Below are 57,063 nucleotides of genomic sequence, written 5' to 3'. Positions count from 1 at the left end.
GCGCTTTTGGCCTGGGCGCTCCAGGTAGACCACGGCGTAGATCATGGTGCGCTCCGGGTTCTCCGGGTCCGGCACCATCTCATCGACCTGCACGGCAACGGAGTGCGGCAGTTCCTCGCGAAGGCCTTTAAGCGCCTCTTCACGGATCAGTTCCGCAATGCGCGTTTCCATGTCCTCATCAGTGACGTGGTCTTGCGGGTAGAAGCGGGGGCCCTCAGGGAGTTGGGAAATCAGGACATCTAAAAGCACGTCCAGCTGCACCTGCTCGGTGGCAGACACGGGCACGACCTCCGAATCCGGGCCCAGCATCTCGTGGAGCTCAATGAGGCGCTCCCCCACCGCATCCTTGGACGTTTTGTCCAGCTTGGTCACAATGCCAACCACCGGCGCCTTCGGGCTGATCTCACGGATCTGCTCATAGATGAACCGATCCCCCGGGCCGAGCTTCTCGTCTGCCGGCACCGTAAAGCCAATCACGTCCACATCCGCATACGTGTCGCGCACCACGTCATTCAAACGCTCGCCCAACAGCGTGCGCGGACGGTGAATACCGGGCGTGTCCACCACGATCACCTGAGCGTCATCGCGATTGACAATGCCGCGGATCGGGTGCCGAGTCGTCTCCGGCTGATCCGCCATAATCGCAATCTTCTCCCCCACCAACGCATTGGTCAGCGTGGACTTACCCGTATTCGGTCGGCCCACAAAAGCAACAAAACCAGAGCGGAAGCCCTCAGGTGCGGAAGTGAAATCATGCATAACGCCTAAGGGTACTCAACCTCCACCACATCAAAGGAAGAGCGCGGCCGAACAAGCAGCTCCTGGCACTCAATCAGCGGCAGCTCCGACAGATCGCGCGAGCGCACCTCGTTGACAAAATCAAACATCGTCGCCCCCAAATGGCCAAGCCTTTCGCGGGCCGGGTCATCAAACATCGCCGCGTAGAGCGCCGTGGCTAGGTCTCCGGAGCCGACGACGTTGCCGCCTAAACGTGGCGTCGATAAGCAAAAAGTGCCCTCGGGCGACACATCGACCATGCTCAAAGGATCCGAACCCACCGACGTAATCAACGCACGCTCCGGCAGAGCAACATCCAGCAGGTTGAGCTCCCACTCATTCGGCGTAATCGCATCCGCCAACGGAATGAGCACCTCACGAAACACATCCGGCATCTCCGGGCTAACAAAGGAGCCAACCTCCTCATTCCCAATCACCGGATCACAGATATAGCGAGCCCGCGGATTCGCCTGCTTAATACGCGTCACCGTCTCGCGCACCACCTCCGCAAGCTCCGGCGAGCCCAAGTAGCCAGTGACAACCAGATCAACCTGGTCAAAGGCAAAGCTAAACCCGTCCAGCACATCTTTCACCTGCTGCGGATCCATCACCGGACCACCCCAGTCGGGGTACTCCGTGTGGTTAGAAAAATTCACCGTATAGACCGGCCACACCTCATGGCCCAAGCGCTGCATCGCAAAGGTCGCAGCCGAATTTCCCACATGCCCAAACGCCACGTGAGACTGCAAAGAAACAATATTCACGCGCAAATCCTAACAATCACATAGGGTGGGGGTACTTCTGTGATTGCCAACACAAACAATGAAGGGAGAGGCATTGCCCATCTACGAATTCAAATGCGGCTCCGGTCACATATCCGAGCAGCAGCTACCCATGTCCAGCGAGCAACGCACCCGCGAATGCCCCAGCTGCGGCGACGTAGCCAACCGGATGATCAGCGCCCCCGCCGTACGACGTGTCGACGGGGCGCGAGCACGCGCCGTCGAAGCAACACAGAAGAGCGCATACGAGCCAGCCGTAGTCAACAGCCTGCCCAGCACAGGCAACAGACGCGCAACGCCCGTCACGCGCAACCCCCAACACGCAAAACTACCCAAACCCTGAGGAGGACCACGACATGCCAACCAACCTGTTTCCCCTCGACTCATCCAAGCCATTCACCGAGCAAGAAAAAATCGGCCACAACCGCTGGCACCCCGACATCCCGCCAGCAGTCACTGTAAAGCCCGGCGACTCATTCCGCGTTGACTGCCGCGAATGGTTCGACGGCTTCATCAAAAACGACGACAGCGCCGACGACATTCGCGACGCCCCACTGCACACCGTCCACACCCTCTCCGGCCCATTCCGCATCGAAGGCGCCAAGCCCGGCGACCTGCTCGTAGTGGACATCCTGGACGTCGGCCCCATCCCGCAGGAAGAAGGCCCACTTGCCGGCCAAGGCTGGGGCTACACCGGCATCTTTGCCAAGAAAAACGGCGGCAGCTTCCTCACAGACCAATTCCCTGACGCCTACAAGGCCGTCTGGGACTTCAACGGCCAGACCGCCACGTCGCGCCACGTCCCCGGTGTGAGCTTCACCGGCATCATCCACCCGGGTCTGATGGGCACCGCGCCGTCCCACGAACTGCTAGGCAAGTGGAACCAGCGCGAAGCCGCACTGATTGCCACCGACCCGGAGCGCGTGCCGCCGCTGGCGCTGCCGCCGGAGCCAAACGGTGCCGTGCTCGGCTCGCTGGAAGGCGAAGACTTCGACCGCGTCGCCGCCGAAGGTGCGCGCACCGCCCCGCCGCGCGAAAACGGCGGCAACCAGGACATCAAGAACCTGTCCAAAGGCACCCGCGTGTTCTATCCCGTGTACGTGGACGGCGCAAACTTCTCCGTGGGCGACCTGCACTTCTCCCAGGGCGACGGCGAAATCACGTTCTGCGGCGGCATCGAGATGAGCGGCTTCATTGACCTGCACGTTGACATCATTAAAGACGGCATGGCCAAGTACAACGTCAGCGAAAACGCCATCTTCATGCCCGGCAACGTGGAGCCGCGCTACAGCCAGTGGCTGGCGTTCTCCGGAACGTCCGTCACGCTCGAGGGCGAGCAGCGCTACCTGGATTCGCAGCTTGCGTACCAGCGCGCCTGCCTGCACGCCATCGACTACCTGACTACGTTCGGTTGGTCGCCGGAGCAGGCTTACCTGCTTTTGGGCGCCGCGCCGATCGAGGGTCGTTTCTCCGGCGTGGTGGACATCCCGAACTCGTGCGCGACGGTCTACTTGCCAACGGAGATTTTCGACATCGACATCCGCCCCGGCGCCGGCGACCCACCACGCATCGACCCGGGTATCGGCGCCCCGCGTTCGGCGCTCTAAGAGCTACAGCTTTTCGACGCCAAACTGCATCGCCGGATGCGCAAAAAACTCCTGCGACTCAACCAGTTTGAGCTCGCCGGAATCCGCCTCGAAGGTCACACGCAACATGTCGTAGACCGACGAGGCGGTTTTTGCGAGCGCGTCCGCCGGATCCCCCGTGTGCAACAGGTGGCCGGTGAACAGGGCGGCGGTGACGTCGCCGGAGCCGTTGCGCTTCATGGGCAGGCGTGGGGTCTGCACCATCCACGTGCCGTGGCTATTAGCCACGAGCATCTCCATGACGTCCAGCTCTACCGTCTCGGGGCGCTGCACCGACGTCACCACAACCGTCTCCGGGCCCATGTCGCGTGCCGCTTCGACGGCAGTAAGCGTGGAGTCCAGATCTGTCACGTCACGCTCCGTGAGGTAGCCCAGCTCGAACTGGTTCGGGAAGATGATGTCTGCCACCGGCACCACCTTCGAACGCAGCATCGGCGGGATCTCATCGGCCACGTGGCAGCCGGATTTTGCATTGCCCATCACTGGGTCGCACGCGTAGATCGCTTTCGGGTTGGCTTCCTTGACGCGGGCAACGGTATCGATGATCACGTCCGCGATGGTGGGTGCGCCTTGGTAGCCGGTAACGATGGCGTCGATAAGCGGGAAAGCCCCACGCTCCTCAACACCTGCAATCACTGCGGCGACATCGTCCGCCGGCAGCACCGGGCCTTTCCATGCGCCGTAGCCGGTGTGGTTAGAGAAGTTAACCGTGTGCACCGGCCACACCTCGTGCCCGATGCGCTGCAGCGGAAACACCGCCGCCGAGTTGCCCACATGTCCGTAGGCCACCGCTGACTGGATCGACAAAATATTCATTTGGAAAACTCCTCCCCCGCAGGCGCGGGAACACTTACTAAAACAGTACGGGTCTTGATGCGACCCCGGCGGTCACGGCCGCCTTCCGCGGTATACGTCAGGCCATCTATGCTTATCGACGACCCCGGCAACGGCACACGCCCCAACTCATAGGACAACAAACCGGCAACAGTATCGACGGAGTCGAGCACCTCGTCGTCATACGTGAGCTCATAGTCCAAGTGGTCGGCGAGGTGGTCGATGAGATCATCCAGCGGCAGACGAGCCTGGACGCGCAGGAGGCGGATGTCCGAATCCATGTCGAGGTGTTCGATGGGGGCGGCTTCGTCTTCGTCGTACTCGTCGGTGATTTCGCCGACGATCTCCTCCAGCAGGTCCTCCATGGTGAGCAGGCCGGCGACGCCGCCGTACTCATCGACTACGACCGCAATGTGCGTGTTTTGCTGCTGCATCTGCTTCAGTAACACGTCCAGCGGCTTGGAGTCGGGGACGAACAGGGGCTCGCGCACCACGTTGGTGATGGCGGTGGCGCGGTCGATGGGGCGGCCGTCCTCACCAAACATGTCCTTGAGGTAGGCAACGCCGACGATGTCATCGACATCCTCACCGATCACGGGTACGCGCGAGTGGCCGGAACGCACCATCAGGCGCGTAGCCTGGGCGGCCGTCTTATCCTCCTCGATCCAGATCATCTCAGGACGCGGCACCATGACTTGGCGGGCGTGGGTGGAGGCGAGATCGAAAATATTCTGGATCATGCGACCCTCGGTGGTTTCCACCACGCCCTGCTCCTGGGCAATATCCACCATCTCACGCAGCTCCACCTCGGTGGAGTAGGGGCCGTCGCGGAAATCCTCGCCCGGGTGGAAGACGTTGCCAAGCTTGATCAGCAACCCCGACAACGGGCCCAGGATGGTGTGGAACGCCACCAGCCACTGCGCGGCGCGCAAACTGATGGAATACGGGTTGCGCTTACCCGCCGTACGCGCAAACACGCCGATGATGCCGAACTGCAGCAGTGTCACAGCGGCAACCGCCGCGGTAATCGCCCACACGTCGGACGCGATCAGGTCCATGGCGAGCATCGCGGCGAACACCGCCGCCACCACATCCAACACTGTGCGAAGCATCACCAGCGTATTGACGTGACTTGCGCGGTTGTCCACCACGCGCAGCAGGGTTGCCGAGCCGCGCACGTCGTCTTTGACCATGCCTTCTACGCGGGCACGCGAGATCGGCGCCAGCGCGGACTCCACCGAACCCAAAAGGCCGGATAGCAGCAGTGCGATCAGCGTCGTCACCGCATAGGCAAGCGTGAGTGGCACTTAGCGCTCCCCCGCCTGCTCGCCAGCCGCGCGCATGCGTCGATCCAGCTCTTCGCGGTCCGCTGCCGACGGAAACGCATGCTCACCCGTCGGCTTGTCCTGGTAGGCCACGCCACGGGTGTGCAGCGAGTCGTACCAATCCGACAGGATCTCGTTTTGCAGGGCGAACATCTCGTGCTCGTCGTCTGGGGCGACGTGGTCGTAGCCAAGCAGGTGCAGCACCCCGTGGACGGTGAGCAGCGCAAGCTCGTGCGCCAAGTCGTGGCCGGCCATTTCGGCTTGTTTGCGGTCGAAGGCGGGGCACAGGATGATGTCTCCAAGCATGGCCGCACCAAACGGCGAGGCGTCTGGACGCCCACCGCCCGGCGTCAACTCATCCATGGGGAAACTCATCACGTCAGTTGGGCCTTCCAGGTCCATCCAGCGGACGTGGAGGTCGGCCATCGTCGCTTCGTCTACAAGCGTGATCGTAACCTCGGTGTCTGGGTGGACGTCCATCGCACGCAACGCGAACGAGCAGACGTCCACCAGCATCTCTTCGTTGACGTCGGCCTCTCCCGACTCGTTTAACACCTCAATACTCATTGCCCTGCCTCCAGCTCACGTTCGCGCTCAATTTCTCGCTGGCGCTTCTCGTAGCGCGCCGCGTTTTGCGCATCATGGCGGTCGTAGGCCGCAACAATGCGCGAGATCAGGTGGTGGCGCACCACGTCTTCGGCGCGCAGCTCCATAAACTCAATGCCTTCGATATCGCCGAGGATGCGACGCGCCACGCGCAGACCCGAGACGGTACCCCGCGGCAGGTCCACCTGGGAGACGTCGCCCGTGACCACCATCTTCGAACCGAAACCGAGACGCGTCAGGAACATTTTCATCTGCGCGCCGGTGGTGTTTTGGGCCTCATCCAGGATCACAAACGCGTCTGAGAGCGTGCGGCCGCGCATGTAGGCAAGCGGGGCGACTTCGATGATGCCGGCTTCGATCAGCTTGGGGATCATCTCGGGGTCAAGCATGTCCCGCAGCGCGTCGTACAGCGGCCGCAGGTACGGGTCGATTTTATCGCTGAGCGTGCCGGGCAAAAAGCCCAGCTTCTCGCCTGCTTCCACGGCCGGGCGGGTCAGGATGATGCGTTTGACTTCTTTGTTCTGCAGCGCCTGCACGGCTTTCGCCACCGCCAGGTACGTCTTGCCGGAGCCGGCCGGGCCAATCCCAAACGTAATCGTGTTCGCGTCAATGGAGTCCACGTAGCGGCGCTGCCCCGCCGTCTTCGGACGAATCACCTTGCCTTTGCGCGCCACAATCTCCGCGCCCAGGATCTCCGCGACGGACTCTGGCGCCTCATTTTCCATAATCCGCACGGCGTGCACCACGGTATCCGCGGTCACGGGCACCCCGCGGCGCGCCATCGACTCCAGCTCGTCCAGTGCGCGCAGCGCATGGCCAACACGGTGGGCCTGGCCACGCAGTGTCACCGTCGTGCCCCGCGCGTGCACGTCCACGCCCAAGTGTTGGCTGAGTACGCGGACGTTTTCATCGTTGACCCCAAGGACGGATTGCGCGTAGGCGGAATCCAGCTCGATTTTTCGGGTGAGCAGTTCTTCCATAATGCGCTTCAGACTACCAGCGGCTTGTCAAGGTTCCGATCGCGCAGAGCCCCGCAAACGCCGCGCTTGCTGTCCGAAGCACCTCGGGCCCGAGTTTTACGGGTGTGCCGCCGATCAGCTCCAGTTCATCTGCGCCAATGCCTCCTTCGGGCCCGACTACCAGGTAGATGTCGTCCGAAAGCTCCACATCCCTGATTGATGTGGTCGCGTCCTCATGCAGGATGAGCTTTTGCTTATCGACGCCACCCAGCCACCCCGACGACACCGGCTTAGCTACCTGCGGCACCCACGCCCGACGCGCCTGCTTGGCACTGGCAAGGGCCTGATTTTGCCACTTCTCTACCATCTTGGCCTGCTTGTTTTCCGGCCAGCGGGCGATTGTGCGGTGGCTGATCCAGGGGATGATCGCGTCCGCGCCGGCCTGTACAGCCAGGTCAACGGCAAGCTCGGAGCGCTCCGATTTCGGGATCGCCTGCACCACCGTCACTCGCGGCGAGGGCGCCTGAACCACGTGTTGGGCAACCACGTCGCCGCGTAGTTCGCTTTTGGCGGTGTGGGTGACGGTGACGGTGGTGGTCAAGCCGAAGCCGTCGGTAAGCATGATCTGCTCCCCAACCGCAATGCGTTTCACGTGGGCGTGCTGGGCCTCCGGGCCAACGAGCACGCCTGCGCGCGGGTTGTCAGTAATGAAAAGCGGCAGCGACACTAGCGGCGGAACCTATCACGCATCCGGCCGAAGAACCCCTCATGGGTGTTGTCGGACTCGGTGTGAACTTTGGCGCTGTCACTGCGAGCGTTACGAAGCTTGGTCAGCGCCTCACGCTCCTCGGACGAAAGGTCCGTCGGCACGACAACCTGCACGTGCGCGACCAGGTCGCCGAAGCGGTCAGTTCGAAGCAACGGCATGCCCTCGCCATCCAAACGCACAGTCTCACCCGGCTGCGTGCCAGCAGGCACCTCGATGACGGTCTGGCCACCAGCCAGGTTGTCCACCGTGATCTCCGTGCCAAGTGCCGCGTCCACCATCGGTACGTTGAGCTGCAGCAGCAAATCGTTGCCGTCCCGAACAAAGTACGGGTGCGGCTCCGTGTGCACCTCCACGTACAGGTCACCTGCGGGCCCGCCGCCGTGGCCGACCTCGCCCTGGCCAGCCATGCGGATACGCATCCCGTTGGCAATACCCGCCGGGATGTTCACCGTCAGATCACGGGTTGCGCGCACGCGGCCATCGCCGGCGCACTGCCCGCACGGGTCCTTAATAATCTCGCCGTAGCCGCGGCACTTCGGGCAATCACGTGTAGTCATCACATTGCCCAGGAAGGACTGCTGCATCTCCTGGACCGCACCCATGCCCTGGCAGTAATCACACGTGACCGGCTTCGCCTGGGATTCGGACCCGGTTCCGTGGCACTTGTCGCACACCACGGCCGTGTCAACGCTGACTTCCTGCTTCACACCTGCGTAGGCCTCCTGCAGGGTAATGGAGGTCCGCAGCAACGCATCCGCGCCCGGCTGCACACGCGAACGCGGCTGACGCGCCCCACCGGCACCACCGCCGAAAAACGCCTCAAAAATATCGCCCAATCCACCACCGAATCCGGCGCCGCCACCCATGCCGCCGCCGGCCTCCATCGGGTCCCCGCCACGATCCACAATGGAGCGCTTCTGCGGATCCAGCAGCACCTCCTGTGCAAGCGAGATCTCCGCAAACTTCTCCTGCGCCTCCTCCGACGGATTCACATCCGGGTGGTACTTACGCGCAAGTTTGCGATACGCCTTTTTAATTTCCTGTTCGGTGGCTTCCCGGTCCACGCCGAGGATGCCGTAGTAATCCCGAGCCAAAACGTTCCTTTCTATTCGCCGCGCAGGATGCGGCTGATATAGCTGGCCACCGTTGCAACCTTCTGAATGGTACCGGGGTAGTCCATGTGCGTGGGACCGACAACCCCTAAACCACCAAGTGCCTCATGGCCAGCCCCATATGCAGTTGTAACAACACTGGCGCGCGATAATTCCACATCCTCGTTCTCACGCCCGATGCGTACGGACACCTGCTCAAGCTCCTGGGCGCTTGCCAACAGCTTCAGCACCACCACTTGTTCCTCCAGCGCGGCAATCACGCTGCGCAAATCCCCCGGCCCGTGCAAGCTGAGATTGCCGGCACCCGCAATCAAAATACGGTCCGGCGTGGTCTCCACCAAGGTATCTATGAGTACCTCGGTTGCCCGGCGCGCCGCCGGTTCCAGGTGGCCAGGTGCCTCGTTTGGCAGGCCCGCAATCGCGTCGGCGGCTTCGCGCAGCGTCTTGCCTACCAGCACGGTGTTGAGGTGTTCGCGCAGCAGCCGCACTGCGGCATCATCAATCGGCTGTTCCAGTTCCACGTTGCGCTGGTCCACGCGCCCCGTGTCCGTGATCAGCACCAGCAGAAGGCGCGTCGGCGCAAGCGCCACCACCTCGCAGTGTTTCACGCGCGAGACCGTCAGCGTGGGCAGCTGCACCACGGCCGCCTGGTTCGTCAGTTGCGCAAGCAGCGTCACTGAGCGGCGCAGTACGTCTTCGAGATCCACACCGCCGTCAAGAAACTGCATGATCGCGTGCCGCTCTGCGACGGACAACGGCTTGACGTCATGCAAAGCGTCCACAAACGCCCGGTAGCCCGCCTCAGTGGGGATCCTCCCCGACGACGCATGCGTCTGCTCGATGAAGCCCTGGGACTCTAGCACGCTCATGTCGTTGCGAATGGTCGCCGAGCTGACGCCCAGCCCGTGGCGCTCCACAAGCGCCTTCGAGCCCACAGGTTCCTGGCTGGCGATGTAATCAGCGACGATTGCCCGCAGCACCGCCCGCCGTCTCACATCCGCCGCACTCATAGCCGTTGATGTTACTCGTGGGCAAGCAGGTCTGTCACGATGCCGTCGACAAGCAGCCTGCCCTTGTCCGTCACTGCGATGCGCTCGCCCACCGTCAGCAGGCCGAGGGCTTCATGCTTATCGACGCCCCCGTCAACCAACCCAGCTGCAATCCCCTCTTTGAGCCGCAACCCCAACATGACCGCCTCAAAACGGCGGATCTGATCAGTAAGCTGCTCCTCCTCGGCGATGGGCAGCTGGTTTGCGGCGAGGATGTCGGCGTAGCGCTCGGGACGCTTCACGTTGTAGAAACGGCGCGGAAAGATTGTGGAATGCGCACCCGGGCCTGCACCCCACCACGCGCCGCCGCGCCAATACAACAAGTTGTGGCGGCACTCCCCGCCCGGCTTGGCCCAGTTGGATACCTCGTACCAGTCGAAGCCCTGCGCTTCGAGGGTCTCGGCGATCATCTCGTATCTGCGCGCGTAGACATCCTCCTGCGGCGCCGGCAACTCACCGCGGCGAACCTTACGATGCATCGCTGTGCCGTCCTCCACGATCAACGAGTAGGCGCTAACGTGATCAACTGGGGTTTCCAAAATGGCGTCTAGGGTTGCGCGTACATCGTCGTCCGTCTCGGTCGGGGTGCCGTAGATCATGTCCAGGTTGATGTGCTTAAAGCCGGCGTCGTGCGCCTCTTTGGCCGCCGCGACCGCGCGCCCCGGCGTATGCCGACGGTCCAGCACCTTGAGTACCGGCGTGGACGCCGACTGCATACCCAACGACACACGCGTAAAGCCGTTGTTCAGCAAGCCCTCGAAATACTGCGGGCTTGTAGACTCCGGGTTGGACTCCGTGGTGATCTCCGCACCAACGCTTAAGCCAAACGTGTTGCGCACCGCGTTGAGGATGCGTCCTAAGCCGTCTGCCCCCAACACACTCGGCGTACCTCCGCCAATAAACACCGTGTCCGCCGAACGCTGCACCGTTGAGGCCGCTAACGCAAGCTCGCGCTCCAACGCATCCAAATACGCAGCGTGGGACGTTTCCACCTCAGCCGGGGTATAGGTATTGAAATCGCAATACCCGCAACGACTCTCACAAAACGGGACATGCACATACACGCCAAAAGCATCCATGCGACACATTCTGCTACGTAACCCCTACTTCACCCAGACACGCACATAAAACGCCCCGGCGACAAAGGACTGACACGGATCCGCCAATCCGCGCCTTCACACACCGGGGCATGAGGCGAGAGTGTATCGGATAAATCCTTAGGCTAAATCCTTAGGCGCCGCGGCGGCGGCGTTTGGCGGCGACGCGGGCCACGATGGCGTCGATACGCGCGCGCTCTTCCAAAAACTCTGGCGGATTCAGGCCCCGCATCGTGCGGGCAAACGCCGGATGATCCTCAAACACGGTCTCAATCCAGCCGTCCACGGCTGCCTCCACAAGCGCGCCAGCACGCGCATACAGGTGCGGCAAGCTCACCGCACCCAGCTCACGCGCCACCATGTCCGTCTGCTCAAGCACAAACGCCACGACCTCTTCAAGGTGCTGCACCACCAAATCAGTGCGACCCGTCAAAGCGTCCTGCATCATCTGCACCGAATACGGCACTTTAAGCGGGAAGAGGTCGTCCAAGCCCGCAGCGTCGAGAAGCTCAGGCTCCGGGATCCGCTCCTCCGGATGCGCACTGGCGGACAGGTGGCCGGCGCGCATCCCCGACGTCAGCGCCTGGCGCAACCCGATCAGCTCGCCGACGATACGGCGGGCGTCCTGGCGGGCGTCATCCACAATTTCGCAGAACTCCGCCAAGCAGTCATCTGCTAGCTCACCGTCATAGTCAGCGATGGCCTCGGCGATGTGCTCAGCGTACTCAGCAACCTCATCACCGATGTTGTAAATCTCCTGAGTCAACTCACGATGGCGCAGCACAGCGGCCGATTTGTGCATCGTAAGCCTCCCAGGAAACAAACACGTGACAGTAACAGTCAGCGATGCTATTCCACTTCACGCGCACCGGCGTTAAGGCGCGCCGCTAACGCTGATACAGCTTGTCAATATCCTCCTGGAAACGCTGGAACACCACGTTGCGCTTCACCTTCATCGTCGGCGTCATCTCATCATTTTGCTCCGAGAGGTCACGGTCCAGGATGCGGAACTTCTTCACAGCCTCTGCTCGCGACACCGTCGCATTCGCCATGTTGATCGCATCCTGCACCTCAGCACGCAACGCCGCATCCTGCGCCAATTCGGACGCCTTCCGGTTCGCCGGAATGTTGCGGTTGGCCTTCCAGCGCTTCAGCTCCTCCTCATCCAAGGTGACAAGGACGCCGATGAACGGTTTGCCGTCCCCAACCAGCAGCGCATTGGAGATCAGCGGGTGCTGGCGGATGATATCCTCCAGCGGCGCCGGGGAGACGTTCTTGCCGCCAGCGGTAACAATCAGGTCCTTCTTGCGGCCCGTGATGGAGACAAACCCGTCCTCATCAACCTCACCCAGGTCACCGGTGTTGAACCAGCCGTCCGTGATCGCCTCTTCGGTGGCCTCCGGGTTCTGCCAGTAGCAGGAGAACACGCCGGGGCCCTGGAACTCGATCTCACCGTCATCATTGATGCGCACCGAGTAGCCATTGACCGGGCGGCCAACGGTGCCAATCTTGTTCGCATCCGCGTTGTTCACGCAGCACGCCGCACACGTCTCAGTCAGCCCGTAGCCCTCATAAATAGGCACACCCATGCCGCGGAAGAAGTGCGACAGATCCGAGCTCATCGCCGAACCACCCGTAATGGCGTACCAGACCGAGCCGCCCATGGCCTCCTTGATCTTGCCGTACACCAGCTTCTCGTACACCTTGACCTTGGCTTTTTGCATTCGCGACGGCCCCTCCGGCGTATCCAGCGCCTTCGAGTACTCAATCGCCGCCTTCTCCGCCTCTAAGAAGATGCGCTTGCCCACCGCCGAACCGTCAGCGGCCTTGTTGTAGGCACCTTCGCGTACCTTCTCAAACACGCGTGGCACGCCCACCACCAGGTTCGGCCGCACACGCTGCAGCTCCACCGTCAACGTTGATGTATCAGACCAGTGTGTCTGCGTCGCCCCCGAAATCGTCCACGCTGTAGACACCGCACGCGCCAACACGTGCGCCAACGGCAAAAACGTCACCATGCGCTGGCCCGGGTAAGACACCTTGCCAATCTCGTTTTCCAACAGTGCCCAGCACTGGTGCGCCCAGTTGCCATGTGTAATGGCCACGCCTTTCGGACGCCCCGTGGTCCCCGAGGTATACACAATGGACGCTAGGTCGTCGTGGGTGAGGGCTTGCCAGCGTGCGTCCACTAGCGAGGTGTCCACCGTGCGGCCCTCAAACTTGATGGTTTCCACACCTGCCGAGTTGAACTCGTACAAACGCTCCAGCTTGGAGTCCTTGTACACACCATCCGGCAAAAACGGTGTCATCAACTCAGTGTGATCACGCGTCTCACAAAACGCGATACGCGCCCCCGAATTCTCCAAAATCCACTGAATCTGAGGCGTCGAACTCGTCGGGTAAATCGGCACCGACGCCGCACCCGCCGCCCAGATCGCAAAATCCAACAACGCCCACTCATAGCGCGTCGAAGAAAAGATAGCCACACGATCCCCCGGCTCAATACCAGCCGCGATCAGCCCCTTCGCCACGTCATAGACCTCATCCCAGAAGTCCGCGGCGGTCACCGACACCCACTCATAGTTACGAGGGCGGGAAAACAGCACCAAATGCGGCTGCTGCGTGCACAAAGTAGCCAAACGGCTGATGCACGTTTCCTTCTCATTCAGGTGGAATCCAAGCTCTGTTGTGTACGTGTTCGACGGCATGGGGGCCACTTTAGCGTGTGCTGTGGCAGAATTACTGTTTGTGATGAACGGGGATTTGTTGCTCGAACTCGCCGCGGCCTACGGCTTCGGCACCACCTACCGCAATTCCAACGGGGAGGTCACCACACCCCCGAGGGAGTCTTTCATCAAGCTGTTGCGCGCCTTAGGGCTCCCGCTTGACGACGCACCGACGGACGAACAACTCCAATTCCACCTGGACGACCGCCACCTTGAGCTGGCGACACGCCCCCTGCCGCCAACCGTGGTAGCAACGCAAGGCGAGGAACGCCACTTCAACGTGCACGTCCACGAAGGCCACCCGGCGCACTGCTGGATCCAGCTCGAAGACGGCACCTCACGCGACGCGTATCAAGACGAAAACTGGTCTCAACCTGTGACCGGCGCCGACGGCATCGTGTGGGGCGAAGCCACCTTCCACATCCCCGGCGACCTGCCCGTGGGTTGGCACGAATTACACCTGGAGTCCGACAACTTCACCGACAGCTGCACGCTGATCATTACCCCGCGCACGCTGTCCACAAACGAGTCCTGCATCCAGGACCCCGTGTGGGGTGTCATGGCGCAGCTGTACTCCGTGCGCTCAGAACAATCCTGGGGCGTGGGCGACTTCGAAGACCTCGCACGCCTGGCCGAAGTCGTTGCCGCCGAAGGCGCGGACTACCTGCTGATCAACCCCGTCCACGCCGCGCAGCCCATTCCGCCTGTGGAGGACTCGCCGTACCTGCCCACCTCACGGCGCTTTGTTAACCCCATCTACATCTCCGTGGAGGCTGTGCCGGAGTATGGGCGGTTGGATGGGGAAACGTTGGCGTCGATAAGCAAGATGGCCCAACCGCTCAAAGCCATGAACCACTCAGCCGCACCGCTTAAACGCAACGAGGTCTTCGGCACCAAACTGCAAGTGCTGCGCGAACTGTTCTACCTGGCTGAGCAGGATCCGAAGCGCACCGACGACTTCGAGTTGTTCATGCTCGACGAAGGCGAAGGGCTTGCAGAATTCGCCCACTGGTGCGCGCAACAAGCCGTCACCGTCGCCAACGCACGCCACGACGGCGCCGAATACCTCGGCGAAACCACACGCTTCTACATGTGGCTGCAGTTCATTGCTGACGAGCAGCGTCGCATCGCCCAAGAACGCGCCATCGCCGCCGGCATGCGCCTCGGCATCATGACCGACCTGGCGGTGGGCATCCACCCCGACGGCGCCGACGCCCACACACTTGCAGACGTTCTGGTTGCCGACGCCTCCGTAGGCGCCCCACCAGACCAATACTCTCAACTCGGCCAAGACTGGTCCCAGCCACCATGGAACCCGCAGGCGCTCGCCGAAGCCGGCTACGCGCCATGGCGCGACCTGCTGCGCACCGTGCTGCGCCACTCCGGCGGCATCCGCGTCGACCACGTGCTTGGCCTGTTCCGCCTGTTCTGGATCCCCCGCATGGATACCCCCGCCGACGGCGTCTACATGAACTACGACTACGAAGCCATGGTGGGCATCCTCACGCTCGAAGCGCAGCGCGCCGGCGCGGTGGTTGTGGGCGAAGACCTGGGCACCTTCGAGCCGTGGGTGCAGGACGTGCTGCGTGACAAGGGCATCCTTGGCACCACCGTCCTGTGGTTCGAATCCACCCCGTGGAACGGTGCGCCGCTGCCCTCGGATCAGTACCGCAACCTGTCTTTAACCGCCGTGGGCACGCACGACCTGCCGCCAACCGCCGGCTACATCCAGGGCGCGCACAACGAGCTGCGCCACAAACTCGGCCTCGTGCACGAGACGTTAGAGGAGCTCAACGCTAACGATGCGGTATGGATCTCCCAGGTGCTTGCCGCCGTGCAGGCCGAGGGCGCATTCGACGGCACCCCGCTAGCCAAGGTCAACTTCCTGGACAAAGACTTGGGCCAGTACGGCGACGTCGACTCAGTGGACTCAGTGCTGGTCGGCCTGACGCGGTTTGTCGCCTCCACCCCATCCGCCATGACCTGCACGAACCTGGTGGATATGGTTGGAGACGTCCGCATCCAAAACCAGCCGGGCACCAACCACGAGCAGTACTCCAACTGGTGCATTCCGCTTTGCGACGCGAGGCGCAACCCCCTTACCATCGAAGACCTCCCCACCCTGGAACTCTTCAAGCGCGTCGCCGAAGCGTCGCAGCGCAAGCGCTAAAGCGCGCTGATCGCGGCGGCGACGACGCACATCGCGATCAGAAACCACATCACCTGGCTAACGCGAGACTTGGGGAAGCGCCGCTTCGACGGGCGCTTCCCCAGTTCATCTGCCGGGGTTTCAGGCGTGGTGTTTTGCGGATTCGACAGATTCGACATGGCAGTAACGCTACTCCCCTTGGCCGTGGACGTCCGAACCCGCGAGCCCGCGGCGGGTCAGGAGTGGGCGGACGTCTTTGTCGCGGCCTCGGAACGCACGGTATGCCTCCGTGTAGTCTCGGGCGGCACCGCGCGACAGGATAGTGTCGCGGAACGCCTGGCCGGTTTCGCGGTTGATGCCGCGCTCCTCAACCAGCTGGTAGCCATCAGCGTCCAGAGCCTCGGCCCACAGGTAGGAGTAGTAGCCCGCCGAATACCCGCCGGCGAAGACGTGGTTGAACCAGGTGGAACGGTAGCGCGGTTCGAGACCTTCGATGTCTAGGCCGACCTCTCGAAGCGCCTGGGCTTCAAATTCGGCGATGTCCACATCATTCGCGGGTGGGGTTTCCAGGCTGTGCCACGCAAGGTCGATGGCTGCGGCCGCTAAGTATTCGGCGGTGGCGAAACCTTGGCCGAACTGTCGGGAAGCGCGCACCGCTTCGAGCAGTTCGTCGGGGATCACGTCTCCGGTGTCCACGTGGCGTGCGTAGTTGCGCACGATCTCCGGGGCAAACGCGTAGTTCTCGTTGATTTGGGAGGGGAACTCAACCCAGTCACGAGGCACATTCGTGCCGCTGAGCGTTGGGTAACGCACGTTGGACAGCAGACCGTGCAGTGCGTGGCCGAATTCGTGGAAGATGGTGGTGACCTCGTCCACGCTGAGCAGATTGTCGGTGATGCTCATAACGTTGACCACCACCGGCTTCGTATCCAGCAGCGTGGACTGTTCCACAAACGAGCTCATCCAGGCACCGCCGCGCTTGGTTTTGCGGGCGAAATAGTCTGTTAAAAGCAGGCCGATGCCGGTGCCGTCGGCGTCTTTCACTTCCCACACGTCCACGTCGTCCCGGTAGCCGCGCAGATCCTCGCGCTTGGTCACAGTGATGCCGTAGAGGAGGTTGGCGGCGTAAAACGCGCCGTCTACAAGCACCTGCTCAAGCGGGAAGTACTTGCGCAACTCGGCGTCATCCACGTCCAGCTCCTCTTCACGGCGCCGCGCCTGGTAGTACGGCCAATCCGCCCCATCCACCTCAAAGCCAGCGAGCTCGGAGGCGAGTTTGCGCTCAGCTTCCGCGTTCGCCGCAGCCGCCGGGGCAAGGTCCGCAACCAGCGCGCGGGCAGCCTGCGCGGTTTCAGCGGTTTCCTCCGCAATCACGTAATCAGCGTGGCTGGCGAACCCGAGCAGGTTCGCACGCTCCAAGCGCAACTGCACAGTTTCGGCGATGATCGCCGGGTTGGTTTCGGCTCCGCGTTGGCGGGAAGCGGCGAACAGGTGGCGTCGAGAAGCAGGAAGCTCCAGGTCAGCCTGCAACGACTGAGTGGTGGGCAGCTCGATGGGCACCACGTAACACTCGCCATCGCGATAGGCCTCGCGCTGCGACTCGCTCAGCCCCGCCAGCTCCTCCGCGCTGAACTCCACAGCAAGGCGTTTCGTGTCGGCGAGCAGGTTGCGCCCGAAACGCTCCGACAGCTCCGCCAGGCGCTGGTTGATCTCCTGCAGACGAGTCTTGCCCTGCGCATCAAGCGTGGCGCCACGGCGCTGGAAGCGGCGCATCAACAGGTCATGCAGGCGCTGCGACTCCTCACCAGCCGGCACCTCAACCGCCTCCAGGCGGCGGTAGAGCTCCTCATTTTGGTAGATGGAGTCTAGGTGGGCGGACAGCTTCGGCACAATGTCATCTGCAACCGCGTCGAAAGCCTCGTTGCCGTCGGTGCCTTGCAGATTGAAGAACCAGGCGGTGACGCGCTCAAGCTCGCGGCCGGAGCGCTCCAGGGCCTCGACGGTGTTTTCCCAAGTCGGGGTGGGTTCAGTGGTGATGGTGGTGATTTCTTCGGCGTGGCGCCGCAACGCTTCGGTGAACGCGGGCTGCACGTCATCGAGCGTGATGGCGGCAAAGTCCGGCAGACCGTAGGGCAGGTTCGATGGGTGCAACAACGGGTTGTCAGTCATGGCACCCGATCCTACTTGGAATGCAACTTAGACTGGACCGTCATGGACGTCACCATCACCTGCCCCGCAGGCACAATCACCGGCACCGCAACCGCAACCACCCGCGAGTTCCACTCCATCCCCTACTCGCATATCGACGCCCCCTTCGACCCACCCCTGCCCGCCTCCGAGGGGCAGATTATCGACGCCACCACGCCGCACCCGGACACCATCGCGCTCAGCATCACCACCCCGGCGTCAGCCCGTGCCCTCGACGACTACCCCGTGATGGTCTATCTGCATGGCGGCCGCTTCGAAGAAGGCAACCACTGCGAGACCACCTCGCGGCCAGAGGCGTTTGCGAGCCAGGGGGTCGTGCAGGTGCGGGTGGGGTATCGTCGAAAATTTCCCGGGTTGCTCCCCTTCCCCGGTGATGCGTCGTTCCGAGCTGTGGAGGACTGCCAGGAGGCGCTGCGGTGGGTGCAGCGCAACATCGAGCACTTCGGCGGTGACCCAACCAACGTCACCTTGGTCGGGCACTCAGCAGGCGCGGCGCTGGCGCTCTGGTTGGCGCGCCGCGACCACTTCCAGGGAGCGTTCCGGCGCGTGCTGGCGCTGTCTCCCGCGTTTCCGCGAACTCCGTTTGCAAAGCGCAAGTGGGCGGCGCGCGGGGCAATTGGCAAGCCGCTGACACGCCAGGTGCTCAACGCATACGCCGGGCGCCGACCGGACGCTATCGAACGCGCCTACCAGCGCTTCCGCACCCAGTACTTCCACGACGTTGCGCTTGGCCCCGCACCGTTCAATCCTGCAGAACTTGCCGAGGTCCCAATCGTGGTCACCTCCACCCGCGAGGAGTTCCACCACTCCGGCGAGGGGTTCAACGCGTTCGGTGCCACGTTTATCCGCTGCTTCGGCCGCTTATTCGGCGCCAAAGGCGACGCAGCCCGGCGCGCCTACATCAATGCGGCACGAGCCACGGATCCTGATGCATTGGCGGGCAGGTTCTTATCGGATGCGCTGATCCGCCGCTGGGTCGATACCGCCTGCGAGCATGGCCCTGCCGATATCCGCCAAATCGAGTTCTGCGCCAACACCCCACTTGGCCACAGTTGTGAGCTGGATGCGCTCTTTGGGGAGCCTGGAACCCACATCGGCCAGGTCATCTACAACTACATCCGCAGCGGCCACGCTGACTGGCCCACCTACCTCCCCGGCCGAAGGGTTCTGCGCGCCTCGCTGAGCTCGGACACGACGTCGGTCGTGGAGGATCCGTTAGGCGGCGTGCGTACGGCGTTCAATGAGTAACTAACGCCCTGCGCGTTCCAGCACGGCGCGCAGCCGCGGATCCGCCAGCTCTTCAACCAGCCACGGCGAGAACGCGAACGGGGTTGCGTCCGCCGCGCGAACAACATCTGCCGGATCCGCCCAGTGCCACGCATCCACCTCGTCTGGGTTCGGGTCCAATGCCTCATGGCCCGGCGCCAAGCGTGCTGAGTAGACCGGGCAGATCTCGTACTCCACGATGCCGGAAGAATCCACCGCACGGTAACGAAACTCGGGCAGCACCGGGGTTACGTCCAGCACGGCACCGGCCGGTAGGCGCAGCTCCTCTACAGAGCGACGCAAGATAGCCGCCGGCACGTCCTCGCCGGGGCCGGGATGGCCGCAAAAGGAGTTCGTCCACACCCCGGGCCACGTTTTCTTCCCCAGTGCGCGCCGTGTGAGCAGCAGCTGGCCGTCCTCGTTGAACAGCCAGCAGGAAAAGGCGAGGTGCAGCGGGGTGTCACCGGTGTGGACTTCGGCCTTGTCCGCGGTTCCGATCGGGGATCCGCTGTCACTGAGCAGGGTTACTTCTTCGCGCATTAGTTATTCAGATTCCCTTGGAACGTGACGTTGCCGATGGTGAACTGCGCGTCCCACAGGTTGCCCGTGGACACGTTGAACGCGTACTTGGCGTTCACCGTCGCACCAGGACCAAGTGGCAGGTCAAGACCAACTATGTCTACGCCAGCCGCATCCGCGGTCAGCGTCTCAGCGGTGCGCATCTCCCCACCGCCGGCGTTGTACTTCAGCGTGGGTTTCAACGCGTTTACAGGCATCGGCGCATCCGACTCATTGGTCACCGCAACCACGACCACGGTGCCGCCGCCCGGAGCGTAGCTAGATCCCTGCCATTTGTACGACAAGTCCATGGCGGGATCCTTGACGCGCTCGCCGTTGATCTCCGTACTTGGCACGGGCTCAACCTCAGAGCTTGCGAAGGTCTCCGCAGGTCGCCCGATCGTGCTGGTGGGGGTGACGGCCTCCGGGTCAACGTCGTTTTCTCCGGGGGCAGTGCAGGCGGCAAGCGGCAGCAGCAGGCTGAAAACCGCAAGTTTTCGGCGGTGGGACATGTAGGCGACGCTCCAAAATCCATCGTTGTGAGTTTGCAGGCAATCCTACAGCCCGGGCTAGTGTGGACCATCATGCAGCCGATCATCCGCGTTCTGCGCAGCGCCTCAACGCTTTGGCCGTTCTATCTTGCGGTGGTGGTGGTTTCTTCTGCCGTTGCGGGGTTGAGTTTGCTCAGTCCGTTTTGGCTCCGTGAGGCCACGGACACGATTGTGGACGGCGGCGCGGTCCGCACCGTCGTGTGGCTGGCGGTGGGGTTGTTCGCCGCGGAGGCAGGCGCGACGCTGTTGCGAAACGTGGCTGGCTACCTCGGGGATGTGATGGTGGCGCGTATTCGCCAGGTGTTGTCTACGCGCTATTTTGCAAAGCTTCTGGCACTGCCACAGTCGTATTTTGACGGCCAGGTCACGGGCACGATCATCGCGCGGCTGGATCGTTCGATTGCGAACGTCACGCAGTTTATCCAGTCCTTTACTAATACCTTCTTGCCAATGCTGCTTCAGGTGGTGGCCATTTTGGGCATCACTGCCTACTACTACTGGCCGCTGACGGTGCTTTTGGCGTTGCTGTTTCCGTTGTATACGTGGTTGACTGCGCTCACGTCGAAACGCTGGCAGGTGTTTGAGCAGGAAAAGAACGCCAACATCGATGAGGGCAACGGCCGTTTCGCCGAGGTTGTGGGCCAGGTGAAGGTGACCAAGTCGTATGGCGCTGAGGTGCGTGAGCTGGAGAGCTTCGGCCGCCACTACACCAATACGGTGGAGATTACGCGTCCGCAGTCGCGCTGGTGGCATTCGATGGACACGGCACGCGGCGTGGCCATGAACCTGATCTTCCTGGGCATTTATCTGATTGTGTTCACGCGGACGCTGAACGGCTTTTTCACTATCGGTGAGATGGTGATGCTGATTCAGATGGTGACTATGGCGCGTCAGCCGGTGATCATGATGAGTTGGATTGTGGATTCGGCGCAGCGGGCGATTGCGGGTTCGCGCGACTACTTCAAGGTGATGGATGAGCCGGTGGAGCCGACTGCGAACCACCAGCTGGTTCCGGCCACTGAGGCTTCCGACATGCCGGAGGTGACACGCACCCAGCAGACCCCACTGCCGGTGCGTGAGCCGGTGGTTGCGTTTGATCAGGTTACTTTCGCCTACACGCCTGGGGAGCCTGTGCTTCACGACGTCACGTTTTCCGCCCACAAAGGCGAAAAAATCGCCCTGGTTGGCGAGTCTGGTGGGGGCAAGTCCACAATTGTCAACCTGCTTTTGGGCTTGTATCCGGTAACTCAGGGTCGCCTTGAGGTATGCGGTGAAGAGCTGGGCGAGTTGGACGTGGAGAAGCTGCGCGCCACAACCGGTGTGGTGTTTCAGGAGGCTGCGCTGTTTTCGGGCTCTGTGTTTGAAAACATTGCGTACGGCAAGCCGGAGGCCACGCTGGAGGAGGTTGTGGCGGTGGCAAAGCGTGCCAACGCGCACGGCTTCATCATGAAGTTCACCGACGGCTACGACACGGTGATTGGTGAGCGCGGTTTGCGTCTGTCCGGCGGACAGCGCCAGCGTGTGGCGGTGGCGCGCGCCATGTTGAAGGATGCGCCGATTCTGATTCTGGACGAGGCGACCTCCGCCTTAGACACCAAGGCGGAGCGCGCCGTGCAGGCTGGGTTGGACGAGTTGATGGAAGGCCGCACCACCATCATGATTGCGCACCGCTTGTCCACCATTGCGGGTGTAGACACGATCATCACGCTTCGTAACGGCCGCATCGACGAAATCGGCTCGCCTGCTGAGTTGGCGGTCTCCGGAGGTATTTATTCGGAGCTGTTGAAGCTGACTGCGTCCTCGTCTGCGGAGGATCGTAGGAGGTTGAGGGCGTTTGGGTTTGCGTCGGAAAGCATGAGCCCCGATGAGGATGAGGACGAAGACGTCTAAGGCGCGCTAGCGTAGGGCGCATGCAGTTTCTGGACCTGGATACTTTAAGGGCCCGCGGCACCCGCAAATGGACCGTCTACGGCGATGACGTTATCCCCATGTTCATCGCGGAAAGCGACTTCCCCACCGCACCTGCGGTCAAAGATGCGATTGTTCAGGCCTGTGAGCGCGAGATGTTTGGGTACACACCGGCGCCGGACGCGCATCGTTTGGGGCAAGCGGTGTCGGATTTCTACGCGTCGCGCTACGGCTGGCGCCCGGAGCCTGCGCGCGTATTCCCGGTGGCGGACGTAGTGCGCGGCGTGCTGCTGGCCATCGAGCACTTCACGCAAGGCCCGGTGATTGTGCCGGTGCCAGCGTATTTCCCGTTCCTGGACATTGCTGATGCCGCCGGGCGCGAGCGTATCAACGTTGCAAGCACCCCGGGCCTGGATCTGGCAGAGATCGAGGAGGCGTTTACGCAGGGCGCGGGCAGCATCATTGTGACCAACCCGTACAACCCGGGCGGCTGGATTTTCAGCGAGGCTGAGCTGGAGGCCATTTGTGATGTGGCGCGCCGCTACGGCGGGCGCGTGATTGTAGATGAGATCCACGCCCCGCTTGTGCTGGATGGTCAGCACGTGTGCGCGGCGGCGAACAACCCGGATGTGTGCATTACGGTGACGGCGACTTCGAAGGCGTGGAACGTCGCGGGACTGAAGTGCGCGCAGATGATGTTCTCCAACGATGAAGACGTGGCCATTTGGCAGCGCATCAACCCAGTACTGAAGGACGGTGTGGGCACGCTTGGGATCGCCGCTGCGGAGGCGTGCTACGACCACGGCCGTGAGTTCCTCGATGAGGAGGTGGCGCAGCTGAAGGCCAACCGCGATTGGCTTGTCACCCACCTGCCGGAGGCGGTGCCGGGCATTACGTTCGAGGTTCCGGCCGCGACGTATCTGATGTTCCTGGATTTCAGCGACACGGAACTCGACGATCCGCGCCCAGCCGCCTGGCTGCTGGAGCATGCAAAGGTGGCCATGAATGAGGGCGCGGATTTCGGCCCTGGCGGTGAGCACAAGGCGCGGATGAACTTTGCTACCAGCCCGGAGATTTTGCGGCAGGCCGTCGAGCTCATCGCCCAGGCCATCCGGCTACGCTGACTGGCTATGGAGCAAACCCCTCAGGCAACTGATTTTCTTACGCCTACCCCTGCTGAGCAGCCGTGGCAGCGTCCGGACCCGGAGTGGTACAAGGATTCCGTGTTTTATGAGGTGCTTGTGCGCGCCTTTTATGACCCGGACGGTTCGGGTTCCGGCACGCTGAAGGGTTTAGAGGAAAAGCTGGATTACCTGCAGTGGTTGGGTGTGGATTGTCTGTGGATCCCGCCGTTTTATGATTCGCCTCTGCGCGACGGCGGATATGACATCCGGGACTTCCGCAAGGTGCTGCCGGAGTTTGGCACGGTTGAGGACTTTGTTTCACTTATCGACGCCGCACATAAACGCGGCATCCGCATCATCACGGACTTCCCGATTAATCACACTTCCGATTCGCACGCGTGGTTCCAAGCCTCGCGTACGGACCCGGATGGTGCCTACGGCGATTACTACGTGTGGACAGATGACCCGGAAAAGTACGCAGGCACCCGCATCATCTTCATTGATACGGAGGAGTCCAACTGGACGTTTGACCCGGTGCGCAAGCAGTACTTCTGGCACCGTTTCTTCTCGCACCAGCCGGATTTGAACTACGACAATCCGCGCGTACAAGAAGAGATTCTGGACGTGATTCGCTTCTGGCTGGATCTGGGTATGGATGGTATCCGCCTGGATGCTATTCCGTATTTGTTTGAGCGCGAGGGCACCTCGAGTGAGAACCTGCCGGAGACGCACCAGTTCATCAAACGCGTACGCAGGATGTTTGATGAGGAGTACCCGGGCCGCTTCTTGCTGGCTGAGGCGAATCAGCTGCCGCATGAGGTAGTGGAGTACTTCGGTGAGGGTACCCACGGCAAGGGCGATGAGTGCCAGATGGCGTTCCACTTCCCTGTCATGCCGCGCATCTTTATGGGGCTGCACATGGAAAACGCGCAGCCAATCATTGACATTTTGCGCCAGACCCCAGCGATCCCGGAGTCCGCGCAGTGGGGCATTTTCCTGCGCAACCATGATGAGCTGACGCTTGAAATGGTCACTGAGGAAGAGCGCGAGTACATGTACAAGCACTACGCGTTTGATCCGCGGATGCGCGCCAATGTGGGTATCCGTCGCCGCCTGGCACCGCTGTTGGGTGGGCATCGTGATCGTTTGCAGCTCGCCCACGCGTTGTTGCTGTCGCTGCCGGGTTCGCCGTTTATGTACTACGGCGATGAGATTGGCATGGGCGACAACATCTGGCTCTACGACCGCGACGGGGTACGTACCCCGATGCAGTGGTCGAATGACCGCAACGGCGGTTTTTCCTCCGCCGACCCGGAGCGTCTCTACCTGCCGCCAGTGCGCAATGACCAGTATGGATACCACATTGTGAACGCGGAGAGCCAGATGAAGCAGGAGAATTCCCTGCTGCATTGGGTGCGCACGTTGGTGCATGTGCGCAAGCAGTACAAAGCGTTCGGCCGCGGCTCCTACATTGAGGTTGAGCACGGTAACGAGCAGGTGCTGGCGTTTATCCGCGAGTACACGGATGAGACGGGCCGCACGGAGCGTATTTTGTGCGTGCACAATATGTCCTCGCGCCCGCAGCCTGTGGAGATGGAGCTTGCGCAATACAACGGCATTGTGCCGCGTGAGCTGTCAGGCAGCGTGGAGTTCCCGGCGATTGGTGAGTTGCCGTGGCTTGTCACACTCGCGCCGCACGGTTTCTTCTGGTTCGATATTTCAGCATGATCGATATCACCAAGGAGCGGTTTTTTGGGTCGAAGGCGGGTCGGGTGGTTGGCGGGGGCGTCGATAAGCATAAAGCCCTCGGCTCTTATACCTGGGAGATTGTGACCCTGGATTTGGGCACTCACCGTGAGTGCTATCAGCTGCTTCACGACGGCACACGCGACATCCTCGCCACCACCTACGGTGCGCAAACGTACGTGGAGCACATGGCGCAGCTTGGGCAGGTGCACGGGCAGCTGCGCGGGGGTGATGTGCGTCCGATGGGTGCGGAGCAATCCAACACCAACCTGATTGTTGGCAACACGATTGTGAAGGTCTTTCGCAAGCTGGAAGACGGACTGAACCCGGACGTGGAGCTCTTAAGCCGCATTGAGAACAAGCACGTGGCGAAGGTGACGGGCTACGTCACGCTGGATGGCCGCACGCTTGCGATGCAGCAGGAGCTGGTTGGCGGCACCGACGGCTTTGTGCTGGCTACCGCAGGGTCACTGGGTGCTGTGGATGCGCGTGCGTTGGGTGAGGCGATTGGCAGTGTGCACGCGTCGTTGGCGTCGGAGTTTGGTGTGGAAAAGCGTGCTGGTTCGGCCATTCGCGCGCAGCTTGATGCCAACCTGGATGCGTATCTGGAGCGCGCGTCGGTGTTGCGTGAGTTCGAGCCGGGCCTGCGGGCGTTGTATGCCGCGCTAGGCACCCAGGATGTGGACGTGCAGCGCGTGCATGGGGATCTGCATTTGGGCCAGACGCTTTACGACGCCCCGTTGTGGCACCTCATCGACTTCGAAGGGGAACCGGCGCGCCCGTTGGCGGAGCGTCGTAGGAAAGACGTGGCTTTGCGAGATGTCGCCGGCATGGTGCGCTCGTTTGGCTACGCGCGTGCCGTGGGTGAGCTTTCGCAATCGTGGGAATCTGAGATGCGTGATGGGTTGCTGGCCGGCTATGGGAAGTTAGACCAGGCGTTACTGGCGGCGTATGTTGCGGATAAGGCCGCCTACGAGGTGGTGTATGAGGCCAACAACCGCCCGGATTGGGTGGACATTCCGCTGACTGCGATCACACAGTTACTGTCCACCTAGTGGAATCTATTTCCCAAATTACTCCTTGGAGTGTACTGTGAGCCGCATCCTATGCATCACAGCTAACTCCTAGGAGGCAATTATGGGCTCAATCGCAGTCACGCGGAGCGGGTCTGGAAAGACCATCGCGATCACCTCGCTCGCGCTCTTTTCCATGTTCTTTGGCGCGGGCAACCTGATCTTCCCGCCGATGCTTGCCGTTCAGGCGGGCGACAACTTCTGGCCCGCAATTTTAGGCTTCCTCGGCACCGGTGCCCTCCTGCCGGTGCTCGCTGTGATTGCTATTGCGCTCTCGGGTGCTTCCGTACGCGACCTGTCCCAGCGCGCCGGCACCGTCTTCGGCGTCCTGTTCCCCATTCTGGCGTACCTGTCCATCGGTGCGTTCTACGCGTTGCCGCGTACCGGCGCGGTATCAATGGAGACCGCCATCACCCCACTGTTTGGCATTGAGGGTACAGCCGCGTCCGCAGTGTTCAACCTGCTGTTCTTCGGCGCCGCCCTGGCCCTGGCATGGAACCCCTCCACCATCATGGACAAGCTGGGCAAATTCTTGGTTCCGGCTCTGGTGATCCTGCTGATCGTTATGATCGTCGGCTCGCTGTTCCGCTGGGACGCCGAGCCGAGCACCCCCGGCGAGCAGTACGCAGACGGCGCGTTTACCGCTGGCCTGCTCGAGGGCTACCTGACCATGGACTCCATCGCCGCCTTGGCGTTTTCCATCGTGATCATCTCCACCCTGCGCATGAAGGGTTTTTCTGAAGGTGGCGAGATTGTCCGCGGCACCATCATCGCTGGCTTTGGCGCTGGCCTCATGTTGGCACTGGTCTACCTGGGCCTGGGCGGCATCGGCCGTGTTATCCCGACCGGCGGCGAGTACGACAACGGCGCGGGCCTTTTGGCAGATGCCGCGAACCTGACCATGGGTACCGCGGGCCAGATCATCTTCTCTTTGGTCGTGCTCCTTGCCTGCCTGACCACTGCGGTTGGTCTAATCACCGCTACTGGTGAGTACTTCTCCGAGCAGTTCCCCGGCAGCTACAAGGTGTGGGCGGTCTTCTTCACTATTTGGTCCATCGTGTTTGCTACCCAGGGCCTGAGCTTCATCATGGGCGTTGCCGCCCCGGTGATCGGCTTCCTGTACCCGCCGGCGATTGCACTGATCTTTGTCACCCTGGTTGAGCCTGCGTTCCGCAGCCGCACCCGCTTCACGTGGGCAATGTTTTTGCCGATCTGGGTTGCTGTGATCTGGTCCGCTATCGAGACCTTCATCGCCCAGGAGTGGGCTGCCGACGCCCTGCGACCTCTGGTGAACTGGGCGCCACTGGCCGCAGAAGGCTTGGGCTGGGTCCTGCCAGTTGTAGTAGCGTTTGTCATCGGCCTGATCATTGACTTTGCTAAGCCAAAGCCGCCGATGGTGGTTGGAACCAACGAGGCTGTCGACGGTGAGGTGGTTACCACGTAGCCTCGGGGCTATGAGTACCCCCCTTTCCTTAATTGATTTTTGCACCCGATACCCCGGCGAGTCCGTGGGCAAGGCGATAGAGCGATCTGTCACCTTCGCCCAAGAAGCGGAAGCGCTGGGGTTTTCGCGTATCTGGTACTCCGAGCACCACAACATGACGCGGATCATCTCTTCTGCGCCAGCTGTACTGATCGCGCACGTAGGTGCCAAGACGGAGAAAATCCGACTCGGCGCCGGCGGCGTGATGCTGCCCAACCATTCGCCCTATGTGATCGCGGAGCAGTTCGGCATGCTTGCAGAGATGTATCCGCAGCGCATTGACCTTGGCCTGGGCCGCGCCCCAGGTACAGACCAGCAGACGTTAGGCCAGGCACTGCGTCGTGACCCACGCGCGGCCGAGAACTTCCCGCAGGATGTGCTGGAGCTGCAGGCGTGGATGTCCAACCAGTCGCCCATGCCTGGGGTTGTGGCCATGCCGGGCGCAAGCACGAACGTGCCGATCTACATCCTTGGCTCTTCCATGTTCGGCGCCTCGTTGGCGGCGAAGCTGGGCTTGCCGTATTCCTTTGCTTCCCACTTCGCCCCGCAGCACTTAGAGCAAGCGACTACCTACTACCGGGAAAACTACGAGCCCTCCGAGCGCTACCCGGAGCCCTACTGCATCGCTGCGGTCAACGTGATCGCCTCCGAGAGCATGGAAGATGCGGACAGGCAAGAAAAACTTGTTCATAAAGAACGTGTTCGCGCCTTTGTAGGCCGCCGCGGTACCCCCCTTTCGGATGATCAGCTGGAGCAAATTATTCATTCCTATCAGGGGCGCCAAATTACGGATATGTTGCGCTACACCGCAAAAGGTACAGGCACCGAGGTGCGGGAATACCTGCAATGTTTTAGAGAGCACGCGAAGGCAGATGAGCTGATGATTTCCGTACAGGCACCTACGTTTGAAGAAACTGTCCATACTATGGGCATTGTTGCAACATCAATGCAATAGTATTCTTCACACACCAAATGGTTTGACCTGGAAAGAGGTAAGGCGTGACTGAATCCGTCCCCAATACCCCCTTACGGCGGCCGCAGCAGCACCAAGAAATCGCTAGCTACCTGCGCGACGAGATTTTCGCAGGCCGTATCCCGGTTGGTAAGTCGCTGCCGTCTGAGGCTGAGCTGTGTGAACAATTTGCTACCTCGCGGGGGCCAGTGCGTCAGGCTGTGGCCACGCTGCGTAGTGAGGGGTTGATTTCCTCGGGTCGGGGACGTCGTTCAATCGTCTTATCCAACACGCGCACGGAATCGTTTGAGGAAGTGCTGTGTACCGCTAGCCGCGTGGCGCAAATGGGCAAGATCCCGGGCCAGGTTTTGCAGGAGTTTGGCCTCCACCAGGCAAACGACCATATTGCAGAAGCGCTGTGGCTCAATGACACCAAGACGGTGGTAACGCTGCGCCGCATTCGCACCGCCAACGATCACCCGGTGGTGGTGGAGGAGATTTACTTCTCACCCTCTGTCTCCTCGACGGTGTTGAGCGTGGATCCGAACGCGGAATCGTTCCACCGCGAGCTGATGCGCAATGGTGTGAACTACAACAATATTTCGCGCAAGGCTCGTGTCACTCCTGCTACCGAGGAGCAGGCTGAGGCGTTGCAGTTGCCGGTAGGCGCGCCATTGCTTGAGATTGAGTTGCGTGCGTTTACGCACACGGGTGCTCCGGTGGAGTATTCGGTGCAGCGTTACAGCACGGAGCAGTTGACCTTCGGGTTAAATATTGTGCGCGGTCATTCCTCACCGTTGTGGATTGAGCTAGAACCAGAGCAGATCGGCTGATGCGGGGCGCTCGGATCGCCGGCGCGTTGACTGCGGTTGGGGTGTTGCTTGCTGGATGTGGGGCGTCCACGCCGGCAAGCAACATGCTGACTGTGGCAGCTTCCGCACCGCCAGCAAGTTTGGATTTCACTACGGTTGGCGGTGCTGCGGCGCCGCAGGCGTTGGTTGGCAATGTGTATGAGACGCTCGTGCGTATCGACGCAACGGGCACCCCACAGCCCAACCTAGCCACATCCTGGGACGTCAGTGATGACGGCACGGTGTACACGTTCCATCTGAAAGAGGGCGTGACCTTTTCTGACGGATCACCGTTTACTGCGCATGATGCGGTGTTTTCCATCAATTATGTGAAAAACGAGTGGACCAACGGGCTGAAGGCCCAGATGGATCCCGTTGCAGAGGCACTCGCTCTTGATAGCGCTACGCTGCAAGTCACCCTCTCGGCACCCAGCGAACCCTGGCTCTGGTCCATGGCCACGTTGACGGGCGCGATGATGTGTGAGGACTCGATTCCTCGCCTTGCAACCGACCCGTTGGGCACCGGCCCGTATACGGTGGCGCGGTTTGATGAGGGCACGGCGATTACGTTTAAGGCGCGCGATGAAAAACGCAGGGATGCGCAAATCCGCTACTTCGCTGATGCGGCAAGCTCCGTTAACGCGCTGCGCGCCGGTGATGTGGATGTGGTGTGGGCGATGCAGGCGCCACAGCTTTTGGATGCACTGCCGGACGACATCGGCGTGCAGGTGGGCACCACCAACGGCGAGGTGCTGCTCAGTATGAACAACAACGCCGCTCCTTTTGATGATCCGGATGTTCGCCGCGCTGTGGCCTACGCCATCGACCGTGATGCGCTCAACCAGGTGGTGTACAACGGCCTGGCCACCGACACCGGTGGCGCCCCTGTCCCGCCAACGGATCCGTGGTTTAGCAACCGCAACTACTACCCCTTCGACCCGGACAAGGCCCGCGAGCTGCTTGCCGGCCGCACACCCGAGATCACGATCACGGTGCCATCGCTGCCCTATGCGCAGACGGCGGCGGAACTGATTTTCTCGCAGCTGCGTGACGTTGGTTTTGTAGTCAACCTCGAAACCGTCGAGTTCCCGGCGGTGTGGTTGTCCAAGGTGTTGAAGGGGGCGGATTATCAGGCGTCGATTATCGCGCACGTTGAGCCGCGCGATATCCCGAACCTGTTTGGCAACCCGGACTACTACCTGGGCTACGACAACGAACACGCCCGCGAGCTGATCACCGCAGGTGATGTGGAAAGCATGCGCTTGGCCGTGGACCAGATCATGGATGACGCCGGAGCCTTGACCTTGGTCAACGCCCCCAACATTGTGCTCACCCGCCCGGGCATTAGCGGGGTAGATCCGAACGTGGTGACAGATTCCCTGCCCCTGGCAGACATCGAGGTGGAGGAATGAGAAACGGCTTTACCCGAGGCGTTGCCCGCTTTGTCGCGCTCATGGTCGCGGCAAGCGTGATTATTTTCGTGCTTCTGCGCGCAGTGCCGGGCGACCCGGCGCGCATCGCCCTTGGCGTTACTGCCACCGAGGAAGCAGTTGCGGAGCTAGCCACGCGCCTGGGCACGGACCGCCCCTTGGTTGTCCAGTACTTCGACTGGGTCACAAACATGCTCACGGGCAACTTCGGCATCTCGATGTCCTCGGGGCGCGAGATTACTAGCACCATCTGGGAGCGCGCCGGGGTATCCCTGACACTGACCATCCTTGCCATGCTGCTGGCGATCATCACCGCAGTTCCCCTGGGCATCCACTTGGCGCGTACACCAAACGCGGTGCTCTCCGGGCTCACCCAGGTGGGCATTGCGGTGCCCTCGTTCCTCGTCGGCATCCTGGCGGTCAGCGCGTTCTCCGTGCGGCTCGGTTGGCTGCCCGCCGGCGGCTGGGGCACCCCCGCCCACGCCGTGTTGCCAGTGTTTTCGCTGGCCTTAGTGCAGTCGGCGATTCTGACCCGCTACGTGCGCTCGGCTGTGGCAGAAGAGATGGGCAAGGATTATGTGCGTACGGGAAGGAGCCAGGGGGCGTCGATAAGCGAAGTGCTCTATCGTTCCGTTTTGCGCAACGCCGCACTGCCCGTGCTGACCGTGACGGGCCTGCAACTGTCCACCATGATCGTCGGCGCCGTGGTGGTTGAGCGCGTGTTTGCGGTGCCTGGGTTAGGGTCGCTGCTGCTGGATTCCGTGGGCAACCGCGACCTGACCACCGTGCAAACCGTGATGATGCTGCTGGTGGCGTTCACGCTGGTTATCAACCTGATCGTTGACCTTCTGTACGCCGCCATTGACCCAAGGAGCCGTCGATGAAACGCACCGCAGGGTTTGTCATTGTCGGCCTGATGATTGTGCTTGGGCTGTTGTCGTTGGTCTGGACGCCCTACGACCCGCTGCAAGCCGACCCGTTGGTACGCCTGCAGGGATCCAGCCTCCAGCACCTCATGGGCACCGACGAGCTGGGCCGCGACGTACTGTCGCGCATCATGTCCGGGGCGCGCCTGACCATGGCCGTAGTTGTAGGGGCGGTGGCCATCTCCGCGCTCGTGGGTATTCCGCTAGGGATCTGGGCGGGCATGCACACACGTGCCGGGCGCGTAGTTATGGGCGCAAACGACCTGCTGCTGGCCTTCCCCGCGCTGCTTTTGGCGATTGTGTTTACCGCCGTGTTCGGCGCGTCGGTCTGGATCGTGGTGCTGGCCATCGGCATCGCCGGTATCCCTGGCTTTGTACGCGTGGCTCGCGTGGGCACGCTGCAGGTGCTCAGCCAAGACTACATTTTGGCCGCCCGCATGGCGCGGGTGCCTGGTCCCGTGATTGCGTGGCGGCATGTGTTGCCGAATATCGCACACCTGCTGATCACTCAGGCGACAGTGGCTGCGGCCCTTGCCATCTTGGCCGAGGCAGGCTTGTCGTTTCTTGGCCTGGGTGCGCCAGCCCCGTTCGCTTCTTGGGGACGGATGCTGCAAGCCTCGCAGCCGTACCTGGCTACCGCATGGCATTTGGCACTGTGGCCCGGTTTGACAATTGTGTTGACGGTGTTGGGATTGAATGTGATTGGGGGTTCGCGTGATCGTCGTTAAGGATCTGCGCATTGAGGGCATCCTGCATGGAATTTCCTTCGAGCTGGTGCGCGGCGAGCGTCTCGGCATCATCGGCGAGTCCGGCTCCGGCAAGTCACTGACCGCCCTTGCCATCATGGGGCTGACCGACCTGCCGGTTTCGGGCTCCATCACTATCGACGACACACAGATGGTCTCCACCCCCGACCGCGTGCGTCGGCGCGTTCGCGGTGCCACGGTGGGCATGGTGTTCCAAGAGCCGATGACGGCGCTTGACCCGCTGACAAAGGTGGGCAAACTCGTGCCGCGCGAGCTGCTGCTCGAAGTTGGTGTGGACCGCCCCGAGGCATACCCGCACCAGCTGTCCGGCGGCCAGCGCCAGCGCGTACTGATCGCGCTTGCGCTGAAGCAAAACCCGGACTTTCTGATTTGCGACGAACCCACTACCGCCCTCGACGCCACCACCCAAGCCCAAATCCTCGACCTGATTGACCGGCTGGTGCGTGAGCGCGACATGGGCCTGATCTTCATCTCGCACGATCTGGCTGTGGTACGCCGGATGACTACGCGTCAGCTGGTGTTTCGCGGCGGCGAAATCGTCGCGGGCGACTCCGAGTACGCGCAGACGCTGGCAGCTGCGGCGAAACCCGGCGCACCCGCCTCGCCTACCGTGCTGGGTGAGCCAGTCATTGAGCTGCGTGACGTGTCGCTGCGCCGCGGCAACACGCAGGCACTTGACGGTGTGACACTGACAGTTCACGACGGTGAGCGCCTCGGCATCGTCGGCGGCTCCGGCTTCGGCAAAACCACGCTCATCCACACGATCGCAGGGTTGTTGAAGCCGGATTCCGGCACCGTACACACACGCGGACGGATGCAGATGGTCTTCCAGGACCCGTATTCCTCGCTGAATCCGCGCATGAAGGTGCGCGACTCCATCCGTGAAGCCGGAGTGGATGCGGCGCGCGCCGAGGAAGTGCTCAACGCCGTTGACCTGGCGGGTACTGGCGATCGCCTGCCGCGGGAGTTCTCCGGCGGCCAGCGCCAGCGCATCTCAATTGCGCGCGCCGCCGCCCCACGTCCCGACGTGCTGCTGGCAGATGAGCCGGTCTCCGCGCTGGACGTGTCGCTGCGTGCGCAGGTGCTTTCGCTGATTAGCTCCACCGTGAACACCAACACCCTCATCTTCATCACCCACGACCTTGCTGTGGTTCGTGAAATCTGCCCGCGCCTCGCCGTGATGCAGGCGGGTCGGATTGTGGAGCACGGCAACACCGAGGAGATCTGGGCGAACCCGCAACACGAATACACCCGTGAGCTGATTCGTTCCGTCATTACAGGCTAGGGCGCGGCCGATCACGCGTAGTCTCGTGGCTATGAATCACCCGCAGATCACCGTTGTTGGCTCCATTAACGCGGACTTGACGGTTAACGTCGCGCGTCACCCGAACCCGGGCGAAACCCTCCTCGGCTCAGGCGGTGGCGTGACTGCCGGTGGCAAGGGCGCAAACCAGGCCGTGGCTGCGGCTCGCCTCGGCGCACGCGTGGCACTCGTCGGCGCGGTCGGTACGGACGCGAACGCCCAGCCCGCGACTGCCCTGCTTCGCCAGGCCAACGTGGACCTCACCCACGTCGAAACCATCACCAACAACGTCACCGGCCTTGCCGTGATCACCGTCTCGGAGGACGGGGAGAACACGATTATCGTGGTGCCGGGGGCGAATGCTGGGGTGGATGCTGCGGGCGTGGAGAAGCATAGGGCCCCTGTGGAGGCTGCTGAGCTGGTGCTGTTGCAAGGCGAGATCCCCGCGGACGGGTTTGCGCGTGCCGTGGAGCTGGCGCGCGGACGTGTGGCGGTAAACCTGGCGCCGGTTGTGGACGTGCCGCGCGAGGCCCTGCTGAAGGCGGACCCGCTGATGGCCAACGAACACGAGGCCGGCTTGATCCTGGAGCAACTGGGCCTCAGTGGTGACGGCGAACCCGAGGAGCTTGCGAAACGCCTGGTGGGGGCTGGTTTCCCCTCCGTCGTACTGACCTTGGGTGCGCAAGGCGCGCTGGTTGCGGACGCCCAGGGGCTGCGCCCCGTGCCCACCCCAGCAGTCAACGCGGTCGACACTGTTGGCGCAGGCGACGCCTTTGCGGGCGCGCTGTGCTACCGGCTTGTAGAGGGCGACTGTCTGGATGACGCCGCCGCCTTTGCCGCACGCGTTGGCGCGTTTGCCGTGACCAAGCCCGGCGCGCAACCGTCCTACCCCACGCAGGCGGACGAGCTGCCTACCTGTTGACGTAGAGCATCAGCGACGCATCCAGCACGTGCTCTTCCACCCGCTCAAACTGGGCAGCAAGGGTGTCAAATTCCTGGAGTTCGCTGGCGCTTAACTGCACTTGCTCGCGGGGAACCGGTGTCTGCATGCGCTCATTGTATCGCGTTACCATTGCGGCATGGTTTTAGTCAGACACCTCCCCCACCCGACTGGTGACCTGCTGTTTTCCTCCTGCGTTGGCGCGGCCCATGGCGGCATGCCTGTGGTTGCTCCGTGGTTTGCCACCACATTGGGTACGCAGATGCATGGTTGGGCGGAATCTCTGCCGTGGCATGACGGGGTGCTTTCGCACGAAGGCTTGCGCCTCACATTTACCGTCGAGGACCTCACGTTTAGATTGTCGTGCCGCAACGAGTCTGACACTGTGCGCCGCGTGCAGCTTGCGCTGCACCCGTATTGGGCGGTGGACACGGAAAGCGCCGCCGTGCGCGGTGTGGATGGTGCGCAGTATTTCGACAAAGCGGACGGCCAGCTCAAGCGTTTTCGCGGCGATGTCACCTTCGGTCAGGAAGTTGATTACGTCTTTGCTACCACCTCGGAGCTTTTGCTTGCCGACGCTTGCCGCACCCTCACCCTCACCCCCACCGGCACCGATCACGCGGTGGTGTGGAACCCCGGCCCGGTGGAATGCGCGAACGCCCCAGGGCTTGGTGATGAAGAGTGGCGGCAATTTGTCTGCGTCGAACCCGCGTTGCTGGGCCCCGAGCGCGACGGCGTTGACCTACGTCCTGGCCAGAACGTAGAAATCGGCCTTAGGGTGCAGGTATGAGTTTTCACCTGATTGCTCGGCCCCGCAACGGTTGGCTGGCGTTGGCGGAGCTGGCGCTTTTGGTCGCTTTGTTTGTGGGCGTGCAATTTCTGATCGTGCTGGCTGCCGGGCTGATCAGCCCGGAGCTGTTCATTGAGTTTGCTAACGCGGACGCCGCTGGGCCAAACGACGTATTCATCATCGCGCTTTCCATCGTCGCGCCGTTTGTGGCGGCGTGGATGGCGCAGCGCAATCCGGCTGGGCTGGTGTCGGTGGCCAACCGGGTGCGGTGGCGCTACGTCGGTGTGGCCGCGGCGGTGGCGGTGCCGGTATACGGGGTGCTTCTGCTTATCGACGGCTTATCCGGCGGGTGGACCGTGACAACCTCAACGCTTGTCTTAGTTGTTGCGATGGTTCTGGTGGTGCCTGTCCAGGCGGCAACCGAAGAGTTTGTGTTTCGCGCCGCCATCCCCCAGATTGTGGGCAACTGGCTGCGCCCCGCGTGGGTTGCCTACGGGGCGGGTGTGCTGCCCTTTGTGTTTTTGCACATTTATAACGTCATCGGGCTTGTAGACATCTTCGTCTTCGCTCTCTGCGCCGCGTACCTGACGTGGCGTTCCAACGGCATCGAGCAAGCCGTGGTGTTGCACGCCGCAAGTAACACGTTTGTGTTCATCACCCAGGCGCTTCGCCCCGACCTTGTGGTGTCTACTGACATATCGTGGGGCGAAACCGTACTCAGCGCCGGGTTGACGGTGGGTGTTACGGCTGGCATCGCGTTGCTCAGCCGCGCAAAGCTACGTGCCGCCTCGGCGCCAGTTGCGGCGCCGAAACTGGCGCCGCAACTGGCGCTAGTCCAGCATGGTGAATAGGCCCTTGGCTACTTCGGCGCCGTGGGCCCAGATGCCGTCGTGAAGCCATTCGTCGTGAATCCACAGCTTCAGGTTGCCCACCTTCTCGGCCGATGTGATCGATAGCTCAAACGGCAGGTACACGTCCTGGGGGTACAAAATCGCCGCCACCGGCACGGTGTTGCCTGAAACATCCACGGACTGCGCTGCCAGATCATCCATGCGGTGCACCTCATCGACTGCTTCGTAGAACGGCTGCAGCGCTGGGTCCTCCTTGAAGTGCGTGGTGAAAAACTGGTTGCCCAAAAACGTCAGGTCCGCGAACTCCTCACGGTAGATGCGCTCGCCAGACCAGTTGATCGCGTGTCCGGGACGTGCCATCACGCTCTCATGAATCACGGCCCACAGCGGCATCGTTTCTAGTGAGATGATGCTGCCGAGCTGCCCGAGGAAATCCCCACGCAGCCGCTTCTGCCCCTTATAGGTGGTAAACGGGGACTCAAACAGGTTGGCAAGAGCTGCGAAATCGCCCTCCTCACCAATCAGCACACCCGAGGTGCGCATGCGTGTGGAGGACAACCGCTCCCCCGTCGGCATAAACTCCTCATGCGTATCCACGTGACGGGCGATGTCCTCAACGCGCTGCTGCATCCACGGCACGGCGCTAAAAAGCTTGTGTTGGCGCTCCCGCAACAACCGGAACTCGGCGCGGTGGAACGCGTCCACATCCATCTCCGGCTCCGGTACGCAACCCGCCAAATGGGCGCGGCGCACCCCGTGCGGGTAATACGCCAGGTAGGCACCGGCGCACGCCGCACCGAAGGAATTGCCCAACAGGTCCCACTGCTCAATGCCAAGGTGGATGCGAAGCGCCTCCGCATCCGCCGCGACATCCGGCGGACGAAGATGCGACAACAAGTGCGCATTAATGCGCTCCGGCGTGGTTTTGTCGACTTTGGTGGACAGGCCGGTGCCGCGTTCGTCGATAAGCAAAATGCGATACCGCTGCAACGCCTCCGGGATCCACCCCATCACCGTGCGCGGGCCGGGCTTGCCGGGGCCACCCTGGAAATAGATCAGGTACGGCAGCGACGCGTCCCTAAACAACTCACGCGCAAACACCGTGATCTCACCCGCGGAAGGATTCGCGCGGTCAATGGGGACGGTGATGGTGTGTTCACGCTGCTGCACGCCAGGAAAATAAACAGTTGAGCTCATAGGTATCCTCCCAGGTATGCAATTGCACTCGTCGAATGATGTCGGGCACGACTTCTACGTGCCGGAAGACTTTAAGGCCTCGATCCTACCCGAGTGGCGCCTGGCGGTTTTCTCCATCATCATGCCCATCCCGCGCGCGGCTGGGCTGGCGACATTCGGCGAACCGTTTGACTTCGCCACCGCCGAAGGCTGGCGCTACGGCAGAGACAAGGGCGTGCGCACCGTGGAAAACCCGCAGTGGGATCACAATCTCGGCGTGTTCCGTAAGCCGAAGCCCCGCCACGGCTACTACGGCGACCCCATCGTCGAAGGCGGACGGCCCTTCTACAACGATGCGCGCACACGCTTTGTGGACCCGCTGGACAAGGCCACGGGTGCGGCGTCGGTGGATGTGGACGTGGAGTTTGCATCCAACTGGAGCCATGCGGAACGCAAAGAAGTGCTGTGGCATAAGGACGCGATAGAACTTGCCAAACAGCGCGCCGAGCAGCGCGACGCACCCGCGAAAGTGCGCGAAGTGACAATTGCGGATACCGGGTGGGACCCCACGATCAGCGCTCACCACTTCGTATTCCCGCCGGTGCGCAACGAGACGTTCTACGAGCTGGTTAATTACGACGAGCAGCGTCCCTGGGAAGATCAAATCCGCGGCGAGCGAAACAGCCACGGTACCGCCACGCTGCGGCTGCTGTCCGCTGAGGTCATGCAGTTCCATGACTTGAACCTGACCGATGTGGCACCTGATGAGCCCCAGCCGGCGCACGTGTTCAGTGACTTTCTGATCCTGAACGTGGCCGCGGAGAACATCTCGAATGCAACGCTTGGGTTTTTGTCGGCCACGCTGCACACACCGCGCAACTCCTCGCAGTTCTACGAGCATGACAACTTCTACGAGGAAAGCCCGCCGCAGCTCTACGCCCTGACCAAGTTCACCAACCTGGCTGTGGCGCGTATTGATACGGCGCTGGGCAGGGACCGTTCGATGCGCATCGGCTCCGACGGCAACCTGGTGGCCACCGCCGCGCCGGTGGGGATGCAGGAGGAAACGTTTACACTGCCGGCGTCCCAACGCGTGGTGTTTGCCATCCCGAACCCGGCGCGCCCCGACACGGTAAAAAAGACGCTTGGTGAGGGCAACAACGGGTCTGTCCCCGACGACATCGAAGCACCCCTTGCGCTGCGAGACGACGCCGAAAGCACCTGGGCCTGGCACGAACAATGGGCCTGGCAGATCCTCACCGGTGCGGACTCATACCCGGAATCCGTGCCCGCCCAAACGCCTGCTGCGTTACGACGCTTCCTGGCAGCCAAACTCTCCTCCTGGACCGTGTTTACCTCCGACAACGGGATAGGCATGGTGCGCACCAAGTCCGCAAGCCGCGAGGGAATGCGCTATTGGTCCATGGCGGGGTCACGCTTTGTGGATTTGGTGATGCTGCAGATGCGCGCCCAAGCGGGTGAAGCGCACCTGCGCAAATCGTTGAAGATTGTCGGCGAGAAAAGCGCGGCGAACAACGGCACCGCGGAAAAAGACATGCACCAACGGGAGCTACGCGCGGACTTAGAGCGCCTGGAGAAGCTGCAGCTGGATCACATCGAGATCCGCGACAAACTCTGGTTCCGCTCCGTGCCGGGGCGTGACATTGACACCCGCGTGCTCAAAGGGCTGCAGGAGGCCACCAATTTTGACCAGTTACGTGATGATTTCGACTCCAAGGTCAAGTCACGTCAAAACGTCATCCGCACCCAGTTTGAGCAGCTTTCGAGTGCGATTGCAGACGAAGAGTCCAAGCGCGCCGAAGCCATGAACCTGGTGCTTGGCTTTGTCGCCGCGGCCATTGGTGCGCCGGACTGGGCGCAGGCCGCCGGCTGGACTGGCCCGTGGGGCAACCTGGGCATGGCGGCGATTATCTTCGTGCTGATGTTCGCCGTGGTGTGGGTGGTGCAGCGCCTCTTTGCGTGGAAGCGCGGCGGCGCGCGTTAGGCGCTACTCCTCGTCGGTGGACAGCGCTGCCACGAATGCTTCCTGCGGCACCGTCACAGACCCGATGGACTTCATGCGCTTCTTACCGGCCTTCTGCTTCTCCAGCAGCTTGCGCTTGCGCGAGATGTCGCCGCCGTAGCACTTCGACAGCACGTCTTTACGCAGGGCGCGGATGTTTTCGCGCGCGATGATCTTGGAGCCAATCGCAGCCTGCACAGGCACTTCGAACTGCTGGCGCGGGATGAGCTCTTTGAGCTTCTTGGTCATCTTATTGCCGTACCACTGGGCGGAGTCCTTGTGCACGATGGCGCTGAACGCGTCCACCGGCTCGCCCTGCAGTAGGATGTCTACCTTCACTAGGTCGCCCAGCTGCTCGCCGGCTTCCTCGTAGTTCAGGGAGGCATACCCCTTGGTGCGGGACTTCAACATGTCGAAGAAGTCGAAGATGATCTCACCCAGCGGCATGATGTAGCGCAGCTCTACGCGGTCCTCGGAGAGGTATTCCATGTTCTTCATTTGGCCACGCTTGGACTGGCACAGTTCCATCGTGGTGCCCACGAACTCCTGGGGCACGATGATGGTCATGTTCACGATCGGCTCGTAGACCTCGTCGATCTTGCCGCCGGGCCAGTCCGAGGGGTTGTGGACAACCTGCTCGGTGCCGTCCTCACGGATCACGCGGTACGTCACCGACGGTGCGGTGGAGATCAGGTCCAGGTCAAACTCGCGCTCCAGGCGGTCGCGGGTGATCTCCATGTGGAGCAGGCCCAGGAAGCCACAGCGGAAACCGAAGCCCAGGGCGACGGAGGTTTCGGGTTCCCAGGTCAGCGAGGCGTCGTTAAGCTGGAGCTTCTCCAAAGATTCGCGCAGCGCCGGGAAGTCTTCCTGGCTGACCGGAAACAGGCCGGAGTACACCATCGGCATGACTTCCTCGAAGCCTTCAAGCGGCTCTGATGCACCCTTGGACGCCCATGTAACGGTGTCACCCACGCGTGTCTCACGCACGTCTTTCACACCCGTGATGAGGTAGCCCACCTCGCCGGGACCGAGGCCCTTCGTTTTCTTCATGGTTGGCGACACCACGCCGATTTCCAGGATTTCCAGATTGGTGCCGGTGTTCATCATCTGCACCTGCTGGTTGGGCAGCAGTTTGCCGTCCATCATGCGCACGTAGGTGACTACGCCGCGGTAGGTGTCGTAGACCGAGTCGAAGATCAGGGCACGAGCCGGCGCGTCAGCACCCAGCTCCTCGCCGCCTGCGCTTCGTGACGACGGCGGCGGGACCAGCTCCACCACCTTATCCAGAAGCTCCGGCACGCCCTCACCGGTCTTGCCGGAAACGCGCAGCACCTCATCGGTTTCGCAGCCGATAATGTTGGCGATCTCCAGCGCGTATTTCTCCGGGTCCGCTGCCGGCAGGTCAATCTTGTTCAGCACCGGGATGATCTCAAGATCATTGTCCATAGCCATGTACAGGTTGGCTAGGGTTTGGGCTTCGATGCCCTGCGCGGCGTCCACAAGCAAGATAGCTCCCTCGCACGCATCGAGCGAGCGGGAAACCTCATAGGAAAAGTCCACGTGACCAGGGGTGTCAATCATCTGCAGCACGAACTGCTCACCATCGGCGGTAGTCCAAGGCAGACGAACGTTCTGCGCCTTAATGGTGATGCCGCGCTCACGCTCAATGTCCATGTTGTCCAGGTACTGATCACGCATCTCACGCGCATCCACCACGTTGGACAGCTGCAAAATGCGGTCCGCCAACGTGGATTTACCGTGGTCAATGTGAGCAATGATGCAGAAGTTGCGGATTTTGGACGGGTCAGTAAACGTCTCTTCCGCATAATTCTTCTTCAAGGCAGCCATAACCCCAGGATTCTACCGGGGCACACGCAAATGAGAAACACCGGTGAAAACTGCTTGTGTGTACCTGCCAAAGAACCTAGAGTTGCCTTCAAGAAAGGAGGCGGCCATGCGCAGGTTGTTGAAACGCAAACGCGCAGGCTCGCTTGACCGTGGCTTGGCACTGCTCAATGAGCGTCTGGCCAGCCCCGCCGTTCGCCGCGGCAAGGACTTGGCGGCGCGCGTACAGGTGAAATCCACGGCGAAAATCCCCCGCAACATCTACTACGCGCCCGACATGGACGGCAGCGCCGAACCCGGCGAGGTGGTGTGGCTAACCGTGCCGTCACAACCTCCGAGTGAGCGCTCCATGCTGGTTGTGGGCCGCGACCGCCACGACGTGCTGGGGCTTTTGATCTCGCCTGAGAAGGACCATGCGCAAGACTCGCGCTGGCTGGGCATCGGCTGCGGCAGCTGGGATAGCTCAGGCGAGCCGTGCTGGGTGCGCCTGGATAAGACGCTGTGCGTGCCGGAAAGTGACGTGCATCGTCGCGGCGCAACACTGCCCGCGCTGCGCTTCGAGCGGGTGGCTAACCGGCTGCGCGACCACTTTGACTGGGGATAGCATTTGGTAACCGCCTGGGTGTGCTGCTATTTTTGAGTGGTTGCCCAAAACAGGGCGAATGTGTGTAACGCGGGCAGGACCTTGGGTCCGCGTTTTCGACATCATCGATACCACTAGCAAGAGGTGCAAACATGGCTAACATCAAGCAGCAGCAGAAGCGCGTGCTGACCAACGAGAAGCGTCGCGTTCGTAACAAGTCCATCCGCTCCGCCACCCGTACGGAGATCCGCAAGTTCCGCGAGGCCGTGGCCTCCGGCGACAAGGCTGCTGCTGAGGCACAGCTGCGCGTGGCTTCCCGCAAGCTGGACAAGGCTGTGACCAAGGGCGTGTTCCACCGCAACAGCGCTGCGAACAAGAAGTCCAACATGGCTCGCGCCTTCAACAAGATGGAAGGCTAAACCCTTCCCGCTTGTTTTACGCCCCCGTGGTCTTTTCTTAACCGCAGGGGCGTTTTGCTTTGCGACGCCACCCGCGCCCGCCCAATCAGGCAAGCCCAGTTAGGCAAGCTCAGCGATACGGCGTACGGCGTCTTCGATGGCAAACTCCGGGTCTCCGCCTTGGCCTTTTACGGTGGCGTCCAAGTCCGCGACGATGATCACCGCTTCAGAGATCGCGTCCCCGCTCCACTGCCGTGCGGTTTGCATGGCGCGTTTGACACCGTAGGGCGGCATACCTAGTTCGCGTGCGAGCTGCTCAGGGTTGCCGCGGATGCCGTAGAGCTTGGCGATGTCGCCAACCTTGTAGGCGAGTGCTGCCGCGATGGAAACGGGGCTGGTGCCCAGTTGCAGGGCACGCCTGGTGGATGCCAGCGCGCGGTCGGCGCGCCCGGCCAAGGCTTGTTCGGCGATGTCAAAGCCGGCGACTTCCGCAACACCCGTGTAGTACTCGCGTACTGCGGCGACGGTGATCTCACCCTCGGTGTCGGCGACCAGTTGGCTCACAGCACTGGCAAGTTCACGAAGGTCAGAGCCGACAGACTCTAACAGTGCGGCAACAACATCTGGGGTGGGGCGCACGCCGTGGCGTTTGAATTCGGTGGTGAGCCAGCTTTGACGGTCCCGGTCACGCAAGGGGGCCACACTATGCACCTGGGCGAGCTTGGCCAGCTTAGAGGCGTACGCTTTCTGGCGCCCACCGCCGGTGTGCTGCACGATTATGGTCACCCCGGGGGCCACGTCCACGCAGGCGCGCAGGAGTGCCTCGACGGGTTCTTTGCCGGCGAGTTCGGTTTTCTCCACCACTAGCACGCGGTCCTCGGCAAATAGGGAGGGGCTGGTGGCCTGGGCGAGTTCGCTTGCGGTGACGTCGGATCCGCGCAGGGTGGTCACTTCCGCCTGCGGACCGGCGTCCGCGATGATCTCCTTGGTGGCGCGCTGGGCGAGGAACTCGTCTTCGCCTAAAACCAGGTGCACGGGGTTTTGCATGCGCTCCATTCTAGGGTGCGTGGTTACTGGGAGCGTGAGGCGTCCGTACGCAAGGTAACTGGGCCGTCCCGGTTGGGAAACACAACGGGGATGCCGTGGGCGGTTTTGGTGCCGCGCGTGGTGGGCGGTCCACTCTCCAACACCACAACGAGCTGCGTGCCGGGCGGGACGGGTTCCACATCCGCGCGTGTGTCCACCACGTGGGCAACAAGCTGGCTTTGGTCCACCACGGGTGCACGCGGGGGTTCAAGGTTGCTCACGCACAGCGCGACTGCGGCCAGCGCCACCGTCACCCGCGGCCTCCCCGATAGAAAGCCGTAGATGATCCAGCCGTACCCCACAATCGCGGTCAATGGGCCGATGGCGGCGGTGGCAAAGGGCAGTCCGGATCCCACCATCGCCACCTTGTTCACCCACCACGTAAACGGCTGAACAACGAAAAGCAGCGGCACCTCCAACCCGCCGGGCAGCAAGGCAAGCACGGCGGCACACAGACCAAGGATGGTCACCGGGGCCGTGGCGGGCGCGACTAAAGTGTTGGCAAGCGTGGACACCAACGACACTTTCCCGGCCATGATAGAGACGATCGGCATGGTCACCACATCTGCCGCGATAGCCACGGACAGCGCGCGGACCACAATGTCTGGCCAGCGGGTAAACGCAAGCGCGCGGTACAGCAAGGGCGACAGCGCCACGATGCCGGCGGTTGCGGCCACGGACAAGGCGAACCCGTAATGCACCGCCAAATCCGTGTCCACCAACACCAGGCCGATCACCGCAAGGCACAGCACGTGCATGGGTTCTGCGCGCGTGGAGGTCAACACCGCCACCATGCCCACCAGTCCGGTGACGGAGGCACGAAGCACGCTCGGCTCCGGGCCCACAAGGGCCGCGAACACCAATAGCGCGGCACCCGCGGCGACCAAACGCCAATGCAGCGAAAGGCCCAACAGCGTGGTTAGTACGATCGCCGCGGTGGTCACAATGGCCACGTTGCTGCCGGAGACCGCAGACAAGTGCGACAGCCCAGTATCTATGTAGGCCTGCTGCTCGAGTGGGGATTGCAAGGAGGTATCTCCAAGCACCATCCCCGGGATCAACCCCTGGGAGCTCGACCCCACCGTATGCAGAACCGATGCGGCGAACGTTTCGCGTACGTGCTGCGCGAACGCCGCAAACCCGCTGGGGGCTTCCACTACTTCAAGCGTGCCGTTGAACACGTACGGGTTGACCCCAACAAGCGTGCTCTCCCCCACCGTGCCGTGGGCGGCAACCACCGTCCCGGCAACCACGCCCTCGGGCATGTCGCGCGAAAACACCGCCAGCGTCGAGGGATGCTCGGGCACCACAACGCGCGTCAGCCACGTGTCGCTTGCCAAAAGCCTCGGTTGCCCGGAGACAGTCGCCACCACGGTGTCGCCGAAACTCCAGGCGTTTGCGACGCGGCGGCGGACCAACGCCACAACCAGAGACGCCATACCCAACCCACCAACCAACACCGCCTGCCCAATTTCGCGCCCCATCACACACGCCATCACCAACGCCACCACCACGCACGCGGCCGCAATCGGCCCCTGCCACAGGCACACCAGCGCCGCCAGCCACACAGCCCCCGCCGCGGGTATAAGCCGAAGCTCACTCACAACGTGATCTGCCCTTCCAACGCCGCAAATTTCGCCGGCCCAATGCCCTTGACCTCAATCAATGCCTCAGGCGTGGCAAAGGGCCCGTTGGCCTCCCGGTGCGCCACAATCGCGTTGGCAGTCGCCGGCCCCACCCCGTCCAGACTGGTCAGCTGCTCAGCCGTCGCGGTATTAATCGAGATCAGGCCTCCCGCCTCCACCCCGGAAACCATGGGCGGCTGATCCGGGGTGGAGGGTTGGACGAGGATCTGTTGGGCGTCGACAAGCAGCTGCGCCTGATTGAGCACCAGAAGATCCGCACTCTCCTTAGGCACGGCAGCCGCCAGCGCATCGGCCACACGCGCGCCGGGGGCAAGGGTGACCAGCCCGGGGTGTTCAACCTCCCCCACCACAGAGACCACAATCTCGGCAGGCTCCGGCGGGGTTTCCCAGGGAGGCTCAGGTGCGGGTGGGCGGGTAAAAGCCCAGGCGCCGACGAGCCCCATGCTTATCGACGCCACCGCCACCGCCTGGCCCCGCCCCACCGCAAACCTGGGCGCAGGGTACTCCACGGCAAGTGCATCTTCCTCACCCGTTGGGCGGGTGAGCTCTTTAATCCTGTCTTTGATGTTCATACCCGGCAGCGTAAACACGCCGCGTCAAAGGCAACAGGGTACGCAAACCGGGCTGTGGATAACCCGTGAAGTTATCCACAGAAAACGCTGCTTATTGAAAATGCAGGTGCTGTTATCGGTAACGAACCTGGTCTACGAATACGCCAAAGGCGTCCGAGACCTGATTGTCCCACTGCGAAGGCAGCAAATAATAACGCCCATGATTACCCCCGTTATGGTCCGCCGAACCCTGCAGCGTCTGCACTGACAAATCACACACACCATCCAACGGCAGACAGTAATTCACACGGTTATGGGTGCCAGCTGCGGAACGGGTATTAAACGGCAACCAGCCCAACATGCCACCCGCGCCCCCGTTTGCCACACCAACCGTAGCCGGATCCCCCGCAGCCGTCGTGGGGTTACCAAAATACACCGACCCCGCCAACTGGCCCCGGCGCGCCAGGGAACGCTCATGCTCAAGCAGCACCATCGCGCCCTGTGAAAAACCACTCAAAATATAGGACGGCCGGCAGCCGGTCGCCGCCTCATAATCATGAATCTGCCGCATGACACCGGACCGTCCCGTCTGCACCGAGGCAGTGAACTCATCCGCCGCACCCCGCGCCATGCGCAACACCGGCACCGCGTACTCAAGACCAATCAGCAACGCCTGCATGACCGTAGCTGGGGTAGGCACCGTGGGCACCGAGTACTGCGGGTACGCCGCCGGATAGTAGTGCGGCTCTAGCCCGAGGACCTCGACGTCTTTCATCAACGAGACACCGTTATGGGTAGCGCGGTAGCGGTTTTCCGCATGCCGTAAAAACGCCCGGATGGTTTCACCCTCCCAACCGTTTGACACCCAGGGAGCCTCGGAAGAATAGCTCGTGCGGTAGATCTGGCTGTTTTGCCCAGACCCACGGGCGGCAATCACCGCCACAGCCGGACAGCGGTGCTGGGCGTTAGCCGGGGCCAACGGGACAAGCAACGTAACACTCAGAGCAGCAACTAGCGTGGCAACAACAACACGCGCACGGGAGGAAAAAGACAACACGCGCCATATCATAAGCCATTAGCGCTTAAAATGCCCTACGCGAACACCACCGAAAGGCCAACCGCACCCTTGCCTGTGTGGGTGGCTAACACGTCCACCATCGGCTCTACAAGCACCTGGGAATGCTGCGGCAGGACTTCTTCAAGCATGAGCGCAAACTGCTCGGCGGCGTCGGCACAATCCGCGTGTTGGACGGCGGCGAAGACGGGTTCGCCGTCGGCGCGCTCCAAAACGAGCTCTGCAAGACGCGCAAACGCTTTGGTCTGGGTGCGGGTTTTCGCTGCGAGCTCAAACTTGCCGTCGTGCATCCGCAGGATCGGTTTGGTGGCAAGCAGCGTCGCTGACAGCGCGGTGCCGGTGGACAGACGCCCGGACTTGCGCAGGCCTTCCACCTGCTGCAGGTACAGCCAGGTCTCGGCGCGCTTGAGGGTGTTTACGGCCATCTCCTCGCACTGCTCAAGCGTGCCGCCCTCACGCGCAACCGTGGCCGCCGCCATCGCTGCTGCGCCGATGGCCATGCCGACGGTATCGGTATCCACCACGCGAACCGTGCCCGAGAATACACCCGAGGCCGTCACCGCCGCAGACCAGGTTGAGGACATGGTCTTGGTCAGGTGTAGTGCCACCACGCCTTCGTCCCCACCGCGCTCCAGCTGGCGGGCGTAGCACGCGGTCAGCTCAAGCGCGGTCAGCCCCGAGGTGGAGCTTTCGCCCTCGGCGTCTTCCATCACGTGCATCTCTACAACCGTGATGCCTAGCTCTTCAGCGATCTCGGCAGGCAGGCCGGCGGCAGAATCGACGACTACACGCACCGTCATAAAGCATCCGGCCCCTGGTTCCAGGCCTCCAGATACCACTGCACCTCACCGGGATCTTGTGCCCCGTAGCGCGGCATGGCCACCAACTGGGAGGTATGCGTATTACCCAACCCCTTCAGCAGCGGGTACTGCTGCTCAGCAAAGCCCAGCAGGCTGGAAGTCAGAGCGGAAATCGTGCCGCCGTGCGCCACCAGCAGCACCGCAGCGTCATCCCAGTCGGTGTAGGAATCCATCAGCTCATCAACAACCGGACGCGCACGCTTCGCCACATCCAAACGGCTCTCGCCCTCCGGCGGTGCCCAAGCAGCGTTATTGCGCCAGTGCGCGCGGATCGTGGCGTCCGCACCGTCAACCTCCGCATGCGTTTTGCCTTGCCATTGGCCGAGGTAGGTTTCGCGCAACCGGGCGTCCTCAGTAAAGACAAGCCCCAGCTCCCGCGCCACAATCTCCGCAGTCCGGCGGGCGCGCGACAGATCCGAGCTGACAATCTTGCCAATGCCAAACCCACGCAGTCCCTCGGCAGCGCGAAGCGCCTGCTCCTCACCCAGCACGGACAGGGTGGTGTCCAGATGGCCCTGCATCCGCCGGGTGGCGTTGTAGTCAGTCTGCCCGTGGCGCAGCAGAATCAGTCGACGTTTCACTAGTACTCGTCAGCGTCCGGGCCTTCGCCGGCCAGCGGCAGGTCCTCCAGGGTTGCCGCCTCGCGCACCCCGGCGTCATCCGCGAACACACCTGGGCGCTGGTACGGCTCAAGACCCTCAACCGCGATCACCGGGCAGTCCGAATACAGGCGATCAAGGCCGTAAAACTCACGCTCCGCCTCACGCTGCACGTGCACCACGAAGTTGCCGTAATCCAAAAGCACCCAGCGGAATTCACGGTTTCCTTCACGACGCTTCGGCTCCAACCCAGCCGCCGTCAACTCGGTCTCCACTTCCTCCACTATGGACGCCACCTGACGCTCCGTCTCAGCGGAAACAACCACGAAAATGTCCGTAATGGCCATGACGTTCGACACATCAATCACGGCAATGTTGGCGCCCAGTTTTTCATCGGCGGCACGCGCCGCGATGGAGGCTTGTTCAATCGAAATTTGCGCAGCAGTCAAAAATACGTTCCTTCACGGTTTCTATGAGCCGACGGTTAATAGCCCCTATTGTGCCACCTGCGGGCGATACAGCCCATGCTTAGCTATATATTGCACCACCCCGTCCGGCACCAGGTACCACACCGGACGCCCCTGCGACGCGCGCTCGCGGCAGTCCGTCGATGAAATCGCCATCGCGGGGATGTCGATAAGATGCACACGTTCCTGGATATCCGCCGGAAGCATATCCTCCGTCAACTCATAGCCAGGACGCGTCACGCCAACAAATTCTGCGAGCTGAAACATCTTGTCCCAGTCATGCCACGACATGATCGAGCTCAACGCATCCGCACCCGTGATGAAGTAGAACTGGGCATCCGGGTACACCTCACGCAGATCCCGCAAGGTGTCAATGGTGTACGTCGGGCCGGCACGGTCAATGTCCACACGCGAGACGGTGAAGCGTGGGTTGGATGCGGTGGCAATCACCGTCATCAAGTAGCGGTCCTCCGCTGGCGAAATCTGTCTGCCCGCTTTCTGCCACGGCTGGCCCGTAGGCACAAAGACCACCTCGTCCAGCGCGAAACGATGCGCCGCTTCGCTTGCCGCGACGAGGTGGCCATGGTGGATCGGGTCAAACGTCCCGCCCATCACCCCAATACGCATGAGGCTAGAAGAAACGGATGGAGAAATCCTCCACGAACAAGCTGAGGATGCCGATACCAACCACAGCCAAGGTGCCCAGCACCGCTACAGCAATCGTCCAGGCAGGCACCTGGCTAGAGCCATCCTTACTGCTTGCCGACGCTCCGTCCTTACTACTCGCCGCATCCCCCTCCTTCGAAGACGCAGCACCGGAGGAACCAAGCACACCCCAAGCCGTGTCAAAAGCCTTGGCGGAACCATCCGAAGGTTTTACCTCCAGCTTGCGGCAGTTCTCACGGATGATGTTGCCCTTTTCATCCTTACGCTCATCACACACCTCGCGGGTGTAGCCCAACGCATCAGATGGCCTGTCCTTGTTGGTTTGCCCCACAGGCTTGGTGGCGGTGGTAGTTGCGGTGTCTTGGGCAACGGCGGTGCCAGTGCCAGCTGTGACAGCAACAGCGGTGGCCAGGGAAACAATCACGCGTGCGGTTTTCATATCACGGGATTCTATACCACGTGCGCTCTACGAACCACTGCGGCCGTGTTTATGGTCGTGTTTGTCCCGTCCCCTCCAAAATCCACTTCGTGGTGGTCAGCTCCGGCAGCGCCATCGGCCCACGCGCGTGCAACTTCTGGGTAGAGATGCCGATCTCCGCCCCCATGCCGTACTGCTCCCCATCCGTAAAGGCGGTCGAAGCGTTTAAAACGACGGCGGCGGAATCGACGTGGTCGGCGAAACGTCGTAAAGCAAAAGCCCCTTGGGACGCAATGGCATCCGTGTGGCCGCTGGACCACTTGGCAATATGCGCAATCGCACCATCCACGCCGTCAACCTCCGCATACGCGATGTCCATGCTGAGGTACTCCTCTGCCCAATCCGCATCGGTGGCAGGGACAAAGCCCTTGGACACATCGCCGTGGATGGTCACCCCCGCGTCCCGCAGAGCGCTAATAATGCGCTGCTTCGCTTCCTCCGGCAACGCGGCATCCACCAGCACGGTTTCGGTGGCGTTGCACACGCTCACACGCCGGGTCTTGCCGTTGAGCAGCATGGCAATGGCGCAATCTAGCTCCGTATCACGATCAATGTAGAAGTGACAATTGCCCGTACCGGTCTCAATGGTGGGAACAGTTGCGCCGGTAACCACGGCCTCTATAAGCCGCGCGCCGCCGCGGGGAATCACCACGTCAACCAGCCCGCGGGCGGTGATCAGGTCCTGGACCGAATCGTGGGTCTCACACGGCAAAAGCTGCACCGCCTCGCGCGGCAAGCCATTCGCGGCCAAGGTGTCCTGGAGAATCTCCACCAGCATCGCGTTAGAGTGGCGCGCGGTCTTCGAACCGCGAAGCAGCGCCGCGTTGCCTGACTTTAAGGCAAGGCCAAACGCATCAACGGTGACGTTCGGGCGCGCCTCATAAACCATGCCCATCACACCCAGCGGCACGCGGACCTGCTTCATCTGAATGCCGTTATCCATAACGTGGCCGCGCAGCACCTCCCCCACCGGGTCCTTTAAGCCTGCAACCTGGCGCAGGCCACCCGCAATCCCTTCAATGCGTCCCTGGTCCAAGGCGAGGCGGTCCAAGAGTGATTCCTCCATCCCGTGGGCGCGGCCCTCATCCAGGTCACGCTGGTTCGCCGCTAGAATCTCATCCGCCCGTGCAAGCAGCGCATCAGCCGCGGCGTGCAAAACCTGGTTTTTTGACGGCGTCGGCAAAGTCGCAAGCGTAGGGGCTACCTCTTTGGCCCGGCGCGCCTTGTCCAAGACCTCGGCGCGTTCGGCTTCGCGTGTGGTGTTTCGCTCAGTCATGCGGCAAGCTTAGCCGAGCCACGCTGCGCATAGCTCGCGTTTACACCAAACCGATCCAGTTCCAATACGTCGCAGACAGCAGCAACACAAGCAGGTAACCCACAATGGTCAGCGGGATGCCGGTGCGCAGGAACTGCTTCGGCGTAAACGCGCCCGTGCCGTAGGCCAGCATGTTCTGCGGCGCGGACACCGGCAACAGGAAGCCAAAGCAGATGACAAACTGCTGGATAATCACAAACCCAAGGCCACCGTTGGGCGCATCCAACGTTGCCGCCAGCGCAATAAACACCGGGATCAGGGCGGACGCCAACGACGTTGCAGAGGCAAAGCCCAAATGGATGATGATGTTGAACAGGCTGACAATCGCAATCGTTGCCAGAAGCGGCATGCCAGCTAGACCCATCGCGCCAAACGTGGCCTGGGAAAGCCACGCTGCCGCACCGGTGTTGAGCAAAAAGCTGCCCAGCGAAATACCCGCGGCGAAGACCACTAGGGTGCCCCAATTGATCTTCTCCTGCGCGTACTTCCACGACATCACCCCAATGCCCGGGGTGAGCATGATGCCAACGGCAACGATGGTGATCACCGCGGAGCTAATCGGGTGCAGCACGTCTTCGGTGGCCCAAAACAGCAGCAAGACCATCGCGATTGTGGTCAGCCGCTTCTCCGCCCCGGTCATCGCACCCATTTCAGCGATTTGTTTCTCCACGAGCTCTTTTCCGCCCGTGATGGAATCAGTTTCTGGCTTAATCGCCCACCGCATGATGAAGTACAGCGCAATAGACATCAACACGGACCACGGTGCGGCCCACAACAACCATTGACCCCAGGAGACTGTCTGCCCCATCTGGTCTTCAATAAAGCCGATGGCAACAAGGTTCTGGGCGGCGGCGGTTTTAATACCAACGTTCCAGATGGACACCGCCTGCGTTGCGGTAATCACCAGCAGCGCGCCAAGCTTCGAGTTTGTGGGCAAGCCGAAAGCTGCGACCATGCCAATCAGAATTGGCACCACCGCGCCGGCACGCGCGGTGGCAGACGGCACGAAAAACGCCAACACAATCGAGATGACAATCGCGCCAATGACAATGTTGGCAACCTTCTCGCCCGAGACCTTCAAAATATAAAGCGCGAGGCGGCGGTGCAGCCCTGTGGCCTGCATCGCCGTCGCCAACGCAAGGGCCGCAGCAACCAAGGCGACCGCGGAGGAGGAAAAACCGGACATCGCGGTTGCAAGCGCTGCCCTTGACCCAACCATCTGCCCCGGAGCGTCCGGGTCGGGCGCAAACGTGAGCATGATGGAGATCAGCCCGATGATCATCACCGCGCTGACCGGGTAAGACACCGCCTCTGACACCCACATAATCACGGCGAAGGCCAGCATGGCTAGCGCTATCTGGCCGGTTGCATCCAGCCCCGGGATTGGGATGAGCAGCACCCCAACAAGTGCGACAAAAGCCAGCACAAACCCAACGTTTTGTACTGTGGTGCGTTCCTTCGGTGGTTTCGCCGTTGCGGCCTTATCAGTGACTGTTGTAGTCACGGGATCCTCCTCCAGATCTAGTTATGCCGGTCGCTTCTTATTCACCCTCCACGTTAGTAGCCGGCCTCAACGTCAACCTCGGTGGACATTTTCTCGCCTGCCGCGAACAGGTCCCAGTTCTTGCCGGCAAGGGGTCCGATACGCCCCGTCATGAAGCGGGGGATGTTCGCCGTGTGCGGGGTGATCACGCAGTTGTCCAGGCCCCACAGCGGGTGGTCCGCCGGCAGCGGCTCAGGCTCGGTCACATCCAGGCCGGCGCCACGAAGCGTGCCTTCCTGAAGCGCTTGCGTGAGCGCCTCAGTATCAATCAGCGGGCCACGCCCAACGTTGATCACCACAGCATGATTCGGCATTGTCGCAATGGTCTCAGCGTTGACCATGTGACGGGTAGCCTCCGTCAGCGGGGCGAGCAGGACAAAGTAGTCGTGGCCAGCCCACACCTCATCAGAAAGCGTGACCGTCTGATCAGCGCCCTCTACCTCACGGCCAGAGCGATTGACCGCAGTAATACTCATCCCGAACGGCTCCAGGAAACGGATCAAGGTTTTACCAATGCCGCCGGCACCGATGATGGCCAGCTTTCTGTCCTCAAACAGGTACTGCTTCTCCGCGAAAATCTGCGTGTTGTTCCACGCATTGCTCACCGCCTTGATGCGGTGCTCCACCGCCAGCAGCAGCGCCAACGTGGACTCTGCAACCGTGTCGTCATACAGGCCACCCGCGTTGGCAAAACGCACACCGTTTGCCGCGTGCTTGGCAAAAACGTCTTGCAGGTTTTCCACACCCGCGTAAAGAATCTGCACTACCTTGACGCCTTCCGGCAGCGCATCCGGGAAATCCTCCGGGCCACCGCCGAAGAGCACCATGTCCGGGTTGTCTTCGAGCGCCACATGGGTGTGGCCTGCGGCCTCCATGTCTGCAATCGGCTGTTCTTTCGGCTTCGGCAAATAGGTGAACTTCATGCCCGCCCACAGTAGCGGTTACAGACGCGAGGCGTAGTTGCTCAAGTAGTCGGCATGCACCACAGGCCGGCGCAAGTGCTCCGGCAGCTCGTGCGTATGCCTGCCCAGCATGGTGGCAAGCTCGACCGCGTCATAGGCAACCTCGCCACGACCAACCACGGCGGAATCCGGGCCCAGGATCTCCACAATGTCCCCTGCGTGGAACTCACCTTCAATGCCGGTAATGCCCACAGCCAAAAGGCTGGTGCCGCCGCCGGTGACCGCATCGACCGCGCCGGCGTCCAAGCGCAGCACGCCCTCCGCATCGGCGGCATACAGCGCCCAAAACTTCCAGGCGGACAACTTGCGACCCGGGCGAGTGTGGAACACCGTGCCTACCTCAGCAGACCCAAGCGCCTCGGTGATCTTCTCCGTGGACGTCAAGAGCACCGGCACACCGCCACGTGCCGCCAGGCGTGCGGCTGAGACTTTCGCGGCCATGCCGCCGGTGCCAAACACGCCACCGTCGCCGGCCTTCACGGCCTCTAGGTCCTTGCCTGTGCGCACCTCATCCACAAGACGCGCACGCGGATCGGAAGGGTTCATGTCATAGAGCCCATCCACGTCAGACAACAGCACCAGCGCATCCGCGCTGATCAACGTTGCCACGATCGCCGAAAGCCTGTCGTTGTCGCCGAAGCGCATCTCAGAGGTAGCAACCGTGTCGTTCTCATTGACAATCGGCACCGCCCCCATCTGCCGCAAACGGTCAATCGTGCGCTGCGCGTTACGGGCACGCTCACGCGAACCCGCGTCCGATTGCGTCAGCAGCACCTGACCAATCGTGCGGCCGTAGCGGGCAAACGAGGCACCCCACACCTGCGCCAAGTGAATCTGGCCAACAGAGGCAGCCGCCTGCTTCGTCGCCAAATCCCTTGGACGCACCTTCAACCCAAGCGGCGCCATACCAGCGGCGATAGCACCCGAAGACACCACAATCACATCGGTGCCGCGGGCGATGCGCTGCTCAATCGCATCCACAATCAGGTCGATTTTGCCTGCGTCGAGGTTTCCGTAATCGTCGACAAGCGAAGAAGTGCCCAGCTTGACCACAATGCGCCGCGCGGACGCAATCTGCTCCCGAAGTTCTAACACCCCTACCCCTGCCAACGCTCGCGCTCAGCGGACTCATCAGAGCCGTAATCAAACTCATCAATCAAGCCACGGCGGGCCTGGGAGGCACGCTTACGCTCCGCAGCAGACGCACGATCCGTACCACCCAAACGCGCATCCTGGCCACGGCCAGCAAGCGTCGGATCGCCGCCGCGCGAAGGCTCCCAATCAAAGGAGACCTCACCAATCGTGACCACATCGCCCTCACGAGCACCGATCTTACGCAGCGCGTCTTCCACACCCGCCTTCTCCAAACGGTCAGACAGGTAGCCCACGGCCTCATCGTTTTCAAAGTCCGTCTGGCGGATCCAACGCTCCGCCTTCTCACCGGTGACAATCCAGCCCTCCGGGTACAGCGGGTCGCGCTCCACCTTGATGCCGCTATCGCGCGTGTGCTTCGCCTCATTCGGGCGAATCACAATAGGCTCCGCAGGCTTAGCAACCTTCGGGCGAGCCTTCCGAGACTGCTGCACAACCTCCCACATCGCCCACTTGAGCTCATCCAAGCCCTCGCGCGTTGCAGTAGAAATCAAAAACACCGGCCAGCCGAAGCGCTGCTCAATATCCTCACGCAAAAACTCCGCAAGCTCACGCGCCTCCGGCACGTCAATCTTGTTCAGCACCACCAGGCGGGGACGTTCACGCAGGTCACCTAAGCCGGAATCCATGTCGAGTGCCTCGGCGTACGCATCCAACTCCGCCTCAAGGGCTTCAATGTCAGAGAGGGGATCACGACCCGGCTCCATCGTCGCGGTATCCACAATGTGCGCAAGCACCGCGGTGCGCTCAATGTGACGCAAGAAATCCAGCCCTAGGCCCTTGCCTTCGCTAGCACCCGGGATCAGCCCCGGCACGTCCGCAATAGTAAACGTGTCATGGCCAGCATTGACCACACCTAGGTTCGGGGCAAGCGTAGTAAACGGGTAATCCGCAATCTTCGGCTTGGCTGCAGACAGCACCGAGATCAGCGAGGACTTCCCCGCCGACGGGAAGCCAACCAAGCCCACATCGGCCATGGATTTCAGCTCCAGGATCAGGTCGTGCGCCTCACCCGGCTCGCCCTTGAGCGCAAACCCCGGCGCCTTCCGCTTCGCCGTTGCCAACGCCGCGTTACCAAGGCCACCGTAGCCGCCCTCAGCAGCCACAAAACGGGTACCCGGCACCGTTAGGTCCGCCAGGATCTCACCGTCAGCGCTTCGCACCACCGTGCCAACCGGCACTTCAAGCACCAGGTCCTCACCGCGCGCGCCGTTGCGGTGGTCACCTTCGCCGTTGTTGCCGCGCTGCGCCTTCACGTGTGGGCGGAACTGGAAGTCCAACAGGGTGTGCACCTGCGGCGACACCTCAAAAACAATGTCGCCGCCGTGGCCGCCGTTGCCCCCGTCGGGCCCACCCAGCGGCTTGAACTTTTCACGGTGCACAGACACACACCCGTGCCCGCCGTCGCCCGCTTGCAGGTGCAGCACGGCCCTATCAACAAATTGCGCCATGGGCACAAGCCTACTTGCTCAAGGTTTTCAGGTCTTCGGCGGTAATTGTCATGCGCTCTTCTGTCGTCGCCTGCGACGAGTTGCCGCCGTGGGTGTGCATGAGGCTCACCACCAGGTACGCCGATGGGCTTCTTGCTTATCGACGCCCACCGCACCCACCACCTCCACACCACACCACCTCACCTGCGCCCTGGCTCACCTGCGCCCCAGCTCGGCCCCCGAATATTTTTACCTCAACATCGTGCAGCAACGTGAGGTTGTGGCCCGTTGTGGGAGCGCAGCAGGCACTGAACGCGCCCTGTAGCCCATTCGGGGCCAGCGCAATCTCCAGATCAACGGAAGGGGCTACAACACGAGGCAACTTCGCAGTTAGCGCTGCAGAACAATTCAGACTCTCTTCATACCGAAAGCGTCGCGGACGGGTTGCAGGCAAACAGTTTTGGGTAATCCGGTCCCGTATCTCCGCCTGGATGGGGATGAACACCCGTGTGCCGTGCTGCAGGACGTGTGCCGTGCTGCAGGGTATGCCATGTCGCCGTGAAGCCTTGAATCATCAGCGTGTATGTGAATTCCATGTGAGTATGTGTGGCGTTGTTATCTTCTGCTTTAGGGTTTACTAATATTTCCTT

The 57,063-nt window shown here is 61.9% G+C and carries 55 protein-coding genes (1 of these 55 only partly in view); 21 read left to right on the top strand and 34 right to left on the bottom strand.

What is annotated here, in order from left to right; all coding sequences use genetic code 11:
* Together era and pdxY (HMPREF3101_RS03695) are read right to left on the bottom strand one after the other, a co-directional pair.
* Window positions 1-759: the 5' portion of a GTPase Era gene (gene era, locus HMPREF3101_RS03700; protein ID WP_070462684.1), read on the bottom strand. 162 nt of this gene lie to the left of the window's left edge; only the first 759 of its 921 coding nucleotides appear in the window; its start codon is at window positions 757-759; the stop codon falls past the left edge of the window.
* Window positions 760-764: 5 nt separating this feature from the next.
* Window positions 765-1,541, bottom strand: coding sequence for a pyridoxal kinase (gene pdxY, locus HMPREF3101_RS03695; protein ID WP_070462682.1), 777 nt, complete (start codon window positions 1,539-1,541; stop codon window positions 765-767).
* 58 nt (window positions 1,542-1,599) lie between these two features.
* Between pdxY (HMPREF3101_RS03695) and HMPREF3101_RS12555 the strand changes: the two genes are divergently transcribed.
* Both HMPREF3101_RS12555 and fmdA read left to right on the top strand, forming a co-directional pair.
* Entirely contained in the window at window positions 1,600-1,902 is a 303-nt protein-coding gene (locus HMPREF3101_RS12555) for an FmdB family zinc ribbon protein (RefSeq protein ID WP_083280066.1), read from the top strand.
* Window positions 1,903-1,915: 13 nt separating this feature from the next.
* Window positions 1,916-3,166: a formamidase gene (fmdA, locus tag HMPREF3101_RS03690; RefSeq protein WP_070462679.1), complete on the top strand. Its 1,251-nt coding sequence runs from the start codon at window positions 1,916-1,918 to the stop codon at window positions 3,164-3,166.
* A gap of 3 nt (window positions 3,167-3,169) precedes the next feature.
* Here fmdA and pdxY (HMPREF3101_RS03685) read toward each other — a convergent pair whose 3' ends face one another.
* The 10 genes from pdxY (HMPREF3101_RS03685) to HMPREF3101_RS03640 form a co-directional block, all read right to left on the bottom strand.
* Complete coding sequence (pdxY, locus tag HMPREF3101_RS03685; protein WP_070462678.1) at window positions 3,170-4,021, bottom strand: pyridoxal kinase PdxY; 852 nt, start codon at window positions 4,019-4,021, stop codon at window positions 3,170-3,172.
* Window positions 4,018-5,346, bottom strand: a complete 1,329-nt coding sequence (locus HMPREF3101_RS03680; RefSeq protein WP_070462677.1) for a hemolysin family protein — start codon at window positions 5,344-5,346, stop codon at window positions 4,018-4,020. Before HMPREF3101_RS03680 ends, pdxY (HMPREF3101_RS03685) begins: the two co-directional genes overlap by 4 nt.
* The gene (gene ybeY / locus HMPREF3101_RS03675) at window positions 5,347-5,931 is read right to left on the bottom strand and encodes an rRNA maturation RNase YbeY (protein WP_070462673.1); all 585 of its coding nucleotides are present in this window, start codon (window positions 5,929-5,931) and stop codon (window positions 5,347-5,349) included.
* Window positions 5,928-6,950: a PhoH family protein gene (locus HMPREF3101_RS03670; RefSeq protein ID WP_070462672.1), complete on the bottom strand. Its 1,023-nt coding sequence runs from the start codon at window positions 6,948-6,950 to the stop codon at window positions 5,928-5,930. Before HMPREF3101_RS03670 ends, ybeY begins: the two co-directional genes overlap by 4 nt.
* A 13-nt stretch (window positions 6,951-6,963) precedes the next feature.
* Window positions 6,964-7,656, bottom strand: a complete 693-nt coding sequence (locus tag HMPREF3101_RS03665; RefSeq protein ID WP_070462670.1) for a 16S rRNA (uracil(1498)-N(3))-methyltransferase — start codon at window positions 7,654-7,656, stop codon at window positions 6,964-6,966.
* Window positions 7,656-8,792, bottom strand: a complete 1,137-nt coding sequence (gene dnaJ / locus HMPREF3101_RS03660) for a molecular chaperone DnaJ (RefSeq protein WP_070462665.1) — start codon at window positions 8,790-8,792, stop codon at window positions 7,656-7,658. Before dnaJ ends, HMPREF3101_RS03665 begins: the two co-directional genes overlap by 1 nt.
* 11 nt (window positions 8,793-8,803) lie before the next feature.
* Entirely contained in the window at window positions 8,804-9,820 is a 1,017-nt protein-coding gene (hrcA, locus tag HMPREF3101_RS03655) for a heat-inducible transcriptional repressor HrcA (protein ID WP_070462663.1), read from the bottom strand.
* Between the two features lie 11 nt (window positions 9,821-9,831).
* On the bottom strand, window positions 9,832-10,938 hold the full coding sequence (gene hemW, locus HMPREF3101_RS03650) for a radical SAM family heme chaperone HemW (protein ID WP_070462661.1): 1,107 nt from the start codon (window positions 10,936-10,938) through the stop codon (window positions 9,832-9,834).
* A gap of 151 nt (window positions 10,939-11,089) precedes the next feature.
* On the bottom strand, window positions 11,090-11,758 hold the full coding sequence (locus tag HMPREF3101_RS03645) for a hypothetical protein (RefSeq protein ID WP_070462658.1): 669 nt from the start codon (window positions 11,756-11,758) through the stop codon (window positions 11,090-11,092).
* An 85-nt stretch (window positions 11,759-11,843) separates the two neighbouring features.
* On the bottom strand, window positions 11,844-13,664 hold the full coding sequence (locus HMPREF3101_RS03640; protein WP_070462655.1) for an AMP-dependent synthetase/ligase: 1,821 nt from the start codon (window positions 13,662-13,664) through the stop codon (window positions 11,844-11,846).
* Between the two features lie 43 nt (window positions 13,665-13,707).
* Between HMPREF3101_RS03640 and malQ the strand changes: the two genes are divergently transcribed.
* Window positions 13,708-15,852: a 4-alpha-glucanotransferase gene (gene malQ, locus HMPREF3101_RS03635; RefSeq protein ID WP_070462705.1), complete on the top strand. Its 2,145-nt coding sequence runs from the start codon at window positions 13,708-13,710 to the stop codon at window positions 15,850-15,852.
* Here the strand turns inward: malQ and HMPREF3101_RS12065 are convergent.
* Window positions 15,849-16,010 carry a hypothetical protein gene (locus tag HMPREF3101_RS12065; RefSeq protein ID WP_168160150.1) on the bottom strand — a complete coding sequence of 54 codons (162 nt, stop codon included), beginning with the start codon at window positions 16,008-16,010 and terminating at the stop codon, window positions 15,849-15,851. The two genes, malQ and HMPREF3101_RS12065, sit on opposite strands and share 4 nt — an antisense overlap.
* A 10-nt stretch (window positions 16,011-16,020) precedes the next feature.
* Window positions 16,021-18,000: a M3 family metallopeptidase gene (locus HMPREF3101_RS03630; protein ID WP_070462654.1), complete on the bottom strand. Its 1,980-nt coding sequence runs from the start codon at window positions 17,998-18,000 to the stop codon at window positions 16,021-16,023.
* A 42-nt stretch (window positions 18,001-18,042) separates the two neighbouring features.
* On the opposite strand from HMPREF3101_RS03630, the gene HMPREF3101_RS03625 reads away from it, so the two are divergent.
* Window positions 18,043-19,287 carry an alpha/beta fold hydrolase gene (locus tag HMPREF3101_RS03625; protein ID WP_070462651.1) on the top strand — a complete coding sequence of 415 codons (1,245 nt, stop codon included), beginning with the start codon at window positions 18,043-18,045 and terminating at the stop codon, window positions 19,285-19,287.
* On the opposite strand, the gene idi is transcribed toward HMPREF3101_RS03625, so the two are convergent.
* Together idi and HMPREF3101_RS03615 are read right to left on the bottom strand one after the other, a co-directional pair.
* Window positions 19,288-19,845, bottom strand: coding sequence for an isopentenyl-diphosphate Delta-isomerase (idi, locus tag HMPREF3101_RS03620; RefSeq protein WP_070462650.1), 558 nt, complete (start codon window positions 19,843-19,845; stop codon window positions 19,288-19,290).
* Window positions 19,845-20,375, bottom strand: a complete 531-nt coding sequence (locus HMPREF3101_RS03615; RefSeq protein WP_070462649.1) for a hypothetical protein — start codon at window positions 20,373-20,375, stop codon at window positions 19,845-19,847. Before HMPREF3101_RS03615 ends, idi begins: the two co-directional genes overlap by 1 nt.
* Before the next feature lie 72 nt (window positions 20,376-20,447).
* Here HMPREF3101_RS03615 and HMPREF3101_RS03610 point away from each other — a divergent pair, with 72 nt between their 5' ends.
* The 12 genes from HMPREF3101_RS03610 to HMPREF3101_RS03555 all read left to right on the top strand — a co-directional run bounded on the left by HMPREF3101_RS03610 (window position 20,448) and on the right by HMPREF3101_RS03555 (window position 34,899).
* Entirely contained in the window at window positions 20,448-22,304 is a 1,857-nt protein-coding gene (locus HMPREF3101_RS03610) for an ABC transporter ATP-binding protein (protein ID WP_070462703.1), read from the top strand.
* Between the two features lie 20 nt (window positions 22,305-22,324).
* Complete coding sequence (locus HMPREF3101_RS03605; protein ID WP_070462647.1) at window positions 22,325-23,446, top strand: MalY/PatB family protein; 1,122 nt, start codon at window positions 22,325-22,327, stop codon at window positions 23,444-23,446.
* Window positions 23,447-23,452: 6 nt separating this feature from the next.
* Entirely contained in the window at window positions 23,453-25,174 is a 1,722-nt protein-coding gene (treS, locus tag HMPREF3101_RS03600) for a maltose alpha-D-glucosyltransferase (RefSeq protein ID WP_070462646.1), read from the top strand.
* Window positions 25,171-26,247: a phosphotransferase gene (locus tag HMPREF3101_RS03595; RefSeq protein WP_070462643.1), complete on the top strand. Its 1,077-nt coding sequence runs from the start codon at window positions 25,171-25,173 to the stop codon at window positions 26,245-26,247. Before treS ends, HMPREF3101_RS03595 begins: the two co-directional genes overlap by 4 nt.
* Before the next feature lie 82 nt (window positions 26,248-26,329).
* A complete protein-coding gene (gene brnQ, locus HMPREF3101_RS03590; protein ID WP_070462641.1) occupies window positions 26,330-27,709 on the top strand; it encodes a branched-chain amino acid transport system II carrier protein in 1,380 nt (459 codons plus the stop codon).
* A 10-nt stretch (window positions 27,710-27,719) separates the two neighbouring features.
* Entirely contained in the window at window positions 27,720-28,703 is a 984-nt protein-coding gene (locus tag HMPREF3101_RS03585) for an LLM class flavin-dependent oxidoreductase (RefSeq protein WP_070462634.1), read from the top strand.
* A gap of 44 nt (window positions 28,704-28,747) precedes the next feature.
* Entirely contained in the window at window positions 28,748-29,533 is a 786-nt protein-coding gene (locus tag HMPREF3101_RS03580; protein ID WP_070462633.1) for a GntR family transcriptional regulator, read from the top strand.
* The gene (locus HMPREF3101_RS03575; protein ID WP_070462632.1) at window positions 29,533-30,963 is read left to right on the top strand and encodes an ABC transporter substrate-binding protein; all 1,431 of its coding nucleotides are present in this window, start codon (window positions 29,533-29,535) and stop codon (window positions 30,961-30,963) included. Before HMPREF3101_RS03580 ends, HMPREF3101_RS03575 begins: the two co-directional genes overlap by 1 nt.
* Window positions 30,960-31,865, top strand: coding sequence for an ABC transporter permease (locus tag HMPREF3101_RS03570; RefSeq protein WP_070462631.1), 906 nt, complete (start codon window positions 30,960-30,962; stop codon window positions 31,863-31,865). Before HMPREF3101_RS03575 ends, HMPREF3101_RS03570 begins: the two co-directional genes overlap by 4 nt.
* Complete coding sequence (locus tag HMPREF3101_RS03565) at window positions 31,862-32,635, top strand: ABC transporter permease (protein ID WP_070462629.1); 774 nt, start codon at window positions 31,862-31,864, stop codon at window positions 32,633-32,635. Before HMPREF3101_RS03570 ends, HMPREF3101_RS03565 begins: the two co-directional genes overlap by 4 nt.
* A complete protein-coding gene (locus HMPREF3101_RS03560; RefSeq protein ID WP_070462627.1) occupies window positions 32,622-33,959 on the top strand; it encodes an ATP-binding cassette domain-containing protein in 1,338 nt (445 codons plus the stop codon). Before HMPREF3101_RS03565 ends, HMPREF3101_RS03560 begins: the two co-directional genes overlap by 14 nt.
* Before the next feature lie 31 nt (window positions 33,960-33,990).
* Window positions 33,991-34,899, top strand: a complete 909-nt coding sequence (locus tag HMPREF3101_RS03555) for a ribokinase (RefSeq protein ID WP_070462626.1) — start codon at window positions 33,991-33,993, stop codon at window positions 34,897-34,899.
* Here the strand turns inward: HMPREF3101_RS03555 and HMPREF3101_RS12060 are convergent.
* On the bottom strand, window positions 34,889-35,026 hold the full coding sequence (locus HMPREF3101_RS12060; protein WP_168160149.1) for a hypothetical protein: 138 nt from the start codon (window positions 35,024-35,026) through the stop codon (window positions 34,889-34,891). The two genes, HMPREF3101_RS03555 and HMPREF3101_RS12060, sit on opposite strands and share 11 nt — an antisense overlap.
* A 30-nt stretch (window positions 35,027-35,056) precedes the next feature.
* Between HMPREF3101_RS12060 and HMPREF3101_RS03550 the strand changes: the two genes are divergently transcribed.
* Entirely contained in the window at window positions 35,057-35,707 is a 651-nt protein-coding gene (locus HMPREF3101_RS03550; protein ID WP_070462625.1) for an aldose epimerase family protein, read from the top strand.
* Window positions 35,704-36,558: a CPBP family intramembrane glutamic endopeptidase gene (locus HMPREF3101_RS03545; protein WP_070462623.1), complete on the top strand. Its 855-nt coding sequence runs from the start codon at window positions 35,704-35,706 to the stop codon at window positions 36,556-36,558. Before HMPREF3101_RS03550 ends, HMPREF3101_RS03545 begins: the two co-directional genes overlap by 4 nt.
* Here the strand turns inward: HMPREF3101_RS03545 and HMPREF3101_RS03540 are convergent.
* A complete protein-coding gene (locus tag HMPREF3101_RS03540) occupies window positions 36,538-37,755 on the bottom strand; it encodes an alpha/beta fold hydrolase (protein WP_070462621.1) in 1,218 nt (405 codons plus the stop codon). The two genes, HMPREF3101_RS03545 and HMPREF3101_RS03540, sit on opposite strands and share 21 nt — an antisense overlap.
* Window positions 37,756-37,771: 16 nt before the next feature.
* On the opposite strand from HMPREF3101_RS03540, the gene HMPREF3101_RS03535 reads away from it, so the two are divergent.
* The gene (locus HMPREF3101_RS03535) at window positions 37,772-39,739 is read left to right on the top strand and encodes a hypothetical protein (protein WP_070462619.1); all 1,968 of its coding nucleotides are present in this window, start codon (window positions 37,772-37,774) and stop codon (window positions 39,737-39,739) included.
* A 3-nt stretch (window positions 39,740-39,742) separates the two neighbouring features.
* Here the strand turns inward: HMPREF3101_RS03535 and lepA are convergent, their stop codons facing one another.
* Window positions 39,743-41,605 (bottom strand): translation elongation factor 4, encoded by a 1,863-nt coding sequence (gene lepA, locus HMPREF3101_RS03530; RefSeq protein ID WP_070462617.1) that lies wholly within the window; start codon window positions 41,603-41,605, stop codon window positions 39,743-39,745.
* A 106-nt stretch (window positions 41,606-41,711) separates the two neighbouring features.
* On the opposite strand from lepA, the gene HMPREF3101_RS03525 reads away from it, so the two are divergent.
* Complete coding sequence (locus HMPREF3101_RS03525) at window positions 41,712-42,206, top strand: type II toxin-antitoxin system PemK/MazF family toxin (protein ID WP_070462616.1); 495 nt, start codon at window positions 41,712-41,714, stop codon at window positions 42,204-42,206.
* A gap of 131 nt (window positions 42,207-42,337) precedes the next feature.
* Window positions 42,338-42,604 (top strand): 30S ribosomal protein S20, encoded by a 267-nt coding sequence (rpsT, locus tag HMPREF3101_RS03520; protein ID WP_052203319.1) that lies wholly within the window; start codon window positions 42,338-42,340, stop codon window positions 42,602-42,604.
* 99 nt (window positions 42,605-42,703) lie between these two features.
* Here rpsT and holA read toward each other — a convergent pair whose 3' ends face one another.
* From holA to HMPREF3101_RS12270, 15 genes are all read right to left on the bottom strand, one after another.
* Window positions 42,704-43,639, bottom strand: coding sequence for a DNA polymerase III subunit delta (holA, locus tag HMPREF3101_RS03515; RefSeq protein WP_070462615.1), 936 nt, complete (start codon window positions 43,637-43,639; stop codon window positions 42,704-42,706).
* A 14-nt stretch (window positions 43,640-43,653) separates the two neighbouring features.
* The gene (locus tag HMPREF3101_RS03510; protein ID WP_070462614.1) at window positions 43,654-45,273 is read right to left on the bottom strand and encodes a ComEC/Rec2 family competence protein; all 1,620 of its coding nucleotides are present in this window, start codon (window positions 45,271-45,273) and stop codon (window positions 43,654-43,656) included.
* Window positions 45,270-45,887, bottom strand: a complete 618-nt coding sequence (locus HMPREF3101_RS03505) for a ComEA family DNA-binding protein (protein WP_070462700.1) — start codon at window positions 45,885-45,887, stop codon at window positions 45,270-45,272. The genes HMPREF3101_RS03510 and HMPREF3101_RS03505 overlap by 4 nt, the downstream gene beginning before the upstream one ends.
* A 112-nt stretch (window positions 45,888-45,999) precedes the next feature.
* A complete protein-coding gene (locus HMPREF3101_RS03500; protein WP_246816635.1) occupies window positions 46,000-46,923 on the bottom strand; it encodes a hypothetical protein in 924 nt (307 codons plus the stop codon).
* Window positions 46,924-46,958: 35 nt separating this feature from the next.
* Window positions 46,959-47,741 carry a DegV family protein gene (locus HMPREF3101_RS03495; RefSeq protein WP_070462611.1) on the bottom strand — a complete coding sequence of 261 codons (783 nt, stop codon included), beginning with the start codon at window positions 47,739-47,741 and terminating at the stop codon, window positions 46,959-46,961.
* Window positions 47,738-48,382: a histidine phosphatase family protein gene (locus HMPREF3101_RS03490; protein ID WP_083280065.1), complete on the bottom strand. Its 645-nt coding sequence runs from the start codon at window positions 48,380-48,382 to the stop codon at window positions 47,738-47,740. Before HMPREF3101_RS03490 ends, HMPREF3101_RS03495 begins: the two co-directional genes overlap by 4 nt.
* Window positions 48,382-48,849, bottom strand: coding sequence for a ribosome silencing factor (gene rsfS / locus HMPREF3101_RS03485; protein WP_070462610.1), 468 nt, complete (start codon window positions 48,847-48,849; stop codon window positions 48,382-48,384). The genes HMPREF3101_RS03490 and rsfS overlap by 1 nt, the downstream gene beginning before the upstream one ends.
* Window positions 48,850-48,894: 45 nt before the next feature.
* Window positions 48,895-49,494: a nicotinate-nucleotide adenylyltransferase gene (gene nadD / locus HMPREF3101_RS03480; protein WP_070462608.1), complete on the bottom strand. Its 600-nt coding sequence runs from the start codon at window positions 49,492-49,494 to the stop codon at window positions 48,895-48,897.
* A 4-nt stretch (window positions 49,495-49,498) separates the two neighbouring features.
* Window positions 49,499-49,972 (bottom strand): hypothetical protein, encoded by a 474-nt coding sequence (locus HMPREF3101_RS03475; RefSeq protein ID WP_070462606.1) that lies wholly within the window; start codon window positions 49,970-49,972, stop codon window positions 49,499-49,501.
* A gap of 49 nt (window positions 49,973-50,021) precedes the next feature.
* Window positions 50,022-51,287 carry a glutamate-5-semialdehyde dehydrogenase gene (locus tag HMPREF3101_RS03470; protein WP_070462604.1) on the bottom strand — a complete coding sequence of 422 codons (1,266 nt, stop codon included), beginning with the start codon at window positions 51,285-51,287 and terminating at the stop codon, window positions 50,022-50,024.
* 40 nt (window positions 51,288-51,327) lie between these two features.
* Window positions 51,328-52,830 (bottom strand): SLC13 family permease, encoded by a 1,503-nt coding sequence (locus HMPREF3101_RS03465; RefSeq protein ID WP_070462602.1) that lies wholly within the window; start codon window positions 52,828-52,830, stop codon window positions 51,328-51,330.
* 53 nt (window positions 52,831-52,883) lie between these two features.
* Entirely contained in the window at window positions 52,884-53,792 is a 909-nt protein-coding gene (locus HMPREF3101_RS03460) for a D-isomer specific 2-hydroxyacid dehydrogenase family protein (protein WP_070462600.1), read from the bottom strand.
* Window positions 53,793-53,810: 18 nt separating this feature from the next.
* Window positions 53,811-54,926, bottom strand: coding sequence for a glutamate 5-kinase (gene proB, locus HMPREF3101_RS03455; protein WP_246816634.1), 1,116 nt, complete (start codon window positions 54,924-54,926; stop codon window positions 53,811-53,813).
* Between the two features lie 2 nt (window positions 54,927-54,928).
* The gene (gene obgE, locus HMPREF3101_RS03450; protein ID WP_070462597.1) at window positions 54,929-56,434 is read right to left on the bottom strand and encodes a GTPase ObgE; all 1,506 of its coding nucleotides are present in this window, start codon (window positions 56,432-56,434) and stop codon (window positions 54,929-54,931) included.
* Between the two features lie 398 nt (window positions 56,435-56,832).
* Window positions 56,833-57,063, bottom strand: a 231-nt coding sequence (locus HMPREF3101_RS12270; protein ID WP_210386163.1) for a hypothetical protein, incomplete at its 5' end; no start/stop codon positions are given.

It is taken from the genome of Corynebacterium sp. HMSC29G08 (assembly GCF_001806875.1).
GTDB lineage: Bacteria > Actinomycetota > Actinomycetes > Mycobacteriales > Mycobacteriaceae > Corynebacterium.
Note: the sequence above shows the minus strand (reverse complement) of the source record. Positions and strands in the feature narration are given on the sequence as shown.

Coding starts and splice junctions, on each gene's coding strand:
- HMPREF3101_RS03495 (WP_070462611.1), bottom strand. CDS start 47,741: ATGACGGTGCGTGTAGTCGTCGATTCTGCCGCCGGCCTGCCTGCCGAG.
- HMPREF3101_RS03585 (WP_070462634.1), top strand. CDS start 27,720: ATGAGTACCCCCCTTTCCTTAATTGATTTTTGCACCCGATACCCCGGC.
- HMPREF3101_RS03615 (WP_070462649.1), bottom strand. CDS start 20,375: ATGTCCCACCGCCGAAAACTTGCGGTTTTCAGCCTGCTGCTGCCGCTT.
- HMPREF3101_RS03625 (WP_070462651.1), top strand. CDS start 18,043: ATGGACGTCACCATCACCTGCCCCGCAGGCACAATCACCGGCACCGCA.
- HMPREF3101_RS03640 (WP_070462655.1), bottom strand. CDS start 13,664: ATGCCGTCGAACACGTACACAACAGAGCTTGGATTCCACCTGAATGAG.
- brnQ (WP_070462641.1), top strand. CDS start 26,330: ATGGGCTCAATCGCAGTCACGCGGAGCGGGTCTGGAAAGACCATCGCG.
- HMPREF3101_RS03575 (WP_070462632.1), top strand. CDS start 29,533: ATGCGGGGCGCTCGGATCGCCGGCGCGTTGACTGCGGTTGGGGTGTTG.
- HMPREF3101_RS03605 (WP_070462647.1), top strand. CDS start 22,325: ATGCAGTTTCTGGACCTGGATACTTTAAGGGCCCGCGGCACCCGCAAA.
- pdxY (WP_070462678.1), bottom strand. CDS start 4,021: ATGAATATTTTGTCGATCCAGTCAGCGGTGGCCTACGGACATGTGGGC.
- HMPREF3101_RS03570 (WP_070462631.1), top strand. CDS start 30,960: ATGAGAAACGGCTTTACCCGAGGCGTTGCCCGCTTTGTCGCGCTCATG.
- holA (WP_070462615.1), bottom strand. CDS start 43,639: ATGGAGCGCATGCAAAACCCCGTGCACCTGGTTTTAGGCGAAGACGAG.
- HMPREF3101_RS03595 (WP_070462643.1), top strand. CDS start 25,171: ATGATCGATATCACCAAGGAGCGGTTTTTTGGGTCGAAGGCGGGTCGG.
- HMPREF3101_RS12555 (WP_083280066.1), top strand. CDS start 1,600: ATGAAGGGAGAGGCATTGCCCATCTACGAATTCAAATGCGGCTCCGGT.
- HMPREF3101_RS03555 (WP_070462626.1), top strand. CDS start 33,991: ATGAATCACCCGCAGATCACCGTTGTTGGCTCCATTAACGCGGACTTG.
- HMPREF3101_RS03545 (WP_070462623.1), top strand. CDS start 35,704: ATGAGTTTTCACCTGATTGCTCGGCCCCGCAACGGTTGGCTGGCGTTG.
- malQ (WP_070462705.1), top strand. CDS start 13,708: ATGAACGGGGATTTGTTGCTCGAACTCGCCGCGGCCTACGGCTTCGGC.
- HMPREF3101_RS12060 (WP_168160149.1), bottom strand. CDS start 35,026: ATGCAGACACCGGTTCCCCGCGAGCAAGTGCAGTTAAGCGCCAGCGAA.
- ybeY (WP_070462673.1), bottom strand. CDS start 5,931: ATGAGTATTGAGGTGTTAAACGAGTCGGGAGAGGCCGACGTCAACGAA.
- HMPREF3101_RS03550 (WP_070462625.1), top strand. CDS start 35,057: ATGGTTTTAGTCAGACACCTCCCCCACCCGACTGGTGACCTGCTGTTT.
- hemW (WP_070462661.1), bottom strand. CDS start 10,938: ATGGATGCTTTTGGCGTGTATGTGCATGTCCCGTTTTGTGAGAGTCGT.
- HMPREF3101_RS03475 (WP_070462606.1), bottom strand. CDS start 49,972: ATGAAAACCGCACGCGTGATTGTTTCCCTGGCCACCGCTGTTGCTGTC.
- HMPREF3101_RS03540 (WP_070462621.1), bottom strand. CDS start 37,755: ATGAGCTCAACTGTTTATTTTCCTGGCGTGCAGCAGCGTGAACACACC.
- lepA (WP_070462617.1), bottom strand. CDS start 41,605: ATGGCTGCCTTGAAGAAGAATTATGCGGAAGAGACGTTTACTGACCCG.
- HMPREF3101_RS03630 (WP_070462654.1), bottom strand. CDS start 18,000: ATGACTGACAACCCGTTGTTGCACCCATCGAACCTGCCCTACGGTCTG.
- HMPREF3101_RS03525 (WP_070462616.1), top strand. CDS start 41,712: ATGCGCAGGTTGTTGAAACGCAAACGCGCAGGCTCGCTTGACCGTGGC.
- HMPREF3101_RS03535 (WP_070462619.1), top strand. CDS start 37,772: ATGCAATTGCACTCGTCGAATGATGTCGGGCACGACTTCTACGTGCCG.
- idi (WP_070462650.1), bottom strand. CDS start 19,845: ATGCGCGAAGAAGTAACCCTGCTCAGTGACAGCGGATCCCCGATCGGA.
- HMPREF3101_RS03670 (WP_070462672.1), bottom strand. CDS start 6,950: ATGGAAGAACTGCTCACCCGAAAAATCGAGCTGGATTCCGCCTACGCG.
- HMPREF3101_RS03460 (WP_070462600.1), bottom strand. CDS start 53,792: ATGAAGTTCACCTATTTGCCGAAGCCGAAAGAACAGCCGATTGCAGAC.
- HMPREF3101_RS03645 (WP_070462658.1), bottom strand. CDS start 11,758: ATGCACAAATCGGCCGCTGTGCTGCGCCATCGTGAGTTGACTCAGGAG.
- treS (WP_070462646.1), top strand. CDS start 23,453: ATGGAGCAAACCCCTCAGGCAACTGATTTTCTTACGCCTACCCCTGCT.
- nadD (WP_070462608.1), bottom strand. CDS start 49,494: ATGCGTATTGGGGTGATGGGCGGGACGTTTGACCCGATCCACCATGGC.
- rpsT (WP_052203319.1), top strand. CDS start 42,338: ATGGCTAACATCAAGCAGCAGCAGAAGCGCGTGCTGACCAACGAGAAG.
- HMPREF3101_RS03565 (WP_070462629.1), top strand. CDS start 31,862: ATGAAACGCACCGCAGGGTTTGTCATTGTCGGCCTGATGATTGTGCTT.
- hrcA (WP_070462663.1), bottom strand. CDS start 9,820: ATGAGTGCGGCGGATGTGAGACGGCGGGCGGTGCTGCGGGCAATCGTC.
- HMPREF3101_RS03470 (WP_070462604.1), bottom strand. CDS start 51,287: ATGACTGAGCGAAACACCACACGCGAAGCCGAACGCGCCGAGGTCTTG.
- HMPREF3101_RS03505 (WP_070462700.1), bottom strand. CDS start 45,887: ATGAACATCAAAGACAGGATTAAAGAGCTCACCCGCCCAACGGGTGAG.
- HMPREF3101_RS03610 (WP_070462703.1), top strand. CDS start 20,448: ATGCAGCCGATCATCCGCGTTCTGCGCAGCGCCTCAACGCTTTGGCCG.
- fmdA (WP_070462679.1), top strand. CDS start 1,916: ATGCCAACCAACCTGTTTCCCCTCGACTCATCCAAGCCATTCACCGAG.
- obgE (WP_070462597.1), bottom strand. CDS start 56,434: ATGGCGCAATTTGTTGATAGGGCCGTGCTGCACCTGCAAGCGGGCGAC.
- HMPREF3101_RS12065 (WP_168160150.1), bottom strand. CDS start 16,010: ATGTCGAATCTGTCGAATCCGCAAAACACCACGCCTGAAACCCCGGCA.